General features: G+C 66.9%; 45 protein-coding genes and 1 tRNA gene. 23 read left to right on the forward strand and 23 right to left on the reverse strand.

The genetic code is table 11. From position 1 onward, the window contains the following. From ACH13J_RS11615 to bchF, 3 genes are all read right to left on the reverse strand, one after another. A partial coding sequence (locus ACH13J_RS11615; RefSeq protein ID WP_397543501.1) for a nitrogenase component 1 occupies window positions 1–840 on the reverse strand: 840 nt, incomplete at its 3' end. After that, the gene (locus ACH13J_RS11620; RefSeq protein WP_397543502.1) at window positions 837–2,123 is read right to left on the reverse strand and encodes a ferredoxin:protochlorophyllide reductase (ATP-dependent) subunit N; all 1,287 of its coding nucleotides are present in this window, start codon (window positions 2,121–2,123) and stop codon (window positions 837–839) included. The genes ACH13J_RS11615 and ACH13J_RS11620, both read right to left, overlap by 4 nt. Next, complete coding sequence (bchF, locus tag ACH13J_RS11625; RefSeq protein WP_397543503.1) at window positions 2,120–2,608, reverse strand: 2-vinyl bacteriochlorophyllide hydratase; 489 nt, start codon at window positions 2,606–2,608, stop codon at window positions 2,120–2,122. The genes ACH13J_RS11620 and bchF overlap by 4 nt, the downstream gene beginning before the upstream one ends. Window positions 2,609–2,912: 304 nt before the next feature. On the opposite strand from bchF, the gene ACH13J_RS11630 reads away from it, so the two are divergent. The 8 genes from ACH13J_RS11630 (at window position 2,913) to bchJ (ending at window position 11,527) form a co-directional block, all read left to right on the forward strand. Then, window positions 2,913–3,761 (forward strand): cobalamin B12-binding domain-containing protein, encoded by an 849-nt coding sequence (locus ACH13J_RS11630; protein ID WP_397543504.1) that lies wholly within the window; start codon window positions 2,913–2,915, stop codon window positions 3,759–3,761. A gap of 33 nt (window positions 3,762–3,794) precedes the next feature. Continuing rightward, window positions 3,795–5,228 (forward strand): transcriptional regulator PpsR, encoded by a 1,434-nt coding sequence (gene ppsR, locus ACH13J_RS11635; RefSeq protein ID WP_397543505.1) that lies wholly within the window; start codon window positions 3,795–3,797, stop codon window positions 5,226–5,228. Between the two features lie 77 nt (window positions 5,229–5,305). Continuing rightward, window positions 5,306–6,214 carry a chlorophyll synthase ChlG gene (gene chlG / locus ACH13J_RS11640; protein WP_397543506.1) on the forward strand — a complete coding sequence of 303 codons (909 nt, stop codon included), beginning with the start codon at window positions 5,306–5,308 and terminating at the stop codon, window positions 6,212–6,214. Further along, window positions 6,214–7,503, forward strand: a complete 1,290-nt coding sequence (locus ACH13J_RS11645) for a BCD family MFS transporter (protein ID WP_397543507.1) — start codon at window positions 6,214–6,216, stop codon at window positions 7,501–7,503. The genes chlG and ACH13J_RS11645 overlap by 1 nt, the downstream gene beginning before the upstream one ends. Before the next feature lie 2 nt (window positions 7,504–7,505). Beyond that, window positions 7,506–8,684: a geranylgeranyl diphosphate reductase gene (locus ACH13J_RS11650; RefSeq protein WP_397543508.1), complete on the forward strand. Its 1,179-nt coding sequence runs from the start codon at window positions 7,506–7,508 to the stop codon at window positions 8,682–8,684. Then, window positions 8,681–9,196: an isopentenyl-diphosphate Delta-isomerase gene (gene idi / locus ACH13J_RS11655; protein WP_397543509.1), complete on the forward strand. Its 516-nt coding sequence runs from the start codon at window positions 8,681–8,683 to the stop codon at window positions 9,194–9,196. Before ACH13J_RS11650 ends, idi begins: the two co-directional genes overlap by 4 nt. A gap of 98 nt (window positions 9,197–9,294) precedes the next feature. Continuing rightward, a complete protein-coding gene (bchE, locus tag ACH13J_RS11660; RefSeq protein ID WP_397543510.1) occupies window positions 9,295–10,941 on the forward strand; it encodes a magnesium-protoporphyrin IX monomethyl ester anaerobic oxidative cyclase in 1,647 nt (548 codons plus the stop codon). Window positions 10,942–10,945: 4 nt separating this feature from the next. Further along, window positions 10,946–11,527, forward strand: a complete 582-nt coding sequence (gene bchJ, locus ACH13J_RS11665) for a bacteriochlorophyll 4-vinyl reductase (RefSeq protein ID WP_397543511.1) — start codon at window positions 10,946–10,948, stop codon at window positions 11,525–11,527. A gap of 12 nt (window positions 11,528–11,539) precedes the next feature. Here the strand turns inward: bchJ and ACH13J_RS11670 are convergent, their stop codons facing one another. Then, a complete protein-coding gene (locus ACH13J_RS11670; RefSeq protein WP_397543512.1) occupies window positions 11,540–12,412 on the reverse strand; it encodes a LysR family transcriptional regulator in 873 nt (290 codons plus the stop codon). A gap of 98 nt (window positions 12,413–12,510) precedes the next feature. Here ACH13J_RS11670 and ACH13J_RS11675 point away from each other — a divergent pair, with 98 nt between their 5' ends. Genes ACH13J_RS11675 through ACH13J_RS11685 form a run of 3 tightly spaced genes read left to right on the forward strand, consistent with a single transcriptional unit; the run spans window position 12,511 to window position 17,306 of the window. Continuing rightward, on the forward strand, window positions 12,511–14,073 hold the full coding sequence (locus ACH13J_RS11675) for a proton-conducting transporter transmembrane domain-containing protein (RefSeq protein WP_397543513.1): 1,563 nt from the start codon (window positions 12,511–12,513) through the stop codon (window positions 14,071–14,073). Between the two features lie 18 nt (window positions 14,074–14,091). Then, window positions 14,092–16,470, forward strand: coding sequence for a YbcC family protein (locus tag ACH13J_RS11680; RefSeq protein ID WP_397543514.1), 2,379 nt, complete (start codon window positions 14,092–14,094; stop codon window positions 16,468–16,470). Continuing rightward, window positions 16,467–17,306, forward strand: a complete 840-nt coding sequence (locus ACH13J_RS11685) for a DUF6671 family protein (RefSeq protein ID WP_397543515.1) — start codon at window positions 16,467–16,469, stop codon at window positions 17,304–17,306. Before ACH13J_RS11680 ends, ACH13J_RS11685 begins: the two co-directional genes overlap by 4 nt. Before the next feature lie 150 nt (window positions 17,307–17,456). On the opposite strand, the gene pstB is transcribed toward ACH13J_RS11685, so the two are convergent. The 4 genes from pstB to ACH13J_RS11705 all read right to left on the reverse strand — a co-directional run bounded on the left by pstB (window position 17,457) and on the right by ACH13J_RS11705 (window position 21,852). Then, window positions 17,457–18,263: a phosphate ABC transporter ATP-binding protein PstB gene (pstB, locus tag ACH13J_RS11690; RefSeq protein ID WP_397543516.1), complete on the reverse strand. Its 807-nt coding sequence runs from the start codon at window positions 18,261–18,263 to the stop codon at window positions 17,457–17,459. 4 nt (window positions 18,264–18,267) lie between these two features. Next, window positions 18,268–19,575, reverse strand: coding sequence for a phosphate ABC transporter permease PstA (gene pstA, locus ACH13J_RS11695; protein WP_397543517.1), 1,308 nt, complete (start codon window positions 19,573–19,575; stop codon window positions 18,268–18,270). Next, on the reverse strand, window positions 19,568–20,944 hold the full coding sequence (gene pstC / locus ACH13J_RS11700) for a phosphate ABC transporter permease subunit PstC (RefSeq protein ID WP_397543518.1): 1,377 nt from the start codon (window positions 20,942–20,944) through the stop codon (window positions 19,568–19,570). Before pstC ends, pstA begins: the two co-directional genes overlap by 8 nt. Window positions 20,945–21,069: 125 nt before the next feature. Beyond that, a complete protein-coding gene (locus tag ACH13J_RS11705) occupies window positions 21,070–21,852 on the reverse strand; it encodes an aspartate racemase/maleate isomerase family protein (RefSeq protein WP_397543519.1) in 783 nt (260 codons plus the stop codon). Between the two features lie 198 nt (window positions 21,853–22,050). Between ACH13J_RS11705 and ACH13J_RS11710 the strand changes: the two genes are divergently transcribed. Further along, a complete protein-coding gene (locus tag ACH13J_RS11710) occupies window positions 22,051–23,064 on the forward strand; it encodes a LysR substrate-binding domain-containing protein (RefSeq protein ID WP_397543520.1) in 1,014 nt (337 codons plus the stop codon). Here ACH13J_RS11710 and ACH13J_RS11715 read toward each other — a convergent pair. Then, on the reverse strand, window positions 23,036–24,553 hold the full coding sequence (locus ACH13J_RS11715) for a trimethylamine methyltransferase family protein (protein ID WP_397543521.1): 1,518 nt from the start codon (window positions 24,551–24,553) through the stop codon (window positions 23,036–23,038). The genes ACH13J_RS11710 and ACH13J_RS11715 overlap by 29 nt on opposite strands. 174 nt (window positions 24,554–24,727) lie before the next feature. Between ACH13J_RS11715 and ACH13J_RS11720 the strand changes: the two genes are divergently transcribed. Further along, entirely contained in the window at window positions 24,728–27,163 is a 2,436-nt protein-coding gene (locus ACH13J_RS11720; protein WP_397543522.1) for an FAD-dependent oxidoreductase, read from the forward strand. Between the two features lie 244 nt (window positions 27,164–27,407). After that, window positions 27,408–28,715 carry a histidinol dehydrogenase gene (gene hisD, locus ACH13J_RS11725; protein WP_397543523.1) on the forward strand — a complete coding sequence of 436 codons (1,308 nt, stop codon included), beginning with the start codon at window positions 27,408–27,410 and terminating at the stop codon, window positions 28,713–28,715. A 97-nt stretch (window positions 28,716–28,812) separates the two neighbouring features. Here the strand turns inward: hisD and ACH13J_RS11730 are convergent. Continuing rightward, window positions 28,813–28,886 (reverse strand) — tRNA-Cys (locus ACH13J_RS11730). A 144-nt stretch (window positions 28,887–29,030) separates the two neighbouring features. Here ACH13J_RS11730 and ACH13J_RS11735 point away from each other — a divergent pair. The 3 genes from ACH13J_RS11735 (at window position 29,031) to ACH13J_RS11745 (ending at window position 32,076) form a co-directional block, all read left to right on the forward strand. Then, window positions 29,031–29,684: a methyltransferase domain-containing protein gene (locus ACH13J_RS11735; protein WP_397543524.1), complete on the forward strand. Its 654-nt coding sequence runs from the start codon at window positions 29,031–29,033 to the stop codon at window positions 29,682–29,684. Window positions 29,685–29,712: 28 nt separating this feature from the next. Next, complete coding sequence (locus tag ACH13J_RS11740; protein ID WP_397543525.1) at window positions 29,713–31,122, forward strand: TolC family outer membrane protein; 1,410 nt, start codon at window positions 29,713–29,715, stop codon at window positions 31,120–31,122. A 72-nt stretch (window positions 31,123–31,194) separates the two neighbouring features. Next, the gene (locus ACH13J_RS11745) at window positions 31,195–32,076 is read left to right on the forward strand and encodes a hypothetical protein (protein ID WP_397543526.1); all 882 of its coding nucleotides are present in this window, start codon (window positions 31,195–31,197) and stop codon (window positions 32,074–32,076) included. 88 nt (window positions 32,077–32,164) lie between these two features. Here the strand turns inward: ACH13J_RS11745 and ACH13J_RS11750 are convergent, their stop codons facing one another. Both ACH13J_RS11750 and ACH13J_RS11755 read right to left on the reverse strand, forming a co-directional pair. Further along, window positions 32,165–33,619 carry a cobyric acid synthase gene (locus ACH13J_RS11750; protein ID WP_397543527.1) on the reverse strand — a complete coding sequence of 485 codons (1,455 nt, stop codon included), beginning with the start codon at window positions 33,617–33,619 and terminating at the stop codon, window positions 32,165–32,167. A gap of 154 nt (window positions 33,620–33,773) precedes the next feature. Further along, window positions 33,774–34,109, reverse strand: coding sequence for a DUF6280 family protein (locus ACH13J_RS11755; RefSeq protein WP_397543528.1), 336 nt, complete (start codon window positions 34,107–34,109; stop codon window positions 33,774–33,776). A gap of 218 nt (window positions 34,110–34,327) precedes the next feature. On the opposite strand from ACH13J_RS11755, the gene efp reads away from it, so the two are divergent. After that, window positions 34,328–34,891 (forward strand): elongation factor P, encoded by a 564-nt coding sequence (gene efp / locus ACH13J_RS11760; RefSeq protein WP_397543529.1) that lies wholly within the window; start codon window positions 34,328–34,330, stop codon window positions 34,889–34,891. A 3-nt stretch (window positions 34,892–34,894) separates the two neighbouring features. On the opposite strand, the gene ACH13J_RS11765 is transcribed toward efp, so the two are convergent. Together ACH13J_RS11765 and ygfZ are read right to left on the reverse strand one after the other, a co-directional pair. After that, entirely contained in the window at window positions 34,895–35,695 is an 801-nt protein-coding gene (locus tag ACH13J_RS11765; protein WP_397543530.1) for a fructosamine kinase family protein, read from the reverse strand. After that, window positions 35,692–36,423 carry a CAF17-like 4Fe-4S cluster assembly/insertion protein YgfZ gene (ygfZ, locus tag ACH13J_RS11770; protein ID WP_397543531.1) on the reverse strand — a complete coding sequence of 244 codons (732 nt, stop codon included), beginning with the start codon at window positions 36,421–36,423 and terminating at the stop codon, window positions 35,692–35,694. Before ygfZ ends, ACH13J_RS11765 begins: the two co-directional genes overlap by 4 nt. A 65-nt stretch (window positions 36,424–36,488) precedes the next feature. Between ygfZ and ACH13J_RS11775 the strand changes: the two genes are divergently transcribed. After that, a complete protein-coding gene (locus ACH13J_RS11775; protein WP_397543532.1) occupies window positions 36,489–37,160 on the forward strand; it encodes a TIGR04283 family arsenosugar biosynthesis glycosyltransferase in 672 nt (223 codons plus the stop codon). On the opposite strand, the gene ACH13J_RS11780 is transcribed toward ACH13J_RS11775, so the two are convergent. Continuing rightward, complete coding sequence (locus ACH13J_RS11780; protein ID WP_397543533.1) at window positions 37,157–37,840, reverse strand: tyrosine-protein phosphatase; 684 nt, start codon at window positions 37,838–37,840, stop codon at window positions 37,157–37,159. The genes ACH13J_RS11775 and ACH13J_RS11780 overlap by 4 nt on opposite strands. A gap of 144 nt (window positions 37,841–37,984) precedes the next feature. On the opposite strand from ACH13J_RS11780, the gene ACH13J_RS11785 reads away from it, so the two are divergent. Next, window positions 37,985–39,184, forward strand: a complete 1,200-nt coding sequence (locus ACH13J_RS11785; protein ID WP_397543534.1) for an aminotransferase class V-fold PLP-dependent enzyme — start codon at window positions 37,985–37,987, stop codon at window positions 39,182–39,184. A 1-nt stretch (window position 39,185) separates the two neighbouring features. Here the strand turns inward: ACH13J_RS11785 and ACH13J_RS11790 are convergent, their stop codons facing one another. From ACH13J_RS11790 to ACH13J_RS11800, 3 genes are all read right to left on the reverse strand, one after another. Beyond that, window positions 39,186–39,362, reverse strand: a complete 177-nt coding sequence (locus ACH13J_RS11790; protein ID WP_397543535.1) for a hypothetical protein — start codon at window positions 39,360–39,362, stop codon at window positions 39,186–39,188. Window positions 39,363–39,418: 56 nt separating this feature from the next. Continuing rightward, complete coding sequence (locus tag ACH13J_RS11795) at window positions 39,419–40,525, reverse strand: pyridoxal phosphate-dependent aminotransferase (protein WP_397543536.1); 1,107 nt, start codon at window positions 40,523–40,525, stop codon at window positions 39,419–39,421. Between the two features lie 108 nt (window positions 40,526–40,633). Beyond that, window positions 40,634–43,492 (reverse strand): valine--tRNA ligase, encoded by a 2,859-nt coding sequence (locus ACH13J_RS11800; protein ID WP_397543537.1) that lies wholly within the window; start codon window positions 43,490–43,492, stop codon window positions 40,634–40,636. Window positions 43,493–43,659: 167 nt separating this feature from the next. Between ACH13J_RS11800 and ACH13J_RS11805 the strand changes: the two genes are divergently transcribed. After that, on the forward strand, window positions 43,660–45,006 hold the full coding sequence (locus tag ACH13J_RS11805) for a cation:dicarboxylate symporter family transporter (protein ID WP_397543538.1): 1,347 nt from the start codon (window positions 43,660–43,662) through the stop codon (window positions 45,004–45,006). 4 nt (window positions 45,007–45,010) lie between these two features. Here ACH13J_RS11805 and ACH13J_RS11810 read toward each other — a convergent pair whose 3' ends face one another. Together ACH13J_RS11810 and ACH13J_RS11815 are read right to left on the reverse strand one after the other, a co-directional pair. Further along, window positions 45,011–45,631 carry an HD domain-containing protein gene (locus ACH13J_RS11810; RefSeq protein ID WP_397543544.1) on the reverse strand — a complete coding sequence of 207 codons (621 nt, stop codon included), beginning with the start codon at window positions 45,629–45,631 and terminating at the stop codon, window positions 45,011–45,013. Beyond that, window positions 45,631–46,512 (reverse strand): phytanoyl-CoA dioxygenase family protein, encoded by an 882-nt coding sequence (locus tag ACH13J_RS11815; protein ID WP_397543539.1) that lies wholly within the window; start codon window positions 46,510–46,512, stop codon window positions 45,631–45,633. Before ACH13J_RS11815 ends, ACH13J_RS11810 begins: the two co-directional genes overlap by 1 nt. A gap of 138 nt (window positions 46,513–46,650) precedes the next feature. Between ACH13J_RS11815 and ACH13J_RS11820 the strand changes: the two genes are divergently transcribed. Together ACH13J_RS11820 and ACH13J_RS11825 are read left to right on the forward strand one after the other, a co-directional pair. Next, window positions 46,651–47,502 carry a LysR substrate-binding domain-containing protein gene (locus ACH13J_RS11820; protein ID WP_397543545.1) on the forward strand — a complete coding sequence of 284 codons (852 nt, stop codon included), beginning with the start codon at window positions 46,651–46,653 and terminating at the stop codon, window positions 47,500–47,502. A gap of 68 nt (window positions 47,503–47,570) precedes the next feature. Further along, window positions 47,571–48,359: an inositol monophosphatase family protein gene (locus ACH13J_RS11825; RefSeq protein WP_397543540.1), complete on the forward strand. Its 789-nt coding sequence runs from the start codon at window positions 47,571–47,573 to the stop codon at window positions 48,357–48,359. 66 nt (window positions 48,360–48,425) lie between these two features. On the opposite strand, the gene ACH13J_RS11830 is transcribed toward ACH13J_RS11825, so the two are convergent. From ACH13J_RS11830 to ACH13J_RS11840, 3 genes are all read right to left on the reverse strand, one after another. Then, window positions 48,426–48,794, reverse strand: coding sequence for a GFA family protein (locus ACH13J_RS11830; RefSeq protein WP_397543541.1), 369 nt, complete (start codon window positions 48,792–48,794; stop codon window positions 48,426–48,428). Then, entirely contained in the window at window positions 48,791–49,537 is a 747-nt protein-coding gene (locus ACH13J_RS11835; protein WP_397543542.1) for a rhomboid family intramembrane serine protease, read from the reverse strand. The genes ACH13J_RS11830 and ACH13J_RS11835 overlap by 4 nt, the downstream gene beginning before the upstream one ends. Window positions 49,538–49,620: 83 nt before the next feature. Next, window positions 49,621–50,951 (reverse strand): aldehyde dehydrogenase family protein (locus tag ACH13J_RS11840; protein ID WP_397543543.1); only part of this gene is annotated, 1,331 nt, incomplete at its 5' end.

Consider the following 50,951-nt stretch of genomic DNA (forward strand, 5'->3'; position numbering starts at 1 on the left):
GCGGTGGGGGCCCACCCCCGCCCCCCGCCCCCCCCCCCCCCCGGGGCCCCCCCCCCGCCCCCCCCCCCCCCCCCCCCCCCCCCCCAGCGCCGCGACCTCGTTGACGAAGTCGCGGGTGGCGCCCACGCCGATGGGCACGGTCCGGGTGAAGGGCAGCCCGAGATCGCGCTCCATCCAGCGGCAGGCGGATTCCCCCGTTTCGGGATACATCAGAACATTGAAATGCGCCGCCCCGAGCCGTGTCAGGTCGTCGGGCGTGGCGCCGTAGGGCGCGCAGACATTGACCGCGATGCCCATCTCCTCCAGCAGCGCGCTGACCTCGGTGATGTCGTCGCGGTGGCGGAAGCCGAGCGCCGTCGCCCCGATCAGGTTGCAACTGACATGCGCAGTCTTTTCCACCGGCCGGGCCAGCGCGCGCGTGACCTGGAAGAACGTCTCGTCGGCGCCGAAATTCTCCTTGCGCTGGTAGCTGGGCAGCTCCAGCGGGATGACGGGGATGGGCATGCCCATGGTCTCGGCCATGCCGCCGGGGTCGTCCTGGATGAGCTCTGCCGTGCAGGAGGCGCCCACGATCATCGCCTGCGGCGCGAACCGCTCATAGGCGGTTTCGCAGGCGGTCTTGAACAGGTTGGCGGTATCGCTGCCCAGGTCGCGCGCCTGGAATGTCGTGTAGGTAACCGGCGGGCGGTGGTTGCGCCGCTCGATCATGGTGAAAAGCAGATCGGCGTAGGTGTCGCCCTGCGGGGCGTGCAGCACGTAATGCAGCCCCTTCATTGCCGTGGCCACGCGCAGGGCGCCCACATGCGGCGGCCCCTCGTATGTCCAGACGCTGAGCTTCATTCCGCCGGCTCCAGCTTGAGCGCGTCGCGCCGGTGGACAGGGCGCGAGAACAGGCCGGCCAGATCGCCTGCCTGTTCGTAGAAATGCACCGGGGTGAACACCAGTTCGATCGCCCACTTCGTCGTCAGCCCCTCCGCCTCCAGCGGGTTGGCAAGGCCGAGACCACACACCGTCAGGTCGGGCCGGGCGGCGCGGCAGCGGTCGAGCTGAAGGTCGACATCCTGTCCCTCGGCCAGCGTGGGGCCTTGTCCGAGCAGGTCCATGTCCGGGCCCACGACCGATTTATGGATGTAGGGGGCGCCGACCTCGACCGCCTCCATGCCGCATTCGCGGGTCAGGAAGCGGGCGAGTGGGATTTCCAACTGGCTGTCGGGGAAAAAGAACACGGACTTGCCCGAAAGCGTCTCGGCCGCACGGGCCAGCGCCTTGCGGGCACGCGCGCGGGGCGCGCCGGTGACGGCGTCGAAACGCGCCTGATCGACGCCGAATTCCCGCGCCACGGCGGCAAGCCACGCGGTGGTGCCCTCCTCGCCAAACGGGAAAGGCGCGGGCAGGTGACGCGCCCCGCGCCGTTCAAGGGCGGCATGGGTGCCCCCCAGGAACGGCTGGGTGAGGGCGAAGACGGTATTGGGGCCCACGGCCAGGCCGCTGTCGGCATGGCGCGCGGGCAGGACCGCGACATCGTCGATCCCCATCTTGCCCAGCAGGTCGAGCGCCTGGTCTTCCACCACGTCGGGCAGGGCCCCCACGAGCAGAAGCTGGCGCCTGGATGTCTCGGGCAGGACCGGCACCATGGAGGCGAGGCAGGCGTCCTCGCCCTCGGTGAAGGTGGTCTCGATCCCCGAGCCGGAATAGTTCAATACCCGCACCTTGGGCGCGTGGCGCGCGGTCAGCCGCTCGGCGGCGCGGGACAGGTCGAGCTTGATGACCTCGGAGGGGCAGGAGCCCACGAGGAAAAGCTGGCGGATGTCCGAGCGGCGCGCCAGCAGGCGGTCGACCTCGCGCTCCAGCTCTTCCTGTGCGTCCGCAAGGCCGGCGAGATCGGTCTCCTCCAGTATCGCGGTGCCGAAGCGCGGCTCGGCGAAGATCATGACGCCGGCGGCCGATTGCAGCAGGTGCGCGCAGGTCCGCGAGCCCACCACGAGGAAGAACGCGTCCTGCATCTTGCGGTGCAGCCAGATGATTCCGGTCAGGCCGCAGAATACCTCGTGCTGTCCGCGCTCCTTGAGAACGGGGGCGTTGCGGCATCCGGCCGCGGGGGGTGGCGGTGTCTGGTGGGTCATGCGGCGGCCTCCATCTGCAGGCGTGCGGCGCGCAACTTGAGCAGGAACTGCCCGGCGTTGACGACGTAGGCGGCATAGGCTGCGAGCGCGACGATCATCAGCCCCGCCGGCGCGAGCGCGTCGGTGAACAGCGCCCAGACATAGGCGGTGTGCAGTGCGATCACGGCAAAGCTGAACACGTCCTCCCAGAAGAAGGCGGGTGCGAAAAGCCACTGTCCGAAAACGATCTTTTCCCAGATCGCGCCGGTGACCATGATGACGTAGAGAAAGCCCGTCTTGACGAGGATGGACAGCGTGGCCCCGGCATAGCCCTCGCCGGTGGCCAAGAAGCGCAGCACGAGCCCGAGCGACACCAGGAAGACGACGAACTGTGCCGGCGCGAGAACGCCCTGCACCGTCGTCCAGACGGTTGCATCACGGCGCACGCGCTGTTCGTTGGTGTAGAGCGCGGCTCCTTCGGGCTTCTGACCAGTTTGCGCTGCCACTTTCCCCTCGCAGGCCGGTTTCGTTGGTCTGATGCTACGGATTCGCAGGCAAAAGTGTCAACTAAAATTTACACACATTCGCACTTCGATATGTCAGTCGAAACGGACCTCGCGATGTGCTCCCGTCCGGCGCCGAGTGCATGGAGTGCTTTTGGCTCAGCCATGCTGGGCTTTGAAATTGTGCGGAGGAAACAGGCTCATGCGGACTTTGCCTCGCTCGCGGTGTCAACAAAGTTTGACATTTGCCCGGGCTGCGCGCAGACTTAGATCATCGGAGCAGTGTTCAAGTGGCGGGGACAGCGCCATGACCGATCCGAACGGAGAGGGGGGAATGAACCAGTATCCGAGAAAGACACGCAACCCAGTGCCACCGCTGACGCCGCCGCGAGACGATGGCGGGCTTAAGGTTCTCGTGGAATCGGCGCTGCGGCGCGTCGCCTCCAAGACCCGGCAAACGCGTCCGGAGACGCGCGCAGACTGGATCGACAGTATTTGCGTCCGTCTCATGGAAGAGTCCGATGCCGGCGCTCAGGCGCTTGTGCCCGACCTGATCGCGAACGGCTTCTGCGCCGAGGAAATCTACCAGTCCCTCATCCCCGACGCCGCGAGGCGGCTGGGCGACATGTGGCTGCGGGACGAGGCGGGATTCGTCGATGTGACGGTTGCGGCCTCGCGGTTGCAGGCGCTGTTGCGCGAGGCCGGCGAGGGCGCGGGCAACACCGCGCCGGGGCAGGCGATCCCCATGGGGCAGGCCGTGCTCATGGTCGTTCCCGACTTCGAGAGGCACACCCTTGGGGCGTTCGTTGCCGCCGACCAGTTCCGGCGTCACGGCATATGGGTTCACATGGCGATCGGCCTGAAACCGCAAGAAGTTGCCGAAATGGTGGCCGGCGGGCGCTTTTCCATGGTGGCCGTGACCGTTTCGATGGCGAAATCGCTTGAAAAGCTGGCGCATCTCATACAAGTAATCCGTGACGGAACGGCCCAATGCCCTCCTGTCGTGCTGGGCGGGTCGGTCGTGACAGAGGTGGCCGGCATTGAGAGGCGTACAGGGGCCGACCACGCGGCGAAATCTGTGCGTGAGGCCATAGAAAGGTCGGGTCTCGTTTCTGTGGCCGAGACGCTGCTCGTAGACTCTTCCTTTGGCGGGTGAAAGGGCGGCGCAACGGGTGGGTAAGGAGACGACGTGACCAAGCAGGAGCGGACATCGGAACGACTGCGCGCTGGTGTCCTGCCGGAACCCGATCACGTGGATCAGTTGATCGAGCAATCCGCCGACCTTGCTGTCGTGGTTGACGGTGATGGTGTCGTCACCGGTATCTCCGTCAACGCCGAGTGCCCGTCTCTGGGGCGGCTTGATCACTGGGTGGGCCGGTTGTTCTCGGACTTCCTGACAGAAGAATGCAAGTCCAAGTTCTCCGACCGTGTCGCACTGATGAAGGCGGATCCCGACTTCGTGCCGCGGCCGCTGGAGCTGAACCATACCGACAACGCGAAATGGGAATTCCCCGTCCGGTACACGCTGCACCGTGTCAGCAAGGGCGATGAGCTGTTGCTGCTTGGCCGCGACATGCAGCCGGTTGCAGAAGTCCAGCAACGGCTCGTGCAGGAGCAGATGGCCCGCGAACGCGACCGTCAGAAGCTGCGCGGCGCGGAAACCTGTTTCCGCATGGTGCTGGAAGCGTCGGAGACGCCGATTGCTCTGGTCGATCCGGATACGGGGCGTATCAACGAGTTGAACCGGGCTGCAGCGGATCTGCTGGGCGGGCGCCCGGATCTTCTGGTTGGCAGTGCATTTGCCCAGGCCTTCGAGGGACGCCGGCGGTCGGAGTTCATGGACGCCGTGACCGCGGCGGCGAATGCCGACGAGAAGAAGGGCGTCGAGGTCGTGTCACGCCGCAACGGTCGGGTAATCACGCTGTGCCCGGGCTTCTTCCGGGCCTCGGGGGAATTGATGCTGCTGTGCCGCATGGTGGCCGTCAAGGAAGACGAGGCAGACGGCCCCGAGGTGTCGCAGATGCTGTCCGCGCTTTTCTCGGCCACCTCGGACGCGATTGTCGTGACCGACAACGCGGGCACGATTCGCGAAGCGAACGAGGGGTTTCTCGTCATGTCCGACGCGGCGCAGCTGCGTGATGTGCGTGGCCGGTCGATGGCGGATTTCCTGTCGCGAGGGAGCGTTGACCTCAAGCTCATACTTGATGGCGCGTTCAAGCATGGCCGGATGCGCAACTACTCGGCACAGGTCCGAAGCGTCGTCGGAACGCGCCTGCAGGTCGACATATCGGCCGCGCATCTGCGTCAGCGGGGCGTCGATCTCGGGGTTGGCCTGATCATTCGCGATGCGTCGCCCGCCGAGGCGGTTCAGCGCGAGGACATGCCGGCCATGGTCAGCGATGACGCGATGCAGAGCGTCATGGAGCTGGTTGGAACGGCGTCGCTGAAGGAGCTGGTGTCGGCGACCTCCGACGTGATCGAGAAGATGTGCATCGAGACGGCGGTGGAGATGACCGGCAACAACCGTGTCGCGGCGGCCGAGATGCTGGGGCTGTCGCGGCAGAGCCTTTACGTCAAGCTGCGCAAGCACGGGCTGCTCAAGTCCGGCAGCGACCAGGAGTAACGCCCCGCGCCCCGCCGCGCGTCGGAAGGCCAACAAAATCCTTTAACGGAATCGCATTGTATAGTTTAATTGACACCATGAGTGTCAGTCTAAACTTGCAATCTGCCCGCCGGCTGCCGCGTCCGCGCGCCCTGCTGACCCTGATCAAGCCGATCACGTGGTTTCCGCCGATATGGGCCTATGCCTGCGGCGCCGTCTCTTCGGGCGTTCCGCTGATGCAGGCCCCGTGGTTGGTGCTGACGGGCATGGTCCTTGCCGGTCCGGTTGTCTGCGGGATGAGCCAGGCGGCCAACGATTGGTGCGACCGGCATGTGGACGCGATCAATGAACCGGGCCGTCCGATTCCCTCGGGCCAGATCCCCGGCCGGTGGGGCCTGTGGGTCGCGCTGGCGATGAGCGCGCTGGCCCTTGGTCTCGGCACGCTGCTCGGGCCCTGGGGGTTTGGCGCCACGGTGATCGGTGTGCTGGCCGCGTGGGCCTACTCGGCCGAGCCCGTCCGCCTCAAGCGGTCCGGGGTCTGGGGGCCCGGGCTGGTCGGGCTGTGTTACGAGGGGCTGCCATGGGTCACCGGCGCAGCCGTGCTGTCAGCCGGGGCTCCGGCCCTGCCGATCCTTACGGTGGCGCTTCTCTATGCGCTGGGGGCGCACGGCATCATGACCCTCAATGATTTCAAGGCTCTCGAAGGCGACCGGCAGACCGGGGTGAACTCGCTGCCGGTGACGCTCGGACCCGAGCGGGCGGCGCGCGTTGCCTGCTGGGTGATGGTCCTGCCGCAATTGGGAGTGATCGGGCTGCTGGCGGTCTGGGGCAAGCCGTGGTTCGCGCTTGCCATCGCCGGGCTGCTGCTGGCGCAGTTGTGGGCGATGCGCGTGCTGCTGAGCGACCCCGAGGGCCGCGCACCGTGGTACAACGGCACCGGGGTGATGCTCTATGTCAGCGGCATGATGGTCGCCGCTTTCGCCCTTCGCGGCATGGGGGGGATGTGATGACCCTGAGCTGGGTGGCCATCGCCCGTCTCGGGCTGGTGCAGATGTGCCTCGGGGCCGTGGTGGTCCTGACAACATCGACGCTGAACCGGCTGATGGTGGTCGAGCACGCGCTGCCCGCCGTGCTGCCGGGGCTGCTGGTGGCGCTGCACTACGGGATACAGATCACGCGGCCCAGCTGGGGGTTCCTGTCGGACACGGGCGGGCGCCGAACCGCGTGGATCGTCGGCGGTATGGCGGTGCTGGCGCTTGGCGCCTTCGGGGCAGCGGCGGGCGTGGTGTTGTTCGCGGCGAGTTTCGGATGGGCGCTGGCGCTGTCGATCCTGTCCTACGCGCTCATCGGGCTGGGCGTCGGCGCCTCGGGGACGTCCCTGCTGGCGCTGCTGGCCACTGCGACCGAGCCGCGCCGCCGCGCCGCGGCCGCCACCATCACGTGGCTGATGATGATCGCGGGCATCGCCCTGACGGCCGGCACGGTCGGCGCCTTCCTCGACCCCTACAGCCCGCAGCTGCTGCTCAGGATCGTGGGCGTCGTCACCTGCGGCGCGGTCTTGTTGACGGGCCTTGCCGTCTGGGGGGTCGAGCGGCGCGTGCGGGCCGCACCGCGCGAGAGCGAGGAGACGCGCTTCCTCGACGGTCTGCGCGAGGTCTGGGCCGAACCGGCCGCCCGGAATTTCACGATATTCGTGTTCCTGTCGATGACCGCCTATTTCATGCAGGAGCTTATACTGGAGCCTTATGCCGGTCTTGTCTTCGGATTCACGCCGGGGCAGTCCACCCAGCTTTCCGGTGCACAAAATGGTGGCGTGTTCCTTGGCATGTTGACCGTGGGTGTCGCGGCGACCGGGCTCAGGTTCGGCAGCCTGCGCGGCTGGGTGGTCGCGGGGTGTTTCGGCTCGGCGGCGAGCCTGGGCTTGGTTGCGGCGCTCGGATCGCTCGTGGTGCCGGTCATGCTCATGCCCGCGGTCGTGTCGCTTGGGTTCTTCAACGGCATGTTCGCCGTGGCTGCCATAGGGTCCATGATGGCGTTGGCCGGTCAGGGGCGCGGTGCGCGCGAGGGTACGCGCATGGGGCTCTGGGGCGCGGCGCAGGCCCTTGCGGCCGGTTTCGGCGGGCTGCTCGGTGCAGCCGCGGCCGACCTGATGCGTGCCGTCGCGGCAAGCGACGCGGCGGCGTTCGGCACGGTCTTTCTGGCAGAGGCCGGTTTGTTCGTGGTGGCGGCGCTCATGGCGCTGAAGGTGATCGATCATGCGCGCGGCCATACGACCGCGCTGATTCCGGGAGAATGACAATGTATGATGTCGTCGTTGTCGGTGGCGGCCCCGCGGGGGCCACGGCCGCCGAGGATCTGGCAAGGTCCGGTGCGCAGGTCGCGCTGCTGGACAAGGCGGGGCGGATCAAGCCCTGCGGCGGCGCGATCCCGCCGCGGCTGATCGAGGAATTCGCCATCCCCGACGACATGCTGGTGGCCCGGATCAAGACCGCGCGCATGATCTCGCCCACCGGGCGGCACGTGGACATTCCCATCGAGAACGGGTTCGTCGGCATGGTCGACCGAGAGGATTTCGACGAGTTCCTGCGCGACCGCGCGCGGCAGGCCGGGGCGGATCGCGCCACCGGCACCTATCGCCGGATCGAGCGCGACGACGAGGGCACGCACGTGGTCTACCGCGACAGGGCCAGCGGCGCAGAGCGGCGGCTGACGGCGCGGCTGGTCATCGGGGCCGATGGTGCCCGCTCGGGCGTGGCGCGCGACGAGGTGCCCGGCGGCGACAGCATTCCTTACGTGATCGCCTATCACGAGATCATCGAGGCGCCGGGCGCGGTTGGCGCTTACCATCCAGACCGGTGCGACGTTGTATATGACGGACGTATCTCGCCCGACTTCTATGGCTGGGTCTTTCCGCACGGCAAGTCGGCCAGTGTCGGCATGGGGTCGATGGTGCACGGGGTGGACCTCAAGCAGGCCACGGCGGATCTGCGGGTGGCCAGCGGGCTGGCCGATTGTCCCACGATCCGGCGCGAGGGGGCGCCGATCCCGCTCAAGCCGATGGAAAGGTGGGACAACGGCCGCGACGTCGTGCTGGCGGGGGATGCTGCCGGCGTGGTGGCGCCGTCATCCGGGGAAGGCATCTATTACGCGATGACGGGCGGACGCGTGGCGGCCGCGGCGGCGATGGCGTGCCTTGCCTCTGGGCGCGTGCGCGATCTCGGGCTGGCGCGCAGGCTGTTCATGCGCGAACACAAGACCGTGTTCCGGGTGCTGGCCTCGATGCAGAATGCCTATTACAAGTCGGATGAGCGGCGGGAGCGGTTCGTCTCGCTGTGTCATGACATCGACGTGCAGCGCCTGACATTCGAGGCCTACATGAACAAGAAACTCGTCCGCGCGCGCCCGATGGCGCATCTCAGGATCGGGCTCAAGAACCTTGCCCATCTCGCGCGGCTGGTGCCGGCGGCATATACATGAGAGACATGATACCGACATGGGTTGATGGCGATCTGGTCGCCGTCGAGAAGCTGGAGGCGCACCGCCGCGGCCTGTTGCACAAGGCCGTGTCGGTGTTCGTGTTGTGCGGAACGGAGGTGCTGATCCAGCGCCGGGCGCGGGGCAAGTACCATACGCCGGGGTTGTGGGCGAACACCTGCTGCACCCACCCCCATTGGGGCGAAGCGCCGGATGCCTGCGCGCGCCGCCGCCTTGAGGAGGAGCTGGGACTGTCCGGCCTGCCACTGGAACACCGCGACAGGGTGACCTACCGCGCCGATGTGGGCGGCGGGCTGATCGAGCACGAATCCGTCGATATCTTCGTTTCGCGTGTCGAAGAGCGTATCAGGCCCGCGCCCAACCCCTCGGAAGTGATGGCGACGGAATGGGTCGACATGGCCGAGCTCGCGGCCTCCACCCGCCGCGCGCCGGAGGTCTATACCCCGTGGCTGCGAATCTACATGGACCGCCACGCCGAGCAGATATTCGCCTGAGCGCCGGATTTCCCGCCCGCATCCGGGCGCGGTTGATCTGTGTCAATTCATTGCCTCTCGTCATGTGTCAACTTTAACTTACACATGGGAGGCAAAACATGCGACTGGTCCTCATTCACCCGAATTACCATTCCGGCGGCGCGGAAATCGCGGGAAATTGGCCGCCGGCCTGGGTGGCCTATCTTGCCGGTCCGTTAAAGGCCGCGGGGTATACCGACATCCATTTCATCGACGCGATGACCCACGATATCGGCGAGGATGAGCTTCGCGCGCGGGTTGCCGCGCTCAAGCCGGATATCGTGGGCGCAACGGCGATCACGCCCTCGATCTACCGTGCCGAGCGCGCGCTGGAAATCGCGAAAGAGGCCGCGCCAGAGGCCGTTACGGTTCTGGGCGGGGTGCACGCGACCTTCATGTTCAAGCAGGTTCTCAGCGAGGCGCCGCACATCGACGCCATCGTGCGCGGCGAGGGCGAGGAGGTGTTCCTCGATTTCGTGCGCGCGGTCGAGGACGGGCGCTGGCGGACCGACCGCAAGCGCATCAAGGGCATCGCCTACACCGACGGCACCGAGATCGTCGCCACCCCGGCTGCCCCCACGGTCAAGAACCTCGACGGGATCATGCCTGATTGGTCGATCCTCGACTGGGAAAAGTACATCTACATACCCCTCAATACCCGGCTGGCCATTCCCAGCCTTGCACGGGGCTGCCCGTTCACCTGTTCCTTCTGCTCGCAGTGGAAGTTCTGGCGTGACTACCGCGTGCGCGACCCCAAGGCGGTCGTGGACGAGATCGAGGATCTGGTGGATAACCACGGTGTCGGGTTTTTCATTCTCGCCGACGAGGAACCCACGATCAATCGCCGCAAGTTCACCGAGTTCTGCGAGGAGCTGATCGCCCGCGGCCTGCCCGACAGGGTGAAGTGGGGGATCAACACGCGCGTCACGGATATCCAGCGCGACATGGACCAACTGCACCTGTGGCGCCGCGCCGGGCTGGTGCATATCAGCCTCGGCACCGAGGCGGCCGCGCAGATGAAGCTGGACCTGTTCAACAAGGAAACCAAGGTCGAGCAGAACAAGGAGGCGATCCGCCTTCTGCGCGAGGCCGACATCTTCACCGAGGCGCAGTTCATCGTCGGGCTGGAGAACGAGACCGAGGAGACGCTGGAAGAGACCTACCGCTTCGCCCGCGACTGGAACCCCGACCTCGCCAACTGGACCATGTACACGCCGTGGCCGTTCACGCCGCTTTTCCAGGAGCTGCGCGACCAGGTCGAGGTGTTCGATTTCGAGAAGTACAACTTCGTCACGCCCATAATGAAGCCGGACGCGATGGACCGCGCCACCCTGCTGGACAGGGTGATGCACAACTACCGTCGCTTCTACATGATCAAGGCGCTGTTCCATTATCCTTGGCGCGGCCGCGGCTTCCGCCGGAAATACCTGCTGGGTTGCCTGAAGGCCTTTGCCAAGGCGGGATTCGCGCGCACGTTCTACGATCTGGGCAAGGTCGGTTACTGGGGGCCGCAATCCAAGGAAAAGGTCGATTTCCAGTTCGATGACACGCGCCAGATCGCCGAGGCGCAGATGGCCGACTGGGAGGCGATGGCCGACCGCAAGCGCAAGGCCGAGGAGCGCAAGGCCAGCGTCCGGGCGCAGGTCAAGGCGCGCAAGGCCGAACTCGCCGCATCCGGGGACGCGGGCGGTGGTGATCGCGCACCGGCGCACACCCCGGCAGAGTAACCCCATGCCGGACAGCGCCGATCCGGTCCACGTGGTGGGGCCGAACGCGATCCTGCAAATGGCCGCCGCGCTGTGCGCCGAGGGGGGCGAGACGTTGGCGCGCGAGGTGTTCGGCCGTGCCGGGATTGCCCCGATGCTTGACGTGCCGCCTGCGTCCATGGTCGCGGAGTCGGACGCGGCGCGGCTGCACCGCGCGGTGGCCGCCACGCTGGAGCCCGAACGGGCCGCGGCGGTGGCGCGGGAAAGCGGCCGCCTGACCGGTGAGTATATCCTTGCCCACCGTATCCCCGCCGGCGCAAGACGGATGCTGCGCGCGTTGCCCGCCGCGGTGTCCGGGCCGATGCTGCTGACAGCCATTCGGCGTCACGCCTGGACCTTTGCCGGCTCGGGCCGGGTCACCACGGGCAAGCGGCCGATGATGCTGGGCATCGCGGCGAATCCGCTGGCGACACCGGGGTGCCCGTGGCACCGCGCCGTGCTGCAGACACTGTTCCGCAGCCTCGTGGCCGGCGACATGACCGTGGAGGAAGCAGGCTGTTGCGCGCGGGGTGCCGCCGCTTGCCGGTTTTTCATGCGCCGTGGTTGAAACGGCCCGGCGTCAACCGGCCAGCAGCTCCGCCAGCAAGGGGTTGGGAAAGCGCCGGGCGCGCGTGACGGCAAGGAAGTTTTCCACGATCCCCTCCAGCTGTGCCGCCTCGACCAGGCGGCCCGAGTCAAGCTCGTCCCTGGCGACAATCGGCGGGATGACGGCCAGCCCCGCGTTTTCGCGCACCAGCAGGCGCAGCATCGCCATGTCATCGGCCTCGGCCGCGATGGCCGGCACGATTCCCGTCCGGTCCAGATAGGCGTCGAAGGCCGCGCGCAGCGCGCTGTCTTGCGCCGGCAGGATCAGCGGCTCCTCCGACAGCAACGCGTCCACGTCCCGCGTACCCGTGCCGACGCGACCGGGCGTTCCTATGAGGCTTACGCGCTGCTCGGAAATGTGATGGACGCGCCACGGGCTCGCGGCATCCCGGGCGGGCGCGAGATTCGTCAGAACCACATCGAGTGCGAGGGATTCCAGGCCGCGCAGCAGCGCGGCCTGGTTTCCCGACCGCAGCACGACCTCGGTATCGGTCCGGCCGATGAGGGGATGCAGGAACTGCATCTGGAAATTGCGTGACAAGGTCGCGAGGGCCCCCACCCGCAGCACCCGCCGTGTGCGGCCGGTGTCACGCAGCGTCGCGGTCAGGTCCTCGGCGGTGCGAAAGATCGCCTCGGCATGGTCGAGTGCGATCCGCCCCGCCTCCGTCAGGACGAGCCCGCGGCCGCGGCGCTCGAACAGGTCGTGGCCGAGCGTTGCCTCCAGGGTCTTGATCTGGCTGGAAAGGGCCGATTGGGACAGGTTCAGCTGACGCGCCGCGCCGGTGAGCGTGCCCTCTGCCGCCACGGCCCGGAAAAGGCGTAAGTGATGAAGGTTCAGCAAGGCCAATGTTCTATTTAATAGAATGATTATGCGCAAAATATGTAATTTTATAAAACATTGTCAAGCGATATCTCCTCCTTCGACAGTATCCAAGGAGTTCGGCCATGATATCTTTACCCCCATTGATCCTTATCGGACCGATCGTTCTGATCGTAGCGGCCGTTTTCGCCGCGGCACGGCCCGGGCGGCGCCCCGGTTCGGTCCCGCAGGTGGCGGAGACTGCGGCGCTTATCGCGCTTGCCACGGCGGTGGCGGGCGTCGTGCAGTTTCAGGTGCTCGGGGCCGCGACCGTTTCAACGGGGGGCACTGCGGCCCTGTTGGCGCTCCGGCTCGACGCGATCAGCGCGACGATGACGCTGCTCGTGGCGTTCGTCGGGTGGATCGTCGTGCGCTACTCGCGCAGTTACCTTGACGGCGAGCGGCGCGAGGGCGCGTTCCACGGGCTCATGCTGGCCACCTTGGCGGCAGTGCTGCTTCTCGTGCAGGCGGGCAGTCTTGCCGTTCTGGCGGCGGCGTTCGTCGCGGTCGGGCTCGGGCTGCGGCGCTTGTTGCTGTTCTATCCCGACCGGGCCGAGGCCCGGCGCGCGGCTGCCAAGTTCTCGCTCGTCTGGGGTGCTGGCGACGCCGCGCTCATCGCCGCCGCCGTGCTGCTCTGGGCGGGATTCGGTACTTCCGATATTGGTGCGCTGACGCAGGCCGCCGCCGAGGGCCTGCCGGTGCAGGCCAAGATCGCGGCGGGCCTGCTGGTGCTGGCCGCCGGGCTCAAGACCGCGGCCTTCCCCCTGCATGGATGGCTGACCGAGGTGATGGAGGCGCCCACGCCGGTTTCCGCGCTGCTCCACGCCGGGATCATCAACGGGGGCGGCGTGCTGCTGATCCGGCTGGCCGAGGTCGTCCAGGCGAGCACCGCGGCGATGGCGGCGCTGGTCATGCTGGGCGGGCTGACGGCCCTGTTCGGCGCGGTCGTCATGCTCACGCAGAGCGCGGTCAAGACCGCGCTGGCATGGTCCACGATCAGCCAGATGGGCTTCATGCTGCTGCAATGCGGGCTCGGGCTTTGGCCGCTGGCCTTGCTGCACATCGTGGCGCATTCGCTCTACAAGGCGCACGCCTTTCTCGGCTCCGGCACTGCCATCCGCGCCGTGGCGCAAGTGCACCGGCCGGGCCCTGTCGCGGTGCCGGGGTTCGGCGCCGTTGCACGGTCGTTCGCGCTCGCGATCGCGCTCTATGCCGTGGTGGCGGTGGGCTTCGGCGTGATCGCGGGGCCGAAATCGGCACAGGCGGTGGCGCTCGGCGCGATCCTGATCTTCGGGGTTGCCTACCTCGTCGCGCAAGGGCTTGCCGATACCGCGCCGCGGGCGCTGACGCAGCGCACCGCAGCCGCATCGCTGGCCGCCGCGGTGGCCTATTTCGGTTTCCACAAGATGGCCGGCCTGCTCTGGGGGACGCATCTGCCCGGGGCGCCCGTGCCCGGCGCGCTGGAGTGGGCACTGATCCTTCTGGCGTTGATCTCTTTCGGCCTCGTGGCCGTCGCGCAGGCGCTGTTCCCGATGTGGGCGCATCACCCCTCCACGGCGGGGCTGCGGGTGCATCTTGCCAACGGGCTTTACCTCAACGCGGTGCTCGACCGGCTGACCGGCGGGTTGCAGACCGCCAAAACAGATTAATAACAAGGAGATAAAACGATGTTTCTCAAGCATGCACAGATCGCTCCCGCCCGGGTCACCGACCTGCTCGAAGCTGCCGAATCCGCGGCCCGCGCCATCCCCCCCGCCTTTCCGCTCGATGCCACCGTCGCGGTCAACCCGTTTCTCGGCCAGACCGGCGAGACGCTGGAGACCGCGGCCGGCAGGCTGGCGCGGGTGGCGGGGGAGCGACTGACGCGCGCCCGTGCCGATTACGCGGCGGACGTGGCGGCCGGACGGATCACGGATGACGACCTTGCCGCCGCGCTGCTGGCCTCGGACTCGCCGTTCAAGCCCGACGACCTGGCCATGCTCAAGGCCAAGCTGCATGTCGAGAGCCCGGCGCCGGAGGCGTTGCCAACCGTGGCCGACCTGGCCGCGCGGGTGACGGGCACCGACTGGCCCGCCGTGATCGCGCGCAGCTTCGGGCTTTGGGCCGGGGGCCATTTCGACCGCGGGCAGGCGTTGTGGACCCCCGCGCCGGGGCGGCCGGCCTTTGCGGCATGGCGCGAATGGGCCACTCACGACCTGACGCCCGAGATTGCCGGGCTTTCCGGTTTCTGCGCGCACGTCGCGGCGGCGCCCGACACCTCGGAGCGCGCCGTGCTGCGCGCGGCCGAACGGCTCGGACTGGTCGAGGAGGCGGCCGAAACCGCGTTCCACAGGCTTCTCATGGATCTCGGGGGATGGGCGCAGCACGCGCGCTGGCTGCTGTGGCAGGCCGAAATGGCCGATGACACCGACCACACGATCACCGACTTGCTGGCGATACGCCTGATCTGGGAAGAGGCGATCCTCGCCCGGTTCCCACAGGTGGCCGAGGACTGGCAAGAGACCGTCAGGCGCCACGCCGTGCCCGTCTCCCCGACGCCGGAGCAGGCGCTGGACGCCATCCTGCAGGATGCGGCCGAGCGCGCCCATCAACGCCGGCTGGCGCAGGCGCTGAAACCGGTCGCGGCGCGGCCCGAACGGCCAGCCCTGCAGGCGGCTTTCTGCATCGACGTGCGCTCCGAGGTGTTCCGCCGGGCGCTGGAATCGCAGGATGCGGGCATCGAGACCATCGGCTTCGCCGGGTTCTTCGGCTTGCCGGTGGCCCACAAGCCGCACGGCACCGACGAGGTGCAGGCGCACCTGCCCGTGCTGCTCAAGCCGGCCCTGTCGTCATGCAGCCACGCCGAGCCCGAGACAGAGACCGCGGCGCGGATCGGGGCGCGTGCCGCGCGGGCATGGGGACGGTTCCGGCAGGCGGCGGTTTCGTCCTTCGCCTTCGTCGAGGCGGCAGGGCCGGCCTATGCCTGGAAACTGGTGAAGGACGCGCTTGGCCGGGGAGGCAAGGGGGCGGCGCCCGATCCGTCACCGCGGCTGGTGGATGACCTGACCGCCGCGCAAAAGGCCGAGACGGCGGCGGCGGTGTTGAAGGCGATGAGCCTGACGGGCGGGCATGCCCGCACCGTGCTGCTGCTCGGACATGGTGCGCAGGTCACGAACAACCCCCATGAAAGCGCCTATCACTGCGGCGCGTGCGGGGGGCAGACCGGCGAGGTTTCGGCACGGCTGTTGGCCGGGCTGCTGAACGACCCCGAGGCACGGGCGGGGCTGCCCGGCCACGGTATAGAGCTGCCCCGGGATACGTGTTTCGTGGCGGGACTGCATGACACGACAACGGACGAGGTGACGCTTTACCAAGATTCGGACATGTCGGACCATGCCGCCGACCTGGCACGGACGCGCGATTGGCTGGAACGGGCCGGCCGGCTGGCCCGGGCGGAACGGGCGCAACGCCTGCCGGGCGCAACGCCGCAGAACGTTGCCGCCCGTGCCGTGAACTGGGCTGAGGTGCGCCCGGAATGGGGATTGGCGGGGTGTGCGGCCTTCATCGCCGCGCCGCGCGAGGTGACGGCCGGCGCCGACCTGCAGGGGCGCGCGTTCCTGCACAGCTATGACTGGCGGGGCGACGCGGATTTCACCACGCTTGAGCTCATCCTGACAGCGCCCGTGGTGGTGGCGAGCTGGATCAGCCTGCAGTACTACGGATCGGCCGTCGCGCCGCGGGCCTTCGGCGGGGGCAACAAGCTCATCCACAACGTGGTGGGCGGCATTGGCGTCGTGCAAGGCAACGGTGGAATCCTGCGCCCCGGCCTGCCGTGGCAAACCGTCCACGACGGTGAAGGGCTCGTGCATGAACCCCTTCGCTTGTCGGTGATGATCGAGGCGCCGCGGCAGGCCATCGAGGATGTGTTGAACCGGCACGAGGACGTGCGCGCGCTGTTCGACAATGGCTGGCTGCATCTGTTCGCTCTCGAAGACGGGCAGGTGTCAGCGCGGTACCGGCCCGGCGCCGGTTGGGGCCGTCCCGCCCTGGAGACCGTGGCCGCATGAACCTGCCGCGGTGCGTGGCGCTTGGCACGATGCATGGCAAGGTGGCGGCCATCGGGCCGCCGCTGACCCGCCTTGGCATCGCCGTGGATGTACCGCGGGGGCTCGATACCGACCGGTTTGGCACCTTCACGGGCGAGATGCCTCGCCCCGGAACCATGGAGGAGGCGGCCCTCGCCAAGGCGCGCGCGGCGTCGGAGGCCAGCGGCCTGCCCGTCGGGATCGCCAGCGAAGGAAGTTACGCCCCCCACCCGGCGCTTCCCCTCGTGCCGTTCGGGCGCGAGCTTTTGCTCTGGCACGACGGCAGCAGCGGGCAGGTGATTGCCGAGTGGCATACGGATGCCCGGCCCTGCTTTGACCAGACCGACGCCGCCGGCCCGGCCGATGCGGCCCCGTTTCTCGAAAGGATCGGGTTCCCGAAAACGGCGGTGATCGTCTCGCCCGGCGGGGAAAAGACGAAGCCGCTGGCCAAAGGGGTGACAGACCACGCTGCGTTGGAGGCCGCGATAACCGAAGCCGCGCGGCTCTCGCGCAATGGCAAGGCATTCCTGCAGACCGACATGCGGGCGCATCTCAATCCCCGCAGGATGTCTGTCATCGCCGCGCTGGCAGACCGTTTCGCTGCGCGTCTCGCCTGCGATTGCCCGTCTTGCGGCGCCCCCGGCTGGGGGCGCTTGCGGGTCGAGACCGGATTGCCGTGCGAATGGTGCGAGGGACCGACAGCCCTTGTTGCGCGAGAGGTGCATGGCTGCACCGCCTGCGGGCAAACGCTCAGGCGCACCCGTCCGGATGGGCTGGAACGGGCCGATCCCGGCCAGTGCCCGGCATGCAACCCCTGAGTGGGGCGCGGGTGCAATCCTGCCCTGTGCCCGTATGCCGCTGGCCCACCACCCAAATGCGCCGCGCGGTTGCGTGCGGCGGATGGCATCGGGTGGCCAGCTGCTTGCCTCTACCATGATATCCGCGCGCGGCCCGGCCGAACAGATACGTTAACCGAACGCGCCCTTGATGAAATCCCGTGTCCGCATGTCGGCCGGGTTTTCGAACACCTCGCGGGTGTCGCCGACCTCGGCGATCTCGCCAAGGTAGAAGAACGCGGTCCTGTGCGTAATGCGCTTGGTCTGCTCCATGGAATGCGTGATGAGGACGATGGAATAATGTTCGGCCAGCTCGGTGATAAGATGCTCGATCCGGGCCGCCGCATTGGGATCGAGCGCAGAGACGGGCTCGTCCATGAGCAGTACCTCGGGGTCGTTGGCGATGGCCCGCGCGATGCACAGGCGCTGTTGCTGGCCACCCGACAGGTCGGTGCCGCGGTCCTTCAGCTTGTCCTTGACCTCGTCCCACAGACCAGCGCGCCGCAGGCTGTGCTCCACTAGGTTGTCCAGATCCTCGCGATGGCGGACGAAACCGTGCAGTCGCGGGCCGAAGGCAACGTTGTCATAAACGGATTTCGGAAAAGGGTTGGGCGCCTGCGCGACCATGCCCACGCGCGTGCGGATGCGCACGGGGTCTATGCCCGGGGCGTAGATGTCGTTGCCGTCCAGCCGGATCTTGCCGGTCACCCGGGCGTTTTCCACCGCGTCGTTCATCCGGTTCAGGCAGCGCAGGAAAGTGGTCTTGCCGCAGCCGGACGGCCCCATGAAGGCGAGCACTTCGCGCGCATGGATGTCCAGTGAACAGTGCTTGATCGCGTGAAAGCCGCCGTAAAAGACGTTCACGTTCCGGCAGTCCATCTTGACCTCGGGGGTGGTCACCGGGACCCGGGGGCGCGTGTTTTCGAGAAGGGCTTCCATCGGATCACCATTTCTTCTGGACGCGGTCACGAAGGTAGATCGCCGCGGCGTTCATCAGGAAAAGGAACATCCGCAACACGATGATCGCGGCGGCCGTCTTGGCCGCGAACGCGCGTTCGGGGCTGGTGGACCACGTGTAGATCTGCACCGGCAACGGCGCGGCCGGGTCGAGGAAACCCGACGGCGCGTCGGCGACGAAGGCGATCATGCCGATCATCAGCAGCGGCGCAGTTTCGCCGAGCGCCTCGGCCATCGAGATGATCGTGCCCGTCAGGATGCCCGGCAGGGCGTTCGGCAGGACGATCTTCGTCACCGTCTGCATCTTTGACGCGCCGAGTTCGAGCGCGGCGGTCCGCAAGGATGGGGGCACGGCGGCGATGGCCGCCCGCGCCGCGATGATCATCGTGGGCAGGGTGAGCAGCGACAGCGCCAGCCCGCCCACGAGCGGGCTGGAGCGCGGCATGTCGAAGACGCGTATGAATACCGCCAGAGCCAGCAATCCGAACACGATCGAAGGCACGGCGGCAAGGTTGCGGATGTTCACGTCGATGATCTTGGTGAACCAGTTCCTGGGGGCGAATTCCTCGAGATACACCGCGGCGGCCACGCCGAGCGGCAGGCTGACGGCCAGCGTCACCGTCAGCATCAGCGCCGATCCGACGACGCCGGCGAAGATGCCTGCCACCTCGGGTGAGCGGCTGTCGCTGCGCAGAAACAGGTCCCATGCGAATGCCGAGCGGAGCGCGCCCCGCGATACCAGCATGTCGATCCATTCCAGCTGCCGGTCGCTTGTACGGCGGTTTTCCTGCGCCACGGACCTGTCGACCACCCCCTGCATGATGTTGTGGACGTCATCGGACGCCGGGAGCCAGATCGTCCGCGTGGTGCCGATCATCGCCGGCTCTTCCAGCACGCGCTCCATCAGCTGGAAGCTCGCATCACTGCTGATCAGCCCCCTCGCTTCGCGCCGCGCGGCACGGGTTTGCGGCCGGCCGCCCAGCCGGTCATGGAGCGCATCGCGGACATAGGCGCGGTAATCTGCCGCCTTTATGGCCGTCTCGTCGGCCTGCCTGCCGCCTGCGAAATCCTTTTCCGGCAACGTGATTTCCAGCCCGATCTGCGTCTGCACGAAGGCGGTCCGGGCCTGCCATAAAATGCTGCCGAACAACGTGACAAGCATGCCGACCGCGATGACGACGGACAGGATTCCCAGCCATTTGAGCAGGCGCTCGCGCTTGCGCCGCGACCGGAGGCCGGCGGTGAAATCCTCCGAGCCGTACCAGCCCGTCGCGGAATCGGGGCGGTCAGTCATATTGATCCCGGTATTTTTCCATGACTTGCAGTGCAAAGAGGTTCAGCATCAGCGTGATCGCGAAAAGGGCGAGCGCGAGCGCGAAGGCAGACAGCGTCATCGGGCTGTCGAAGGGCTGATCGCCTGTCAGAACGGTGGTGATCTGCACGGTGATGGTGGTGACGGCCTCGAAGGGGTTGAGCGTCATGTTCGCCGCAAGACCCGCCGCCATCACCACGATCATCGTTTCGCCGATCGCGCGGCTGGTGGCGAGGACCATGGCGCTGACCAGGCCCGGCAGGGCCGCGGGCAGGACGACGCGCACGATGGTTTCGCCCTTTGTGGCACCGAGCGTGTAGGCAGCCTCGCGCAGGCGCCGCGGTACGGAGTTGATCACGTCGTCGGACAGTGAGCTGACGAAGGGGATAATCATGACGCCCATGACCGTCCCGGCGGCAAGCGCAGATTCGGAACTGGCGGGCACTCCGATCGCCTCGCCGAGGTCGCGGACCCACGGGGCGACCAGCGTCGCGGCGAAGAAGCCGTAGACGACCGTGGGAATCCCGGCGAGGATCTCGATGATGGGTTTCGCTGCCGACCGCACGCGGTGCGGCGCGAATTCCACCATGTAAATCGCCGAGAACAGCCCGATCGGGCCGGCCACCGCCATGGCCAGCGCCGCGATGACGGTGGTTCCGACGAGAACCGGGATGAAACCGAAGGATCCTTCCTGTCCGACCTGGCCCTCACGGATTGCCGTGATGGGCCGCCAGTCCATGCCGAAGAAGAACTCGGCCGGTGAGACCTGTGCGAAGAACCGCAGGGAATCGAAGACGAGGGTAAAGACGATGCCCACCGTCGTCAGGACGGCGACCGCGGAACATGCGATCAGCAGCCAAAGGAAGATCCTCTCGGCCGCGTTGCGTGCCTGGAACGCGCGCGAGATCGGGCGCAGCGCATAGATGCCAAGCGCGACCGAAATGAGGATGGCGCCCGTGCCTATGATCCAGTCCGCCAGCACGTTGAGCCGTAGCAGGCGGCCGGCGGCTGCCTGTTCTATCTGGGTGACATCCGTGACCGTGAACTGCGAGTTGGCGATCGCCCACAGACGGGCCACCACCAGCGAAGCGCGTTTGCCGTCGAGGTATGCGTCCGGCAACCCCTGGAGAACGATCCATTCTGGCACGACGCCTTTCAGCGCCATTCCCGTCAGAAGGAAGATTACTGCCGGCAGCAGCATGCACAGCGCCACCCACATGCCGTGATAAAACGGGCGCGAATGCATCTCGCGCGCCATGCCTGCCTCCAGCCGCCGCGCCCAGCGAAGGCCGAGCACATAACCGAAGCCCGACAGGATCAGAACGGTATATGTGGCAAGCGATAGCGTCATAACGTCCCCGCAAGGGATACGTTAGCTGTTTCTTGTGACGCTTTCGTAACGCGGCAACCGCAGCCTGCGCGGCAGAAAATCAGGCCGCCCGTCCGCCGCCTTGCCCGGTTGTTCGTTGGTCCCGATCAGTGATCGCGCAAAAGGCTGCCCAGACCGGGCAGCCGGTCATCGACCCCCGCGAGCCGCAGGCAGTCCCACAGCATCGCCTGGTTCGAGCAGATCGCGGGCTTGCCAAGCCGCTGCTCGATCCTGTCGATCACCTCGATCGATCGCAGCGCCCCGCAACTCAGCAGAACCGCGTCGGCCTCGGGCGTGTCGAGCGCCTGCGCGTAGTCGACAAGGTAACCTGGCGCCACGCGGATCATGTCGGAATCGTAGTTCAGCCCCATGCCATGCGCCTGCAGGACGGTGAACCCGTTGTCCTGCAGATACCTGACCATGGTTTCGTTGAGGTCCGGCACGTAGGGTGAGCCCAGGACGATCCGCCTTGCGCCCACGGCGGTCAGCGCCTTGCGGACGGCGCCTGCCAGCGTGGTGGCTTGCGCGCCGGGCGCGCCCTTCTCCAGTTCCGCGCAGGAGGTCTGCTCGCCCACCGCGACCGTGCCGGATGTGCAGGCAAAGGCAACGACGTCCAGCTTGTCGTCGGGCAGGATGCGGCCCGCCGCGTCCGCCAGCGAGCCGCGCAACTGCCGCAGGCTGTCGGTGGTGATCTCGCGCGGCATCGTCGCGCGGCTGAAATAGGCGCCGACCCCATCGGGCATGTGGCGGATCATGTCCTCTTCGACGGTCTGTTCGTTCGGGATGAGCACGAATCCGATCTTGCCACGCGCATTGCGACCCGCGTCAAAACGCACGGCCCCGAGTATGTCGTTGCAGCCGTTTTCGGCGGTTGGTGCGGGATTGTTCATGGCGCGCATCCTTGTCCGATCGTGCAAACGCAGTGTGCCGGCCATGCCCCGGTTTGGCAATGTCAGTCGCAGGCCGGGCTGCGCCGCCATGGTCAGAAAATGCTTGCGTCCTGCCCGTTCTTCGAAAAAATCGAAAAAGCGTCGGGCCGACTGGGCCGCAGGCCGCCAAGTCGAGGTTGAAGGGGACGGGAGAGACGGTTGGAACGCTCCAAGCTCAGCCTGAAATGGCTGGAAGTCTTCCAGGCCGTGGCGCGTTCGGGGTCGTTGCGCGACGGCGCGGCCGAGCTGGGCATATCCGTCAGCACGGTCTCGCATCACCTTTCGTGTCTCGACCGGGCGGTCGGTGCCACCCTGCTCGACCATAGCCGTCGGCCGATGCGCCTGACCACCGAGGGTGAAACCCTTTTGCGCCATGTTGACGAGGCTCTGACGCTTCTGCGCAAGGGCGTGACCGAGATGTGGTCGGACGACCCTCAGTCGCTGGTGCGTGTCCTGCGCATCGCGCATATCGAGGATTTCGATCCCGATGTCGCCCCGGCGCTGGCCGACCGGCTGGCGCGCGCGCTGCCCGCCTGCGAGCTGTCCATGCTGTCGCGGCCCAGCCACGAGATAATCGAACTCCTGCAAGGCGAGGATGTCGATGTCGGGATCGCGGCCTCGACCGAGATCGACATGTCCGGGTTCGCCGAGTCCCCGCTGCTTCGGGATCCGTACCTGCTGGCGACACCGCTTTCGGCCGAATGGTCCGCCGAAAGCGCCGCGGACCTCACCGAGCTGAGCCGCCGCCTGCCGTTCCTGCGCTACAGCAAGAAACAGCTGATCGGCCGCCGGGTGGAGGCGCATCTGCGGCGGCTCGACCTGCGTCTGCCCGGCCGCATGGAACTCGAAAGCAGTCAGTCGATCATGGCCATGGTGGCGGCCAATCGCGGCTGGACGGTCACGACGGCGCTCAGCTATGCGTGCGCGGGCCGTTTCCGCCAGAACATCCGGCTGTCACGGTTTCCCGGCAAGGCCTTTGCCCGCCGGATATCGGTCTACCGCCGCGACTCGGTGCCGTCGGATTTGCACGCGATGATCGCGGGTATCCTGCGGCAGGCGGTACAGACCATGGTGGTGGAGGATACGCTGGCGCTTCAGCCGTGGCTCGATGGACAGTTCGGCTTGCTTACGCCGGATGATCCGCTCACGGCCGGATCGGAAACGCCGCCCTGATCGCGGCGTCCTGCTCGGCGGTCAGGTAGCAAGGAGTGTGCCCGGCGAGGATGGCGCGGGCCTTTTCCCGCGCCCGCTGCCAGATATCCCGTGCTCCGTTTTCCTCCCATGCCGCGGGCGTTTCCCGGTCTGCCAGATCGGGATAGAAATAATCCCTTTCCATGGCCGCGTATGTCGCCGGCGCGCCAAGGAAATTGCCGTCTCCGCGGACAGCGTCGCATATGGCGTCATAGGCGAGCGTGTCGTCGCTGACCTCGATACCCCGCAGGGTGCGGTAGATCGCGGCATGCATCTCGTCATCGAGAATGAAGGCTTCGAAACTGGCCCCCAGAAGCGAGGCCGTCATGCCGGAACTTTCATAGACCAGGTTGCCGCCGGCCAGCCCCGCCGCCAGTGCGGTCAGGCCCTTTTCCACGCCGTACTGGGCGTCGAGCGCCTTGGCGTCCGTCATCGAGCAGGCGACACCGGACGGCAGGCCGAGCCAGTTCGACAGCTGCGCCGACGCGGCGTTGAGCACCGCGATCTCTCCGCCGCCGCCGGCAAAGGCGCCGGTGCGCAGGTCGATCACAAGGGGCCAGTTGGAAAACACCATGGGGTGACCGGGGCGGATCACGTTGACCATCACGAGGCTTGCCAGCGTTTCGGCCAGCGACTGCGCGAGGAACCCCGCCAGAGTTGCCGGGGCCGTGGCGCCGGACTGTGCGGCGGTGATGCATGACAGCGGTATATTGTGGGCGATGCATTCGTACACCACGTCGACGGCGTCCGCGCCGAACCGCATGGGCGATATGATCGGGCTGACATGCGCCTTGAGAAACGGGCGGCGTGCGAACGCACCGTCCCCGCCCGCCGCGATATCGAGCATCCGCACGATCGGCGCGACATGCTTGGCAAGCGTGAAGGACGTCGCGACCGGCTTGGTCGTGTTGGTGATGAGTGCATGGGCCGTGTTGACATCGAGTTCGAAGCTGTCCTCGATATCCGTGGCGATGCAGCAACGGGTGAACCAGCTCACATTGTTCAGCCTGTCCTGAAGCCGCGTGAAATCATGCAGGTCGCGCAGGGTGGATGGCCGGTAACGGCCGGTATCCAGGTCGAGGGTCTGGACGGCCGCGCCGCCGGTGCCGAAGTGGACACGGTCGCCGCCGACCTCGATCGACCGCGCATCGTCCCTGCCGTGAAAGACAAATGTCTTGGCCGCGCTGTCCATGGCGTCCTCGACCAGCGCCGCCGGCAAGAGCACGCGGCCCTCTTGCGTGCTGGTCGCGCCGGCGGCCAGCAGGTCGGCGCGCAGGCGGTCGGGCACGTCGCCGATGCCGAGTTCTGCCAGCAGGCGCAGCGCCGTGTGATGGATGGCCCGCAGGTCGGGCTCGCTAAGCGGGGCGTAGCGGCCGCCGGGCTGACCCGGCGGGCAGGGGCTGACCGGCCCGCGGCTGCGCTGCCTGAGCCTGTTGCGGCGTCCCCCGCCACGTCTGCCGGTTTGGGCCATGCCGTGCCTCCCTTTCCTGCAACATCAAACGTCACCCTTTGCGCGGCGCGCAATCCCTCCGATACATGGCCGGGTATTTCCAACCACGGGTTCGATTTTTTCGAAACAGGGGCTGGCGGCTTGATCGGCCCGGCCCAAGGCGGCGTCCTGCGGGTAGTTACAGGGAGGCGGTCCATGAAATCGCGTACGAAGGTGGTTGTCATCGGTGGCGGCATTGCGGGGTGTTCGGCGCTTTATCACCTCACGCGCGAGGGCTGGAGCGATGTCATGCTGCTCGAACGGGACGAGTTGACCTCTGGCACGACGTGGCATTCCGCGGCGCAGGTCACCAATTTCGGCATGAACCAGACCATGGTCGGCCTCAAGAGCCACTCGATCGCGCTCTACAAGGAACTGGCCGACGATCCAGACTACCCGATCAACTATCACCATGGCGATGGCGGCATCCGTCTTGCCGGGAGCGATGCGCAGATGGACGGGTATCGTCATTTCGCCTCGATGGCGCGCGGCGTCGGGGTGGAGTTCGAGGTCATCGATGCGAATGAATGCGCCCGCCGTCATCCGCTGATTTCGACCGATGGTCTTGTCGGCGGGCTGTGGGATCCAAATGATGGCGACATAGACCCTGCCCAGCTCTGCCAGGCGCTGGCCCGCCGCGCCCGCCGTGCCGGGGCCGAGGTGCACCGCCACACACCTGTCACCGGGCTGAGACAGTTGCAGGACGACACGTGGATCGTCGAAACGCCGAATGGCCGGGTGAACGCCGATATCGTGGTCAATGCCTGCGGCTACAGGGTGAACGAGGTTGGCGCGATGATGGGCGTGCATCATCCGGTAATGTCGATGGAGCACCAGTATTTCGTGACGGACGAGATACCGGCGATCCGCGGGGCGCGCCACCGGATGCCCCTCATCCGCTGCCCGATCAGCGACTTCTACAGCAGGCAGGAGAAGTTCGGCCTGCTGGTGGGATTCTACGAACAGGATTGCCGGACGTGGGGCATGAACGGTATCGACCCGCGGTTTTCCAACGACCTCTGCCCCGACGACCTGGACCGGATCGCGCCGGTGCTCGAGGGCGCCTTTGCCCGTATGCCCGCGCTGACCGAGGTCGGCATCAAGTCCGTGGTCAACGGGCCAATCACCTACACCATTGACGGTGCGCCGCTGGTGGGGCCGGTGCCGGGGCGGCGCAATGCCTATTGCATCATCGGTCTGCGCGCCGGCCTGGGCGAAGGGGGCGGGCATGGCTGGCTGCTGGCCCAGCAGATCGTGCATGGCGAGGCGGAATATGACACCTGGCCGCTCGACCCGCGACGCTTTACAACGCATGGCAACGTCGAGCTGTGCGCGCTCAAGGCAGTCGAGGAATACCGAAACGAGTTCCGCTTTCACTTTCCGCACGAACACCGCCCGGCGGGCCGGCCCGTCAAGACCACGCCGCTGACGCCGGTGCTGGCCGCTGAAGGGGCGCGGTTCGGAGTCGTCAACGGGTGGGAGCGCGTGGATTACGTCCCGCCCGCGCCGGATTTCGAGGAAACCCACGGTTTTCGTTTCACCGAGGCCGAGGACGTCGTCGCCGAGGAGGTGCGGGCCGTGCAGGCCGGGGTCGGGCTGGCCGAGATCAGCGGCTTCAACCGGATCGAGATTACGGGTGCCGACCGTCACGGTTTTCTCGACCGCGTGGTTTGCGGCGCGGTCCCGAGGAGCGCCGGGAAGGTCGGGCTCGCCTATCTGCTCAACGATCACGGCATGATGAAGGCCGAGGCAACGCTAGCGAACCTGCCGGAGGGCCCGCGCGGGCCCGAGCGCGTCTGGTACGGGTCGGCCGCGGCGGCCGAGATGCACGACATGGAGTGGCTCAGGCGACATCTGCGCCACGACGAGGATGTGCGGCTGCGGTCACTGACCAACGATGTCACGGCGCTTGTCCTTGCAGGTCCGGCGTCGCGCGACGTGCTGTCCGCGGTTTCGCGCGACGATTGGTCTGCCGCGGCTTTCCCGTGGCTGTCGGTGCGCGAAACATTTGTGGGAATCGCCCCGGCCACCGTCATGTCGGTCAGTTTTTCCGGCGAGCTGGCCTACGAGATACACGTTCCCAATGCCCAGCTCCATGCTGCTTACCTCGCGCTGCGCGAAGCCGGCGAGGGGCGTGGGATGCGACTTTTCGGCGGTCGGGCGGTGGAGTCGATGCGGCTCGAAATGGGATACCTGCACTGGAAGTCCGACATCCTGACGGAATTCGACCCGTTCGAGGCCGGGCTTGATCGCTTCGTTCATCTCGACAAGGGCGATTTCACCGGGCGTGACGCGTTGGAAACCCGGCGCGCGGCGGGTCCGCGGCGCCGGCTCGTCACGCTGGTGGTGGACTGTGACGACAGGCCGGCACATGGCGGTGCCTCGGTTCTGAACGACGGGCGCGTCGCGGGCACCGTGACGTCGGGCGCGTGGGGCCACCGGACCGGTCTGAACCTCGCGCTGGCCTATGTCGAACCCGGGCTTGCCGAGCCGGGGCGCCGCGTTCTCGTCGACATGCTCGGAACTTGCTTCGAAGCCCGCGTCGTGCCGCCCGGCCCCTATGGCCGGAGCCTTGCGCGTGAGCCCTCATGACGGGGCCGGGCGCGTGGCGGCGGGTCGTCCCGCGAAACCCTGTTCGGAAACGGCCGAATGGGCTATGCATGAAACGCCTCGATCCGCGGTCGCGGCCGGGGCGTGCCCTTGAAAGGAAAGTCATTTCAATGTCCCGAGTCCCGCCGTCAATTCCCTTTTACCGCACCGCCCGCTTCCGGGCAGCCGCGCCGGACTGCGCAGCCATCTTTCGCCGAGCCGTCTCGAACATCTGGGAGATCAACGCATGAGTGTCACCGTGCTCAAGGCGGCAACGCCGCGTGCCCCGTCCGAGACCGCGGACCTGAGAGACATGGTTTCCGTGATACTCGCCAATATCGCCAGCCATGGCGAGGACGAGGTGCGCCGCTATGCCGAGACCCTTGACCGGTGGACAGGCCCCGTCCTGCTCGACGCTCAGGCGCGACAGGCCGCCGCCGCGCGCGTGCCCGCAGGGCTGAAGGAAAGCATCGCCTTTGCCCATTCCAACATACGCCGGTTCGCCGAGGCGCAACGGGCAACGCTCACCGACTGCACGGTGGAACTCTTCCCCGGCCATTGGGCCGGGCAGAAGAGCATACCCGTCTCCAGCGCGGGGTGCTACGTGCCCGGAGGGCGCTACAGCCACATCGCCTCGGCGCTGATGACGATCACCACGGCCAAGGCCGCGGGTGTGCCGCATATCGTGGCGGCATCGCCCCCGCGCGATGGCAAGGGGATACCGGACGCGATCGTCTACGCGATGGACCTTGCGGGCGCTGACCATATCCTGAACCTCGGGGGTGTGCAGGCTATCGCCGCGATGGCCGAGGGGCTGTTCGGCCTGCGGCCGGCGGATATCCTCGTCGGCCCGGGCAACGCCTTTGTCGCCGAGGCCAAGCGGCAGCTTTTCGGGCAGGTCGGGATCGACATGTTCGCCGGTCCGACCGATACGCTCGTGATCGCCGACAAGACCGCCGATCCCGAAACCGTCGCGTGGGATCTGGTCGGGCAGGCCGAACACGGCCCCGACAGCCCTGTCTGGCTGGTCACCGATCACCGCCCGCTGGCCGAGGCCGTGATGGACGCCGCGCCGCGTCTCGCCGCCGAACTGCCCGAGCCGAACGGCCCCGCGGCTGTGGCGGCATGGGACGCGATGGCAGAGGTCACGCTATGCGACACGCGCGAGGAGATGGCCGAGGTCGCCGACCGCTACGCCCCCGAGCATCTGCATGTTCAGGCGGCCGAGCTCGACTGGTGGCTGGGGCGTCTGTCGGTCTACGGCTCCTTGTTCCTGGGGGCCGATACGACCGTCCCCTTCGGAGACAAGGCGTCGGGGCCGAACCATGTTCTGCCGACCAGCGGGGCGGCCCGCTATACGGGCGGTCTGTCGGTGCACAAGTTCCTCAAGACGGTCACGTGGCAGCGCGGCAGCGAAGAGGCGCGCGACCGGCTGGCGCGGGTCACCGCCGATATCTGCCGTCACGAGGGGATGGAGGGGCACGCCCGGTCGGCCGAATTGCGCCGCGATCAGGCACCTGCCGCCGTCCAGCCTGCCCACGGAAAGGGCGCGTGAACACGGCTCATCGGGGGGGCAAGCTGATCGGCCAGCACAGGTTGGGTGTTTCGTCTGCCGAGCGTGAAGAGCCGTCACGAGGTCGTGCCTGACACGTTGGAGGCGAGTACCGGAATCGAACCGGTGTAGACGGATTTGCAATCCGCTGCGTCACCACTCCGCCAACTCGCCGCCGGTCTCGTGGTCGCCATCGCTTATCCGATTGCCGGGCCTTGTGCAAGGGGCGGGCGCCAGTCTCTCGTTCTGATTGACATTGTCGGCCCCCCGGATATGTGGCACAAGACTCCGGCAAGATTGACCGCGAGAGTTTAGCAGATGACCGACTACGCCGCGCGCCGCACCATGATGGTGGATACCCAGATCCGACCCGCGGAGGTCACCAAGTTCCCGATCATCAGCGCGATGCTTTCCGTGCCGCGCGAGGATTTCGTGCCCGCCCATCTGCGCGAAGCCGCGTATATGGGCGACAACATAGACCTTGGCGAGGGGCGCGTCGTGCTGGAGCCGCGGACGCTGGCCAAGATGCTGGATGCGCTCGACATCCAGCCCGACGAGCTGGTGCTCGATATCGGCTGCGCATTCGGATACTCCTCTGCGGTGCTGGCCCGCCTCGCCGGCGCGGTCGTCGCGGTGGAGGATGATGCGGACATGGCAGGAGAAGCCAAGACGCGCCTGACCGAGCACGGGGCGGACAATGTCATCCTTCACAGGGGGGCGTTGAGCGACGGCGCGGCCGAGCACGGGCCGTTCGACGTGATGCTGATCGAGGGCGCGGTGGCGCATCTGCCCGAAACGCTGACCGACCAGCTCAAGGATGGCGGCCGCATGGCGTGCCTTTTCATGGAGGGCACGTTCGGGGCGGTCCGCGTGGGATACAAGATAGATGGTCACATGACGTGGCGTTTCGCATTCAACGCCGGCGCCCCCGTGCTGCCGGGTTTCGAGCGCCACAACGCCTTCACACTGTAAGGCGGAACTAGCCACGGAGCGAGAGACGATGCCAGCCGTGAGGAAGAGCCGGATCGTGGGGGCGCTGTTTGCCGCGGCACTCGCGAGTTTTCTGCCCAGGGCCGTTACGGCCGAAACGCTGGCGCAGACATTGGTGAGCGCTTACGAGAACAGCGGTCTGCTGGAGCAGAACCGTGCATTGCTGCGCGCGGCGGACGAGGACGTGGCGCAGGTTGTCTCGGGGCTGCGACCGATCATAAACTGGCGCGCGGAGATGGGCCGCGAGTTCGGCCGGATCGAAAACAACGGCGTTTCCAATGGCATCTCTGCTACCGATGCCACGCTGTCCCTCACGCTCGATCTGCTGCTGTACGATTTCGGCCGTTCGCAACTGCAGCTGCAGGCGGCCAAGGAAACGGTTCTGGCCACACGCGAGGCGTTGCGCAGCATCGAGCAGCAGGTCCTGCTGCGCGCGGTGTCTGCCTTCATGAACGTGCGTCGCGCGCGGGAATTGCTGTCCGTGCGCCAGAATAACCTGCGGCTTCTCGAGGAAGAGCTGCGCGCGGCGCGGGACAGGTTCGAAGTGGGCGAGGTGACCCGCACCGACGTCGCGCTGGCGGAAGCGCAGCTTGCGTCGGCGCGCAGCGGGCTGGCATCGGCCCGGGGTGACCTGACCCGCGCGGTCGAGGAATTCCGCAATGCGGTCGGCCGTGCGCCCGGCAACTTGCGCCAACCGGCGCAGCTGCCGAACCTGTCGGGCAACGTGGATGCTGCCAAGAGCATCGCGCTGCGCAACCATCCCGACATGAAACAGGCACAACGCGACGTGGCGGCCGCGGACCTTACGGCATCCGCGGCCCGAGCCGCGATGAAGCCGACCGTGAACCTCACCACGCGGCTGTCGGCCGGCGAGGAAGTGGGCGGCGGCGACTACACGCGCACCGGCAGCGTGGGGGTGTCCGTTTCGGGGCCGATCTATCAGGGCGGGCTGCTGAGCTCGCAGGTTCGGCAGGCGTTGGCACGGCGCGATTCGCTGCGCGGTCAGCTCCACCAGACGCGGTTGCAGGTCGCGCAGGATGTGGGAAGTGCCTACGCCACGCTTCTTGCCGCGCAGGCCAGCCGCCAAGCGGGTCAGGAACAGGTGCGGGCTGCGCGCGTGGCCTTCGAGGGCGTGCGCGAGGAAGCCAAGCTCGGCGCCAGGACCACGCTGGACGTGCTGGATTCCGAGCAGGATTTCCTCGATGCGCAAGCCGGGCTGATCGCCGCCGAGGCGGATCTTTACATCGCTGCCTACACTGTTCTGGAAAGCATCGGCCAGCTGACGGCGAAGGATCTCAGGCTCAACGTGAAAACCTACGACCCGGCCACGTATTACGACCTGGTCAAGGATGCCCCCGTTCCGATCAGTCCGCAGGGGCAGAAACTGGAGCGTGTCCTGCGGGCCCTGGGCAAAAACTAAAAACGCTTTGAAATTGTTGTGCGGATACGCCGGCGAGGGTAAACTGCCCCGAGGCTAGAGTGGTAAATCAAAATGTCGGATCCCGTAACCAACGTGGAAATCGAGGACGTCCTGTCCTCAATCCGCCGCCTTGTGTCTGCCGAGGAGCGCGAAGAAGAGGGCGAGACCGCGCCGCAGCAGGAAACGAAAGTGGAGGGGGAAAAGCTGGTCCTGACCCCTGCGCAGCGCGTGGACGAGTCGCCGGAGACACCTGGATCGGAGGACGAGGCGGAGTACGGCTATGACATGGAGCCGCCCTTCGCACCGCGCCGTGAAAACCGTTTCGACGAGGTTGAAGACGCGGAAATCGTCGAGGGGCCGGTCCCTGACCCGGAACCGGATGCCGTCGCGGATCATGACGACGCCGATGGGGAAGCGTGGGAAGAGGCGTCGCATGATGCCCTGGCCCTTGACGACGATACGGACGGCGATGCCGGGCCGGCGGCGTCCCCCGCGACCGGAGAGGATGGCGGCGAGGTTGACCTCGCTGAGCTGGAAGCCCGGATCGCGGGCTTCGAGGCCGCGGTTGCCGAACAGGATGACGAGTGGGAGCCTGACGGCTCTTTCGAGGAGGCCTATTCCGCTGGCTCCGTTACACCGTTGCCGTGGCAGGACGAGGACGGCCGCGATCACGATCCGGGCGCGGACGGTCCCGCGCGGCCCCGTGACGATGCATCGGGCTCCGAAACCGGGCAAGACGAAGATCTCCCGCACGGGTCAGGCGGGGGGCGCGCGGACGCAGCATCGTGGTATTCCGACGATGCCGTGATCGACGAGGACGCGCTTCGCGACATGGTGAGCGAGATCGTCCGAGAGGAGCTGCAGGGCGCCCTTGGCGAGCGGATCACCCGCAACGTGCGCAAGCTGGTCCGCCGGGAGATTCACCGCGCCCTGATGAGCCAGGGAGTCGAGTAGGGGCCTCTGGCCGATCGTGTGGCCGGGGCTTACGGCAAGGCGTGGAGAAACCTGCCACGTTGCGCGAAACTCGCCACGCACGCCGGCATTATGCCCTCACAGGCTCGGCGAGGCCAAGAAGCAGGTCGATATCGAAATGCGCCTCCATGTGCGCGGCAAGCGCGTCAAGCGCATCGTCCACGCTGTTGGTAAAGGCGAGATCCGATGTGGCGCCCAGCTCGGACAGGTAGCGCGCGCGGAACGCGTCCGATGCGAAGAGCCCATGCAGGTAGCAGCCCCGGATCTTGCCGTCGGGGCTGGCCGCGCCTTCGGGGCGCTCCTGCACCTTAAGCCAGGCGCGGGCGCAATCTGGGCCGGAGGTTTCGCCGAGGTGGATCTCGTAGCCTTCGACCACCTCGTTGCCGGGCAGATAGGCGGCCCGCGTCAGCGCCAGCCGCTTTTCCGGCTTCATGACCGTCACGACGTCCAGATGCCCAAGGCCCGGCACGGAGCCCGGGGCCCCCTCGATCCCGTCGGGATCGGCAATCTCGCGCCCAAGCATCTGGTAGCCACCGCACACGCCCAGCACGTGCCCGCCGCGCCTGATATGTGCCTGCAGGTCGATGTCCCAGCCCTGCGCGCGAAAATGTGCCAGATCGGCGATGGTGGACTTGCTGCCCGGCAGAAGAACGAGATCGGCATCCCCGGGCAGGGGGCGGCCCGCCTCGACGATCTCGACATCGACCTGTGGCTCGCTTGACAACGGGTCAAGGTCATCGAAATTCGCGATGCGGCCGAGACGCGGGACCGCGACCTTGAAGGTGCCGCCCGGCGTGCTGCGAATGTCCATCACGTCCTCGGCAGGCAGGCGCCACGCGTCTTCGAACCACGGCAGAACGCCGAGCGAGGGCCAGCCGGTACGTTGCGTGATCTCTTTCAGCCCATCGTCGAAAAGGCTCACGTCGCCGCGGAACTTGTTGATGGCAAAGCCCTTGATCCGCGCGGAATCGTCAGGGGCAAGAATGGCCCGGGTGCCGACGATCTGGGCGATCACTCCGCCGCGGTCGATGTCGCCCACGAGTATGACCGGCACGCCGGCGGCCTCGGCGAAGCCCATGTTGGCAATGTCGCCGGCGCGCAGGTTGATCTCTGCCGGGCTGCCGGCGCCTTCGACCAGAACAATATCCGCGCTACCGCCGAGGCGGTGGAAACTGTCCAGCGTCGGGGCGAGGAGCTTCGGCTTTGCCTGCGCGTAGTCCCGGGCGCGCAGCGTGGCGAAACGCTTGCCCTGCACGATGACCTGCGCGCCGGTGTCGGTTTCCGGCTTCAGCAGGACCGGGTTCATGTCGGTGTGGGCCGGCCGGCGCGCGGCCAGCGCCTGTAGCGCCTGTGCCCGTCCGATCTCGCCGCCATCCACGGTGACGGCGGCGTTGTTGGACATGTTCTGCGGTTTGAAAGGGGCGACGTTCAAGCCGCGATTGGCAATGGCCCGGGCCAGACCGGCAACGATCATCGACTTGCCCACGTTCGATCCCGCGCCTTGGATCATGATCGACTGCGCCATGCCGTCCCTTTCCTGTCCTTGTCCGCCTCATTACAAGGCGCAGCGGCGCGCGGGAAGGCCATGAGGCGCCGCGGCGGCATCGGGGACCGGCATGGTCAACGAAAAAGCCCTGCCGCAGGGGCAGGGCAGATCCGCTTTGCCGGTTGATCCGGTTTCAGGCAGCTTCTGCCTGTGCCGCGAGGGCCAGCGCCGCCGCGTTGCGGCGTTCGCTTTCCTCGCGCGACAGGGCCACGGAGGTGCGCACACCCTTTGACACGAATTCCATGAGACCGGAAACGACCCGCTCGTTTGGGTCGATGCCGGCGCAGCTGAGAACTTCGCGCCCGTCGCGCGAGCGCGCCCAGCGGGCGATCTGTTCCGGTCCGTTGCCATACTTCTTGTCATCCGAGATGGCATCGTCCAGCGCGGCCAGCACCACGGCCGCGAAAAGTTTGCGCGCACGGTTGCCCTGTTCGGCGTTGAAGGCCGTGCCGTCAACGAAATCCTTCATGATTCGTCCTTGGTGTTATTGCTCTTGTCTTTTCGGCGTGACGGTGGTTATGGCTGAGTTTGATCGATTCGGATAGCCCGCAAACGCATAGCTAGCTTGCATATAGTGCATAGCTTTCTGCAGTTGCAGCACGATATATCGTCACCTTGCCCGGCACCGCCGCTCAAGATATAGGGTCGGACGAGATTTGATCAACCTTTCGACATGGAAGTGCCACGATGCCCAAGATCAACGGAAACGAAATCCGCCCTGGCAATGTCCTGGAACATAACGGTGGCCTCTGGAGCGCGGTCAAGGTCGAGCACGTCAAGCCGGGCAAGGGCGGTGCGTTTGCGCAGGTCGAACTGCGCAACCTGCGCAACGGCTCCAAGCTCAACGAACGTTTCCGCAGCGCCGACAAGGTGGAGCGGGTGCGCCTTGAACAGCGCGACATGCAGTTTCTCTACGAGGATGACGGGCTGCTTCATTTCATGGATGCCGAAACGTTCGAGCAGACCTCGCTGCCCGCCGACATACTGGGTGCACGCCGCGCGTTCCTTCAGGACGGGATGACGATCACCGTGGAATTCTACGAGACCGAGGCGCTCAATGCCACGCTGCCCCAGAAGGTTACGTGCCGCGTGGCCGAGACCGAGCCGGTCGTGAAGGGACAGACGGCGGCCAACAGCTTCAAGCCCGCGGTGCTCGACAACGGGGTGAAGATCATGGTGCCGCCGTTCGTCGGGCCGGACGAGGCGGTTGTCATCAACACCGAAACGCTGGAATACGACGAACGCGCCTGAGCGTTACACGCCGCAGCGATCCAGCAGGCGGCTGACAAGACGCCCGTAGCCCCCGCCGAACAGGCGAAAATGCACGAGCGCCGGCCAAAGTTGATAAACGGGCCGGCGATCCTCGTGACCGGTCTGCAGCGGGCCGTATCCCGCGAAGAACTCCGCTGGCGGGCTTGCGAACAGGGTCAGCATGGCCAGGTCCACCTCGGCGTCACCGTGGTAGCACGACGGGTCGATTAGGTAGGCCTGATCCCCCGAAAAGAGTGCGTTGCCGGTCCACATGTCACCGTGCAGCAGGCTGGCGGGCGGGGCCGCCGGCAGGAGATCGGGCAGGCGGTCGCACAGTGCCTCCAGCCGCGCGGCCAGACCGGCGGGCAACACAGGCAGCGACGGGCGCAACCTGTTCGCGGCCCAGAAACGCGGCCATGGGTCGGCCGCCCCGTTGGGAACCGCCACGACGCCCAAGGCATGGTCCTCGTGCCAGCCATACGCGTCGCCATGCGTGGCGTGCAGCCGGGCAAGCGCCGACCCGAGCGCCCGCCATCCCGGCGGCGTGGCCACGGTCTCTTCGAGGAATCCAAGCACGGCCAGCCCGTCCTCGACGTGCAAAACGCGGGGAACCGGCGCGCCAGTGTCCGCCATGGCGCGCAGCATGCGTGCCTCGGCGGCGACGGTCGGCCCGGTTTTCGCCACGACGCTGCCGCCGCCGGCAAGCTCGGCGCGCATCACCGTCGACAGATCGCCGCCATGCAGCGGCACCAGGCGCTTCACCGGCGCACCGATCCCGGCCTCGATGCGCGAGGCGCAGGTCATTCAGCGCGCGTGACTGTCGCCTCGCCCGCCTGCATTTCGCCCTTCGCCCGGTTAAAGCGCAAAAAGGCGATGCCGCGCCCGCCGGACTGGGTATAGAGTGTGCCCGCCGGTTTGCCGTTGGCCATGATCTCGGTGCCAACCGGGGCCGTGCCATCGACAGTGACCGGAACAAGCCCCTTGTTGAGTTGGGTCTTGTGGCGCATCCGCGCCATCACCTCCTGTCCGACGTAACACCCCTTGCGGAAATCTATGCCGTTCATGCGGTCGAACCCGGCCTCGACGATATAGGTGTCGGGCGTCAGTTCCACCCCGGTTTCGGGGATGCAGTGGGCAACGCGGATCGCGTCGAAATCCGTTCCGTCGCTACCTGCCTCGTCACCGTAGAGCCGCCAGCCGAGCCCGGGGTGCCGCGGATCGGCCAGCGCGCCCGCGGGCGGCGAGCCGGTTCCGCGGTACACCTTGAGGTCCGTTTCCGCGATCTTCACGTCGGCACGCAGCTTGTACATGTTGAGCCGCTTGGCGAGATCCCCGGCAAGCGAACTGTCCACGTCGAGCATGATGCAGTCGCCCCGACGGAAAAGGAAAAAGTCTGCCAGGTACTTGCCCTGCGGGGTCAGAAGCGCGGTGTAAAGCAGCCCGTCGCCCAGTTTCTCGACGTCGCTGGTGACGAGCCCCTGCAGAAAGTGCTCGGCATCCGATCCGGAAATTTCAAAGATTTGGCGTGTCATCGCGCCTCCCATCCGATTTTCATTCGTAATATAAGTGCATGCGAGGTGTCCAACAGGGGCTTGGCATGCGTGCGAAACTGTCCGTGGTCATCCCGACGCTGAACGCCGCGGACGGGCTGGAGCGATCCCTGCCGGCGCTGGCCGAGGGGCTCGGCTTGGGGCTGATACGCGAACTCGTGATCAGTGATGGTGGCTCCACCGACGCCACGCTGGCAATTGCCGAGGCCGCCGGCGCGGAAGTGGTGCAGGGCCCCGCATCGCGCGGGGGGCAGCTGCGGCGCGGCGCGGCGGCGGCCAAGGGCGAGTGGCTTCTTTTCCTGCATGCGGATACCGTGCTGCCGACCGGCTGGGCCGACTGCGTCATCGGCCATCTTCCCGGTGGGCGGCCCGCGTTTTTCCGTCTGCGGTTCGACACTTCAAGCGTGCCGGCACGGATCGTGGCGGCGTGGGCGAACATGCGGGCGCGATGGTTTGGATTGCCGTATGGCGACCAGGCGCTGCTGGTGTCGCGTGACGCTTATGACCGGTCCGGCGGCTATCCCGATATTCCTTTGATGGAGGACGTGGCCCTCGTTCGTCGTCTCGAAGGGCGGCTGGTTTGCCTGCCGCTCGAGGTAACGACGAGCGCGCAGAAGTACCGGCGCGATGGATGGTTTCGCCGGGGGGCGCGGAACCTGTCCCTGCTGCTGCGGTATCTTCTGGGGGCGGATCCGGAACGGCTTGCCCGGCGGTACTAGAAAATCGGCCGCTTGGTTTCGTTGAACGCGGTCTGCACCTGCATGTTGTCGTATTCCGTCGCGATCCAATCCTCGAAGGCGATCGGGCTTGCGGCGTTGCGCTCTTCGTAGAGGTCGAGGATGTAGTCGAGTACGCCCGTCCGGGTCCAGCGGAAATGGATGTATCTGGCGCTCAGCATGCGCCGGGCCTCGGCCACGGGGCGCCCCTCGATCACGAGCAGATAGATCGCGGCGGCGAACCCCGCCCGGTCGGCGCCGGACTTGCAGTGCATGACGAACGGTTTCCCGATCGTGCGGAACGCCTCGATCACCTTTCCGATGTCTTCGGCCGGGGCGGCGTGACGCGCGTGGAAGCTGACATTGACCAGTTCCAGCCCCAGTTCACGGCAGCTTTCCTCCTCCACGAGGTAATGCGCCGCCCCGGCGGCGCCGCGAAGGTTGAGCACCGACCGTATTCCCATTTGCTTGAGCCTGACGAAGCGTTCATGCGTGGGCTGGTTGGAGCGGTAGACGCCCGGTGCAACCGGGTGGAAATTGGTCCAGACCTTGCGCAGGATGGCGTGATCGAACCACAGGTTGTAGATCCGCGCGCGCCGGCGGTTCTCGGGGGTCGACAGGTCGGTATTGTAGTAGGCGCGCAGGTCCCGTTCCCAGTCGGAAATCCTTTTCAAGAGGTTCATGGCGCTCCCGCGTTGCGTGCCCGGCGCGCGTGCCGGGCCGCGTCCATCTAGGGACAAAGTCCTGTCAAGGCAAGCGGCGTATCGTCGATTGACGCGCCCGCCCCGGTCCCTAAAGTCGCGCCGTCAGCAGGGAGGTTTCAAGACATGAGCGACGCAGGCGGCCATCCATACCGCGCCATTCCCGGGCCCTCGGTCGTGCCGGACGCCGTTCTGCGGGCCATGCACCGGGCCGCGCCGAACATCTATGCCGGCGAACTGATCGAGATGACCGAGGGGCTCATCCCGGATCTGCGGCGCGTGGCGCGCACGCAGGGCAGCGTGGCGATATACATCAGCAACGGCCACGGCGTCTGGGAGGCGGCACTGGCCAACGTGGCGCAGCCCGGTGACCGGGTGCTCGTGCCTGCCACGGGACGTTTCGGGCACGGATGGGCCGAGGTCGCCCGCAGCCTCGGGCTGGAGGTGGAACTGGTCGATTTCGGGCGGAGCGCCCCGGCAGATCCCGACCGGGTGGAATCGGTCTTGCGCGCCGATACCGCGCGGAGCATCAAGGCCGTGCTGGCAACGCATGTGGACACCTCCACCTCGGTGCTCAACGACGTTGCCGCGTTGCGCGGCGCGATCGACGCGGCAGGGCATCCGGCGTTGCTGATGGCGGATTGCATCGCCTCGTTGGGGTGCGACCGTTTCGAGATGGACGCATGGGGCGTGGACGTGGCCGTGACCGGCAGCCAGAAGGGGCTGATGCTGCCGCCGGGATTGGGATTCGTGTTTTTCAGTGACCGCGCGGCGCGGGCCCGCGCGGGCCTGCCGCGCGTGTCGAAATACTGGGACTGGGCGCCGCGGGCGGAACCCGAGATATTCTACCAGTATTTCGGGGGCACGGCGCCAACCCACCATCTCTACGGTTTGCGCGCCGCGCTGGACATGATTCATGCCGAAGGGATCGAGGCTGTCTGGGCACGCCACGAGCGGCTGGCGCAGGCTATCTGGGCGGCGTGCGACGCTTGGGGGGCAGCCGGTGCGCTGCGCCTCAACGTGGCCGATCCGGTACATCGCAGCCGCGCGGTGACGTCGCTCTCGCTCGACGCGCCGGATGGCACCCGCCTGCGGGACTGGGTGATGGCCGAGGCGGGCGTAACCCTTGGAATCGGGCTTGGCATGGCTACCGAGGATGATCCGGGGGGTGACGGCTTCTTTCGGATCGGCCACATGGGACATGTCAACGGGCACATGGTGCTGGGCGTTCTCGCCGCGATGGAGGCCGGGATGTCTGCCCTCGAGATCCCCCGCGGGCCGGGCGCGGTCGAGGCGGCAGCGGCGGTGCTGGCGCGCGGGGCCTAGCTCAGCCGCGCCGACCGATCCTGTCTATCAGCAGCTTGAGGCCATACGCCACTGCCACGACGCCGGCCAGACCGAACGCGGCCCGGATGGCGATGAAAAGCCACAGCAAGTTCACAAGCCCCATGATGAGTGCGGCATTCGTATAGTCGGGCGCTTTCTGAAGGTTCCCGCGTCGCATGACGAAATCCTAGCGCGGGAATCGGGCTTGTCAGATCAAATTTTGTACCGGCGCTGTCACGCGCGGGCCTCCGCCAGCGCCTCGGGAAGGATCCTTGCCAGCACGGCCATGTCCTCTGGCCGGCCGCAGCTGATGCGGATGCATCGGTCCTGCGGGGCGACGAAGGGCATGCGCACGAATACCCCGCGCTCCACCAGGCCCGAGAGGACGCGGCGGGCGAAATCGCCGTCCCCGCCGCAATCGACAGCCACGAAGTTGGCGGCCGAAGGCAGGGCGGCAAGGCCGTTGTCATGGGCGATACGGGCGATTTCTTCGCGTGCGCCGGCGGTGCGATCCCGCACCTCGGCCAGCCAGCCCTGATCCCCGAGCGCAGCCAGCGCCCCGGCCTGGGCCACACGGTTGATGCCGAAATGGTTACGTATCTTGTCGAAACCACGGATGAGCCCGGGATGTCCCATTGCATAGCCGATGCGGGCCCCGGCCATACCGTAAGCCTTTGAAAACGTTCGCATGCGGATCACGCGGGGATCGTCCGCCGCGATCGGCGCAGCGGTACCGTCCGGCGCGAACTCGACATAGGCCTCGTCGAGCACCAGCAACGTGCCGTCCGGCAGATCATCGAGCATGGTGGCGATGGTCTCTCCGCTGTGCCACGTGCCCATCGGGTTGTCAGGGTTGGAAAGGTAGACGATCTTGGCGTCCGTCTCGCGCGCCTTGGCGAACAGCGCCTGCGGATCCTCGCGGTCGTTTCGGTAGGGCACCTTCTGCAGCGTCCCGCCGAAGCCGGCCACATGGTAGTTGAACGTGGGATATGCGCCATCGGAGGTCACCACCGTGTCTCCCGGCGCCACCAGCAGCCGCACAAGGTTGCCAAGCAGGCCGTCGATCCCTTCGCCGACAACGATGTTTTCCGGCTTCACCCGGTTGTGCGCAGCCAGGGCATGGCGTAGCGCATGGCTGTCGGGCTCGCCGTATTTCCAGATCTCCGGCACCGCGGCCTGCATTGCCGACACGGCCGCCGGCGAGGGGCCGAACAGGCTCTCGTTCGCACCGAGACGGGCATGGAACGGGGCGCCGCGGGCGCGTTCCTGTTCCTCCGGCCCGACAAAGGGCACGCTGGCGGGCAGGCTGGCGACGAGGTCGGTGTAACGCGGTCCGGTCATGGCGCGCAGCTAAAGCGATCGCGCGCCGAAGTGCAAGCGGACGGACCGCGCGCCCGAAACCCCGGCTGGCCGGGCGGCGCCGGTATCGCGCCCGTGCGGCGGCGCCTGTCAGCCCAGCTCGGCCAGCCGGGCCAGCGCGGCGCGCAGCTTGGTTTCCTCCTCCTCGCGGGCGCGCAGGTTTTCGCGGGCCTCCTCGACCACGTCCTCGGGCGCGCTTTCCACGAACTTGGGGTTGTTCAGCCGACCGCGCAGGCTGCCCAGCTCCTTCTCGAGCTTGCCGAGTGTCTTTTCGAGCCGCGCCTGTTCCTCGGCCACGTCGATCACGTCGGCCAGGGGCAGGCCGAAATTGCCACCTTCCACCGCCACGGTGATGCAGCCCTTGGGCAGCGTCTCGGCACGGGTCAGGCTGTCGATACGGGCCAGCCGCTTGATCATCATCTCGTTTCGTTCCCAGGCACGCTGGCCGGCCTCGTCGAGTTCGGTCACCAAAACGGGGATGTCCAGCCCCGCCGGCACGTGCACCTGTGCCCGCGCGGACCGGATCGACTCGATCAGCGCGATGACCCAGTTCATCTCGCGGTCGGCCGCCTCGTCGATCAACTCGTCGCCGTAGGCGGGCCAGTCGGCGTGGATGAGCATCTTGTCGCGCTCGCCCAGGGTGCCCCAGAGCTCCTCGGTGATGAAGGGCATGATGGGATGCAGCAGGATCAGGCATTGGTCGATCACCCACGCCATCGTCACCTGCGTTTCGGTGCGGGTGCCCTCGTCCCCGTCCATCAGGAGCGGCTTGGAGAACTCCACGTACCAGTCACAGACCTTGCCCCAGACGAAGGCGTAGAGCGCGTTGGCCGCGTCATTGAACCGGAACTGCTCCAGCGCGGTGTCGACGGTCTGGCGCACCCGCGCGGTCTCGCCGACGATCCAGCGGTTCACGGTCGCCTCCGGCTGCGGCACGGTGCCCGACGAGCCCGTGGCGCCGTTCATCTCGGCAAAGCGGGCGGCGTTCCACAGCTTTGTCCCGAAATTGCGGTAGCCGGCGATGCGTTGCGGGCTGAGCTTGAGGTCGCGGCCCATGGCGGCCATCGCCGTGAGCGTGAAGCGCACCGCGTCGGCCCCGTACTCCTCGATCAGCTCGATGGGGTCGAGCACGTTGCCCAGAGACTTCGACATCTTCTTGCCCTTCTCGTCGCGGACGAGGGCATGGACGTAGACATGGGAAAACGGCTTCTGCCCGACCACGGCGTACTGCATCATCATCATCCGCGCGACCCAGAAGAAGATGATGTCGAACCCGGTCACCAACACGCTGGTGGGGAAGTATTTTTCCAGCTCCTTGGTGTCCTCGGGCCATCCCAGCGTGCCGATGGGCCAGAGCCCGGAGGAGAACCACGTGTCGAGCACGTCCTCATCCTGCGTCAAGGGCTTCCCGCCGGCCTGTGCCTGCGCCTCTTGCTCCGTCGCGGCGCAGTACTGGTTGCCGTCCGCGTCGTACCACACCGGGATCTGGTGGCCCCACCAGAGCTGGCGGGAAATGCACCACGGCTCGATGTTCTCAAGCCAGTGGAAGTAGACCTTGCGGTCCTGCTCGGGCATGATGTTGACCTCGCCCGAGCGGACGGCGTCGATCGCCGGGCCGACGATCTTTTTCGTGTCCACGAACCACTGGTCGGTCAGCATGGGCTCGATCACGACCTTCGAGCGGTCGCCGAAAGGCTGCATGATCGGCTTGTTTTCCACGAAAGGCACGGTCTCGCCCTGGTCATTCTCGCTCATCACGGCGAGCCCTTCACCGGTGATCTGGTCGACGACCCTCTTGCGCGCCTCGAAACGGTCCAGCCCGCGCAGGTCGTCGGGCACGAGGTTCAGAGCATCGACCTCCTCGATGGTGAAATCCGCGCCGTTGGCGATTTCCTGCGCGCGGGCGGCGCAGGTGGCGTAATCCGGGCCGTCGTCGCGCATGTGGGCCTTGGTGTCCATAAGGCGATACATCGGGATGCCGCCGCGCTTGGCCACCTCGTAGTCGTTGAAGTCGTGCGCGCCGGTGATCTTGACCGCCCCCGAGCCGAAATCAGGGTCGGGGTAGTCGTCGGTTATGATCGGGATCATGCGGCGGTGCTCTTTCGGGCCGACCGGGATCTCGCAGAGCTTGCCGACGATCGGGGCATAGCGTTCGTCCGAGGGGTGCACCGCCACCGCGCCGTCGCCCAGCATCGTCTCGGGGCGGGTGGTGGCGATCGAGATATAGTCGCGCTCTTCCTCCAGCACGACATTGCCGTCGTCGTCGCGCTCGACATAGGTATATGTCTCGCCGCCCGCGAGCGGGTACTTGAAGCGCCACATCGCCCCGGGCGTCTCGACGTTCTCCACCTCGAGGTCCGAGATGGCGGTCTCGAAATGCGGATCCCAGTTGACCAGCCGCTTGCCGCGGTAGATCTGGCCCTTGTGGTACATGTCCACGAACACCTTGATGACGGCGTCGTGGAAATTGCCATCCTCGCCCTCGGGCGCGCCGGGGGCGCCGGACATGGTGAAGGCGTTGCGCGACCAGTCGCAGGAGGCGCCGAGACGCTTGAGCTGGTTGATGATCTGGCCACCCGAATGGGTTTTCCATTCCCAGACTTTTGCGAGGAACGCCTCCCGCGTGAAATCGGTCCGCTTGAGACCCTGTTCGCCGAGCTGGCGTTCGACGACCATCTGGGTCGCGATGCCCGCGTGGTCCTGACCGGGCTGCCAGAGCGTGTCGAAGCCGCGCATGCGGTGCCATCGGATCAGGATGTCTTGAAGGGTGTTGTTGAAGGCGTGCCCCATGTGCAGGCTGCCCGTCACGTTGGGCGGCGGGATCATGATGCAGAAGGGGTCCGCGCCCTCGCGCGCGTTCGCGCCGGCCTCGAAGGCGCCGGCGCTCTCCCATGCCTCGTAGATGCGGCCCTCGGCCTCGGCCGCGTTGAATGTCTTGTCCATCGCCATCTGTCGCGGTCCCCGCAGTCTCGCCTGTCCTCGATCGGGCCTCGAATAGCGAATGTCCGGGCGAAGGAAAAGCCGTTTAGGGGCTTTGCCCCCGGTGCGCCGCGCCGGGCGGCGTCGGGCTTAAACCCCTGCAAGGGCCGTGCTACAAGCTGCCAATGACTGCAGACATGCAAAATGCGCCGGTGCAGATCGCGCGCCACAGGTTCAAGCTGCGGGTGTGGATCACCTCGCGGCTCTGGGCGCAGGTGATCGCGGGCATGGTGCTGGGGTTCGGTCTCGGCCTCGTCCTGAGCCCGACGGCGGGGCTGGTGGCGCCCGCAACCGCCGAGGTGATCGGTCTCTGGCTGGCGCTGCCCGGCCAGATTTTCCTTGCGTTGATCGCCATGGTTCTGGTGCCGCTGATATTCTCGTCGATCGTTGGCGGGCTGGCCGGCGCCGGGTCGGGTGAGGCTCTGCGCGCGGTCGGTCTGAGGCTTGCGGCGTTCATCCTGCTGACCAGCACGTCGGCGGCAGCGCTCGGGGTGGCGCTGGCCCTGTGGCTGCACCCCGGCGCCGGGATCGCCGCCTTGTCCGAACCGCCGCCGCTGCCCACGCGCGCGGCGCCACCGGCGCCGGACATTGCGGACGGGAACGGGTTGACCGAACCGTCCGCGCTGCCTGACCTGATCGTGAACGTGCTGCCGGCCAATCCCACCGCCTCGATCGTGAAGGGAGACATGCTCGCGGTCGTGGTGCTGGCGCTGCTGGTGGGCATATCCGTCACGCAGGTCCAGAACGACCGTGCCGCCCCGTTTCTTGCGCTGATGGACGCGCTGCTGTCGATTTCCATGAACATCGTCAAATGGGCGATGTTCCTTGCCCCTTACGCCGTGTTCGGCCTGATGGCCCAGCTGGTGATGCGCACGGGGGTGGAGACGATGATCGGCATTTCCGGCTATGTCGGGGTTGTGCTGCTGGGGCTGGCGGCGCTTTTGTGTCTCTACCTTGCTTTGGCGCTGGTTCTCGCCCGCGTGAGCCCGCGCCGCTTTTTCGAGGCGGCCGGCGGCAATCTCTTGCTCGCCTTCTCGACCTCCAGTTCCTCGGCGGTGATGCCGGTCACGATCCAGACGGCGCGCCAGCTGGGCGTGCCGGAAAGCACCGCCAACCTGGTGGTGCCGCTCGGGGCGACGATGAACATGGCGGGCACCGCGCTCTACCAGGCGGTGGCGATCCTGTTTCTGGCCCAGCTTGCGGGGGCGGAGCTCGCACCCGTGCAGATCGCGCTTGTCGTCGGTACGCTGGTGGCCTCCAGCATCGGCGCGCCGGGCACGCCGGGCGTCAGCATCGCCATCCTGATCAATGTCGCCACCGGCATGGGTATTCCTGTCGAGGGGATGGTCATCATCCTCGGCGTGGACCGTCTGCTCGACATGTGCCGGACGGCGGTGAACGTCACGGGCGATCTGGTCGCGGCGGTGCTGCTGCGTGCGGTCGGAGAGGCGGGCACCCCCGGTGACGGGGGCAGGCCCGCCTGACCGTCTATTCCCGGCGCTCCGCGGCCACGCCGGCGTCCGTCAGCGGCGCGCGCTCGCCCGGGCGGACGACCTCCGGATCATAGGGGGTGCGGGCGAATACCTCCTCGACCATGGGGGCGAAGAAGTCGAGCGGAAGATCGTCGTAATCGGGATCAAAGCTGGCCTGGTCCCAGCGCTCGCAGAACGTGGCGCAGTCGTCGAAATACGGGTGGCCGCGATAAGCCTCGCGTTTGTCGGGGTCCGCGCCGACATGGTGGCCGTAATAGGCCAGCTGGAAATCGCCATGTTTTTCCACCACCCACGTGCATTGCTCGCGCACGAAGGGCTTGAGGATCGTGGCGGCGTATTCGTCGTGGTTGTAGGGCGCGTAGATGTCGCCGATATCGTGCAGTAGCGCCGATACCACCCAGTCGGTATCCGCCCCGTCGCGCCAGGCCCGGGTGGCCGATTGCACCGAGTGGCCGAGCCGCGTGATCTGGTAGCCCGATAGGCTCTCGTCCAGCTCCACCAGCGCCTTCAGCAGCCGCTTGGCGGTGTGCCTTGTGTGATCGATCTCGTGGGCCGTGAGGAACTCGTAATCCTCTTTCGTGCCGTCCTTCATCTGGGTGAAGCTGACCTTGTCCATCATCCGTAGAAGCCTTTCGTGTCTGCCTTTGCGCCGTTCATGAGGGACGCTGATTGCGCCTGCCGGATTTCATCGTAGAGCGCGAGGCTCTCGGGCGCAAATGGCGTGCGCGGCGGGGTGAAATTGATGAAGTTGCCGGTGCGGTCGGCCCCGCGGGCGAGGATGGCGTAATCCTTCTCGGCGACCTGCTGCGCGATCTCGGGCGAGCAGAAGCGCACGGCCACCGCGATGCGGCGGTCATCGGAGCTGTTCGGCCCGGACCCGTGGATCATCAGCCCGTGATGGAGCGACACCTGGCCGGGTTGAAGGATCGCCGGCACGCGGTCTTCCTGTGCCACCTCGACGCGGATCTCCTGCCCGCGCGAAAGCAGGTTGTTCTCGTCGTCGGTGTCTTCGTGGGGCAGGATCGGGTTGCGGTGGCTGCCGCGCACGAAATCCATGCAGCCCGATTGGGGCGTGGCCGGCGAGAGCGCGATCCACGCGGTGACGAGGTTTTCCACCGCGCCGAACCCCCAATAGGTGAGGTCCTGGTGCATTGAGACGACCGATTTGGTGCCCGGCTCCTTGATGAAGAATTCGGTGGACCAGATGAGGATATCCGGCCCTAGGATGCCTTCGACCACGTCGAGCACGCGCGGGTCCGCGGCGACGCGGTGGGCCAGCGGGATCACCGCGTGGGCGTTGATGCGCTTGTAGGTGTTGAGCGGAAGCGGCAGGCCGTTGTCGAGCCATTCGGCCTCCAGCGCCTCCAGCTCGGCGCGCAGCCCCGCGGCCTCATCGGGCGGCATGATGTCGATGGGATGAAGATAGCCGTCTTCGCGGTAGCGGGCGACCTGATCTGCGGCCAGCCGGCCTTGCGAGAGGGGGATGGTGTCGGGCATGTCCCGGGTTCCTCTTCATGTATGTTTCGGGCACATTAACGCATGGGGCGCGGATCGCAGCACGGGGGTGCTGGACGCTGAGGCCAAGTTGAGCTTAGCCTTGCGGGCATCAGTGTTCCCGTCCCCTCTCTCAACTGGCTGCGCGTCTTCGAGGCGGCGGCGCGCTGCGAGAGCTTCGCCCGCGCTGCCGACGAACTCAACATGAGCGCTGCGGCGGTGAGCCAGCAGGTCCGCGCGCTGGAAGAGAGGGTGGGGTCCAAGCTCTTCATCCGCCGAGCCCACGCGGTGCGGCTTACCGAGGTGGGGCGGGCCTACCTTCCGGGTGTGCAGCAGGCGCTGCTGACGGTGCAGGCCGCGACCGAAGGGCTTTTTGGTCCGGCCCGCGCGCAACAGCTTTACGTGGAGTCCTCGCTCATCTTCGCGCACGGGGTGCTCGCGCCGCAGCTGGCCGCCTTCGAGGCCGCCGCGCCGCAGGTGGCGCTCATGCTCACCACCGCCAACGACATTACCGAGATCGTTCAGCGCTACGCCGATCTGCAAGTGATCTTCGGCAATCCGTTGAGCTTCGGTTCGGAGGGGGATTTCCTCTTGGGTGAAAGGCTTTACCCGGTGGCGCGGCCGGAGGTTGCGGCGGCGATCGAGGCCCCGCAGGACTTGCTCGCGCACCGGCTGATCGAGGTGACGACGCATCGCGCGGGCTGGGCCTACATGCTGGGTGAGCTGGGCGTGGCGCCGCGCGATGTGCGTCATGCCTATGCCGACAACACGCGCATGGCGATGGCGCTGGCCTCGGAGGGGATGGGCGTGGCGCTGGCGCGCGCGCCAGCCTCGGACAAGGCGATGCGCGAGGCGGGGCTCGTGGCCTGCCTGCCCGGTGTCGAGGTGGAGGGGCGCGAGGGGTATCATCTCGTCTATCCCGACCGCGCCAGCCTGCGCCCGCCCGCCACGGCCTTCCGTGGGTGGCTGATGGGGCTTTGCAAGCGGCTGTGAGAGCGCCCCTTGTCACGCCAGCGGCCCCGGCGTATACGCCCGCCCTGACCCGGTAAGGAGCCCCCGCCATGCATGGCAGCGCCAACCTCAACATAATGATCAAGGCGGCGCGCAAGGCCGGGCGGTCGCTGGTCAAGGATTTCCGCGAGGTGGAAAACCTGCAGGCCTCGATGAAAAGCGCGGGCGATTTCGTCAGCCGGGCCGATATCGCGGCGGAGAAGATCCTCAAGGACGAGCTGCGCGGCGCCCGCCCCAATTACGGCTGGCTGGCCGAGGAGGGCGGCGGCGAGGACGGCGAGGACCCCACGCGCCGCTGGCTGGTCGACCCGCTGGACGGGACGACGAACTTCCTGCACGGCCTGCCGCACTGGGCGGTCTCGATCGCTCTGGAGCACAAGGGGCAGGTCGTGGCGGGCGTGATCTTCGACGCGGCCAAGGACGAGCTGTTCGTGGCCGAGAAGGGCGAGGGCGCGTGGCTGAACGAGACGCGGCTGAGGGTATCCAAGCGGTCGCGTATGATCGAATCGGTCTTTGCCACGGGCGTTCCCTTCGGCGGGCGGTCCGACCTGCCTCAGACACTGCAGGATCTTGCCCGGCTCATGCCGGGCTGCGCCGGCGTGCGCCGGTGGGGATCTGCCGCGCTGGACATGGCCTACGTGGCGGCCGGCCGGTACGAGGGGTTCTGGGAACGGCGCCTGAACGCATGGGACCTTGCCGCCGGGCTGGTGATCGTGCGCGAGGCAGGCGGTCTGGCCGGGCCGGTCCGCGAGGGGGGCGACATCCTGGAGGATGGCGAGGTGATCTGCGCCAATGACCAGGTTTTCGACCGCTTCGCCGCCACGATCCGCGGCGCCTGACGGCACGCTCATCAAGCCCTTGCGGGCTTTCTTCGCGAAAAGGACCGCGGCGAGGCCCGATGAGCGCTAGCTGTCGGAGGGGTGGTTCACGCCGTCCGCCCACGGGATCGGCTCAAGTTCGGCGGGATTGATCCCCTCGATGCAACCGATGTTCACGCCGTATTCGTGCGGGTTGGACCGTCGCCTGTGATGGGTGTAGATTCCGCAGACGGAACAGAAGTAATGCCGCGCCGTCCCGGTGTTCCATTGATAGAGCAAGAGCCTGTCGGCACCCTTGACCACCTCTAGGCAGTTCAGCGGGACACTGATCGTTGCCGCCGCACGGCGCCGGCAGAAGCTGCAATCGCAGCGATGCGCGCCGGCCAGCCCGTCCGCGGGCATCTCGATACGCAACTCCACCGTCCCGCAGTGACAGGTTGCCCGTGTTGCATTCATTGTCTTTTCCTGACCCTTGGGACCTTCGTGCGCACGTAGCGGTAGTCTGCGTCAGGGTGCGGTGGGTGGCCGTGCGTCCTGCGCCAGAAGCGGGCACCGCCGTGCCGTAGCAGCAGCGGAAGGGTCAGTGCCGCCCCGACCACGAATCCGCCGGCATGCGCCCAGTAGGCCACGCCGCCCTGTGCCGCGTCCATGCCTGCGCCGCCGAACAGCTGGAAGGTGAACCAGAGCGCCAGCATGATCCAGGCCGGGATGGTGATGATCTGGATGAAGAATACGAAGATGACGAGGATATCCACGCGCGCCTTGGGAAAGAGCAGGAGATACCCGCCCATCACGCCGGCGATCGCGCCGGAGGCGCCCACCGTGGGCACCGACGAATACGGCGCGGCCAGAACATGCGCCAGCGCCGCGCCGATGCCGCAGGCGAGATAGAAGAGCAGGTAACCCAGGTGGCCCATCTCCTCTTCCATGTTGTCGCCGAAGATCCACAGGAACAGCATGTTGCCCGCAAGATGCATGATCCCGCCGTGCATGAACATCGAGCTGAGCATGTTGAAATACGTGCCCTCCCGCGTGACCAGGACCGGCACCATCGCCCAGTCCATGAAGAAGGCGTTGAGCGCGCGCGGGTCGTTGAACAGCGGCCAGTACGCGAGGAATATGCCGATATTGGCGGCCATCAGCGCGTAGGTCACGTAGGGCACGCGGCCCGACGGGTTGTGATCGCGGATCGGGATCATGCGCCATAGCTAGCGCGGTTGCCCGCCGTCGGAAAGCACAAGTTTTTCGCGGCCGGCGCGCGCGGTCGCGCGCACCGATCCTGTCAGGACATGCCGCCAAGCAATGCCGCGTTCCCGCCCGATGCGGTGGTATCGACGCAGACATGCCGTTCGTGACAGACATGGCCCTTGTCCGGTTGGCCGGTGACGAGCGGCAGGATCGGGCCATCGCGTTGCGCGAGCGCCTGCGCGTAGTTCCGGCCCGTCTCGGCATCGCCCCACCAGATCGCGCCCGACATTCCGTCGAGACGGCTCAGCAGGTCCGGCCCGACATGGCCGGTGGCCTCGACGGCCGCGCCGCCGAGGTCGCGCACCGCGTTCGCCTGCGCCTTGGCGGCCTCGGCCCCCGGGCCGAGGCAGAGCAGCGCCGGGCGGCGGTAGGTGCCCAGCCGGTTCGATTCGCCCGTGGGTCCGGGCAACACGATGTCGTCGAGCCGCATCTCCTGCCCGACATTAGCCCGCGCCAACGCCTTTGAGAGATCGCTTTCGCCCATTTCTTCGGACCATTCGCCGCCTTGCTCGGGCGTGCCCGGACGGGTGAACCGTGCAAGATAGTGGGGCCCGCCTGCCTTGGGGCCGGTGCCGGACAGCCCCTCGCCGCCGAAGGGCTGGCTGCCCACGATGGCGCCGATCTGGTTGCGGTTGACGTACATGTTGCCGACATGGACACGCTCGGTGACGTGTTGCACGCGGTCGTCGATGCGGGTCTGCAGGCCAAAGGTCAGGCCATAGCCCGTCCCGTTGATATCCTCGATCACGCGGTCGAGCTGGCCGGCCTTGTAGGTTGCAAGGTGCAGCACGGGGCCGAATATCTCGCGCTCCAGATCGTTGATGCCGTTCACCTTGATCAGGGTGGGCGCGATGAAAGTGCCGGCGTTGGGCGTCTTGAGCTCGTGGATCAGGCGGCCCTCGGCGCGGGCAGTCTGGATATGCGCGTCGATGCTCTGCTGCGCCTCGGCGTCGATGACCGGCCCGACATCGGTGTGCAGGTGCCATGGCTTGTCGAGCCTGAGGGCGTCCATCGCGCCGGTCAGCATTTCGATGAAGCTGTCGGCGATGTCCTCTTGCACGTAGAGGCAGCGCAGCGCCGAGCAGCGTTGCCCGGCCGACTGGAAGGCGGATTCCACGATCGCCTGCACGGCCTGCTCGGGCAGGGCCGTGGAATCCACGATCATCGCGTTCAGCCCGCCGGTTTCCGCGATGAGCGGCGCGCCGGGGGCGAGGTTGTCGGCCATGGCGGCGCGGATCTTGCGGGCGGTGTCGGTGCGGGCGAGGATCATCTGCCGGATGAAGTTCACGTGCTGCGGTCGGACCGGATGAGCGTGGTGCCGGGCGCGGATGGCTGGCCCGTGGCCTACGAGTACGCCGTCGGCGG

This window comes from Roseovarius salis (assembly GCF_044472985.1).
GTDB classification, from domain to species: Bacteria; Pseudomonadota; Alphaproteobacteria; order Rhodobacterales; family Rhodobacteraceae; genus Roseovarius; species Roseovarius salis.

What these genes read in the sequence shown, in the direction of transcription:
- ACH13J_RS11785 (WP_397543534.1), top strand. Translation starts at nt 37,985, where the DNA reads ATGAGCGACGCAGGCGGCCATCCATACCGCGCCATTCCCGGGCCCTCG.
- ACH13J_RS11685 (WP_397543515.1), top strand. Translation starts at nt 16,467, where the DNA reads ATGAACCTGCCGCGGTGCGTGGCGCTTGGCACGATGCATGGCAAGGTG.
- pstC (WP_397543518.1), bottom strand. Translation starts at nt 20,944, where the DNA reads ATGACGCTATCGCTTGCCACATATACCGTTCTGATCCTGTCGGGCTTC.
- ACH13J_RS11780 (WP_397543533.1), bottom strand. Translation starts at nt 37,840, where the DNA reads ATGAACCTCTTGAAAAGGATTTCCGACTGGGAACGGGACCTGCGCGCC.
- ACH13J_RS11675 (WP_397543513.1), top strand. Translation starts at nt 12,511, where the DNA reads ATGATATCTTTACCCCCATTGATCCTTATCGGACCGATCGTTCTGATC.
- ACH13J_RS11835 (WP_397543542.1), bottom strand. Translation starts at nt 49,537, where the DNA reads ATGATCCCGATCCGCGATCACAACCCGTCGGGCCGCGTGCCCTACGTG.
- ACH13J_RS11755 (WP_397543528.1), bottom strand. Translation starts at nt 34,109, where the DNA reads ATGAAGGATTTCGTTGACGGCACGGCCTTCAACGCCGAACAGGGCAAC.
- ACH13J_RS11650 (WP_397543508.1), top strand. Translation starts at nt 7,506, where the DNA reads ATGTATGATGTCGTCGTTGTCGGTGGCGGCCCCGCGGGGGCCACGGCC.
- ACH13J_RS11775 (WP_397543532.1), top strand. Translation starts at nt 36,489, where the DNA reads ATGCGTGCGAAACTGTCCGTGGTCATCCCGACGCTGAACGCCGCGGAC.
- ACH13J_RS11630 (WP_397543504.1), top strand. Translation starts at nt 2,913, where the DNA reads ATGACCGATCCGAACGGAGAGGGGGGAATGAACCAGTATCCGAGAAAG.
- pstB (WP_397543516.1), bottom strand. Translation starts at nt 18,263, where the DNA reads ATGGAAGCCCTTCTCGAAAACACGCGCCCCCGGGTCCCGGTGACCACC.
- ACH13J_RS11620 (WP_397543502.1), bottom strand. Translation starts at nt 2,123, where the DNA reads ATGACCCACCAGACACCGCCACCCCCCGCGGCCGGATGCCGCAACGCC.
- bchE (WP_397543510.1), top strand. Translation starts at nt 9,295, where the DNA reads ATGCGACTGGTCCTCATTCACCCGAATTACCATTCCGGCGGCGCGGAA.
- ACH13J_RS11745 (WP_397543526.1), top strand. Translation starts at nt 31,195, where the DNA reads ATGTCGGATCCCGTAACCAACGTGGAAATCGAGGACGTCCTGTCCTCA.
- ygfZ (WP_397543531.1), bottom strand. Translation starts at nt 36,423, where the DNA reads ATGACACGCCAAATCTTTGAAATTTCCGGATCGGATGCCGAGCACTTT.
- ACH13J_RS11740 (WP_397543525.1), top strand. Translation starts at nt 29,713, where the DNA reads ATGCCAGCCGTGAGGAAGAGCCGGATCGTGGGGGCGCTGTTTGCCGCG.
- ACH13J_RS11830 (WP_397543541.1), bottom strand. Translation starts at nt 48,794, where the DNA reads ATGAATGCAACACGGGCAACCTGTCACTGCGGGACGGTGGAGTTGCGT.
- ACH13J_RS11825 (WP_397543540.1), top strand. Translation starts at nt 47,571, where the DNA reads ATGCATGGCAGCGCCAACCTCAACATAATGATCAAGGCGGCGCGCAAG.
- ACH13J_RS11795 (WP_397543536.1), bottom strand. Translation starts at nt 40,525, where the DNA reads ATGACCGGACCGCGTTACACCGACCTCGTCGCCAGCCTGCCCGCCAGC.
- idi (WP_397543509.1), top strand. Translation starts at nt 8,681, where the DNA reads ATGAGAGACATGATACCGACATGGGTTGATGGCGATCTGGTCGCCGTC.
- ACH13J_RS11720 (WP_397543522.1), top strand. Translation starts at nt 24,728, where the DNA reads ATGAAATCGCGTACGAAGGTGGTTGTCATCGGTGGCGGCATTGCGGGG.
- ACH13J_RS11735 (WP_397543524.1), top strand. Translation starts at nt 29,031, where the DNA reads ATGACCGACTACGCCGCGCGCCGCACCATGATGGTGGATACCCAGATC.
- ACH13J_RS11765 (WP_397543530.1), bottom strand. Translation starts at nt 35,695, where the DNA reads ATGACCTGCGCCTCGCGCATCGAGGCCGGGATCGGTGCGCCGGTGAAG.
- ACH13J_RS11705 (WP_397543519.1), bottom strand. Translation starts at nt 21,852, where the DNA reads ATGAACAATCCCGCACCAACCGCCGAAAACGGCTGCAACGACATACTC.
- ACH13J_RS11790 (WP_397543535.1), bottom strand. Translation starts at nt 39,362, where the DNA reads ATGCGACGCGGGAACCTTCAGAAAGCGCCCGACTATACGAATGCCGCA.
- ACH13J_RS11750 (WP_397543527.1), bottom strand. Translation starts at nt 33,619, where the DNA reads ATGGCGCAGTCGATCATGATCCAAGGCGCGGGATCGAACGTGGGCAAG.
- ACH13J_RS11680 (WP_397543514.1), top strand. Translation starts at nt 14,092, where the DNA reads ATGTTTCTCAAGCATGCACAGATCGCTCCCGCCCGGGTCACCGACCTG.
- hisD (WP_397543523.1), top strand. Translation starts at nt 27,408, where the DNA reads ATGAGTGTCACCGTGCTCAAGGCGGCAACGCCGCGTGCCCCGTCCGAG.
- ACH13J_RS11810 (WP_397543544.1), bottom strand. Translation starts at nt 45,631, where the DNA reads ATGGACAAGGTCAGCTTCACCCAGATGAAGGACGGCACGAAAGAGGAT.
- efp (WP_397543529.1), top strand. Translation starts at nt 34,328, where the DNA reads ATGCCCAAGATCAACGGAAACGAAATCCGCCCTGGCAATGTCCTGGAA.
- ACH13J_RS11805 (WP_397543538.1), top strand. Translation starts at nt 43,660, where the DNA reads ATGCAAAATGCGCCGGTGCAGATCGCGCGCCACAGGTTCAAGCTGCGG.
- ACH13J_RS11800 (WP_397543537.1), bottom strand. Translation starts at nt 43,492, where the DNA reads ATGGCGATGGACAAGACATTCAACGCGGCCGAGGCCGAGGGCCGCATC.
- chlG (WP_397543506.1), top strand. Translation starts at nt 5,306, where the DNA reads ATGAGTGTCAGTCTAAACTTGCAATCTGCCCGCCGGCTGCCGCGTCCG.
- ACH13J_RS11715 (WP_397543521.1), bottom strand. Translation starts at nt 24,553, where the DNA reads ATGGCCCAAACCGGCAGACGTGGCGGGGGACGCCGCAACAGGCTCAGG.
- bchJ (WP_397543511.1), top strand. Translation starts at nt 10,946, where the DNA reads ATGCCGGACAGCGCCGATCCGGTCCACGTGGTGGGGCCGAACGCGATC.
- pstA (WP_397543517.1), bottom strand. Translation starts at nt 19,575, where the DNA reads ATGACTGACCGCCCCGATTCCGCGACGGGCTGGTACGGCTCGGAGGAT.
- ACH13J_RS11815 (WP_397543539.1), bottom strand. Translation starts at nt 46,512, where the DNA reads ATGCCCGACACCATCCCCCTCTCGCAAGGCCGGCTGGCCGCAGATCAG.
- ACH13J_RS11645 (WP_397543507.1), top strand. Translation starts at nt 6,214, where the DNA reads ATGACCCTGAGCTGGGTGGCCATCGCCCGTCTCGGGCTGGTGCAGATG.